This window comes from Streptomyces sp. NPDC002790 (assembly GCF_040295505.1).
In the GTDB taxonomy this organism is placed as follows: domain Bacteria; phylum Actinomycetota; class Actinomycetes; order Streptomycetales; family Streptomycetaceae; genus Streptomyces.
Genome location: NZ_JBEOVM010000020.1, coordinates 1 through 56,902 on the forward strand (window position 1 = coordinate 1; position 56,902 = coordinate 56,902).

51 protein-coding genes and 2 pseudogenes (1 of these 53 cut by a window edge) are annotated in these 56,902 nt (G+C 70.1%); 30 read left to right on the forward strand and 23 right to left on the reverse strand.

The annotated features are described in order from the left end of the window. Positions 1–143: 143 nt before the first annotated feature. Positions 144–1,454, reverse strand: a complete 1,311-nt coding sequence (locus ABT004_RS12625; RefSeq protein WP_351334884.1) for an extracellular solute-binding protein — start codon at positions 1,452–1,454, stop codon at positions 144–146. A 683-nt stretch (positions 1,455–2,137) separates the two neighbouring features. Here ABT004_RS12625 and ABT004_RS12630 point away from each other — a divergent pair. After that, positions 2,138–3,154, forward strand: a complete 1,017-nt coding sequence (locus tag ABT004_RS12630; RefSeq protein ID WP_351335079.1) for a LacI family DNA-binding transcriptional regulator — start codon at positions 2,138–2,140, stop codon at positions 3,152–3,154. Between the two features lie 68 nt (positions 3,155–3,222). Here the strand turns inward: ABT004_RS12630 and ABT004_RS12635 are convergent, their stop codons facing one another. Further along, the gene (locus tag ABT004_RS12635; protein ID WP_351334886.1) at positions 3,223–3,642 is read right to left on the reverse strand and encodes an arsenate reductase ArsC; all 420 of its coding nucleotides are present in this window, start codon (positions 3,640–3,642) and stop codon (positions 3,223–3,225) included. A 127-nt stretch (positions 3,643–3,769) separates the two neighbouring features. On the opposite strand from ABT004_RS12635, the gene ABT004_RS12640 reads away from it, so the two are divergent. Both ABT004_RS12640 and arsB read left to right on the forward strand, forming a co-directional pair. Further along, positions 3,770–4,081, forward strand: a complete 312-nt coding sequence (locus ABT004_RS12640) for an ArsR/SmtB family transcription factor (RefSeq protein WP_351334889.1) — start codon at positions 3,770–3,772, stop codon at positions 4,079–4,081. After that, a complete protein-coding gene (gene arsB, locus ABT004_RS12645) occupies positions 4,081–5,187 on the forward strand; it encodes an ACR3 family arsenite efflux transporter (RefSeq protein WP_351334890.1) in 1,107 nt (368 codons plus the stop codon). The genes ABT004_RS12640 and arsB overlap by 1 nt, the downstream gene beginning before the upstream one ends. A 24-nt stretch (positions 5,188–5,211) precedes the next feature. On the opposite strand, the gene ABT004_RS12650 is transcribed toward arsB, so the two are convergent. Continuing rightward, positions 5,212–5,583 (reverse strand): ArsR/SmtB family transcription factor, encoded by a 372-nt coding sequence (locus tag ABT004_RS12650; protein WP_351334891.1) that lies wholly within the window; start codon positions 5,581–5,583, stop codon positions 5,212–5,214. A 143-nt stretch (positions 5,584–5,726) separates the two neighbouring features. On the opposite strand from ABT004_RS12650, the gene ABT004_RS12655 reads away from it, so the two are divergent. Continuing rightward, positions 5,727–7,082, forward strand: a complete 1,356-nt coding sequence (locus ABT004_RS12655) for an NAD(P)-binding domain-containing protein (RefSeq protein ID WP_351334892.1) — start codon at positions 5,727–5,729, stop codon at positions 7,080–7,082. A 53-nt stretch (positions 7,083–7,135) separates the two neighbouring features. After that, positions 7,136–7,501, forward strand: a pseudogene (locus tag ABT004_RS12660) (ArsI/CadI family heavy metal resistance metalloenzyme); the annotation flags it as partial. Here the strand turns inward: ABT004_RS12660 and ABT004_RS12665 are convergent. Next, positions 7,488–8,423 (reverse strand): LysR family transcriptional regulator, encoded by a 936-nt coding sequence (locus ABT004_RS12665; RefSeq protein ID WP_351334894.1) that lies wholly within the window; start codon positions 8,421–8,423, stop codon positions 7,488–7,490. The pseudogene ABT004_RS12660 and the gene ABT004_RS12665 overlap by 14 nt on opposite strands. A gap of 140 nt (positions 8,424–8,563) precedes the next feature. On the opposite strand from ABT004_RS12665, the gene ABT004_RS12670 reads away from it, so the two are divergent. From ABT004_RS12670 to ABT004_RS12700, 7 genes are all read left to right on the forward strand, one after another. Then, positions 8,564–9,568 carry a fumarylacetoacetate hydrolase family protein gene (locus ABT004_RS12670; protein ID WP_351334897.1) on the forward strand — a complete coding sequence of 335 codons (1,005 nt, stop codon included), beginning with the start codon at positions 8,564–8,566 and terminating at the stop codon, positions 9,566–9,568. A gap of 17 nt (positions 9,569–9,585) precedes the next feature. After that, a complete protein-coding gene (locus ABT004_RS12675; RefSeq protein WP_351335082.1) occupies positions 9,586–10,548 on the forward strand; it encodes a cyclase family protein in 963 nt (320 codons plus the stop codon). A gap of 80 nt (positions 10,549–10,628) precedes the next feature. Next, positions 10,629–11,765, forward strand: coding sequence for an FAD-dependent oxidoreductase (locus ABT004_RS12680; protein WP_351334899.1), 1,137 nt, complete (start codon positions 10,629–10,631; stop codon positions 11,763–11,765). Further along, positions 11,762–12,763: an amidohydrolase family protein gene (locus ABT004_RS12685; protein WP_351334902.1), complete on the forward strand. Its 1,002-nt coding sequence runs from the start codon at positions 11,762–11,764 to the stop codon at positions 12,761–12,763. Before ABT004_RS12680 ends, ABT004_RS12685 begins: the two co-directional genes overlap by 4 nt. A gap of 6 nt (positions 12,764–12,769) precedes the next feature. Beyond that, complete coding sequence (locus ABT004_RS12690; protein WP_351334905.1) at positions 12,770–13,708, forward strand: VOC family protein; 939 nt, start codon at positions 12,770–12,772, stop codon at positions 13,706–13,708. Between the two features lie 43 nt (positions 13,709–13,751). Then, complete coding sequence (locus ABT004_RS12695; RefSeq protein WP_351334908.1) at positions 13,752–14,723, forward strand: fumarylacetoacetate hydrolase family protein; 972 nt, start codon at positions 13,752–13,754, stop codon at positions 14,721–14,723. Then, a complete protein-coding gene (locus ABT004_RS12700) occupies positions 14,720–15,526 on the forward strand; it encodes an SDR family NAD(P)-dependent oxidoreductase (RefSeq protein ID WP_351334911.1) in 807 nt (268 codons plus the stop codon). Before ABT004_RS12695 ends, ABT004_RS12700 begins: the two co-directional genes overlap by 4 nt. On the opposite strand, the gene ABT004_RS12705 is transcribed toward ABT004_RS12700, so the two are convergent. The 3 genes from ABT004_RS12705 to ABT004_RS12715 form a co-directional block, all read right to left on the reverse strand. Next, positions 15,470–17,116 (reverse strand): family 20 glycosylhydrolase, encoded by a 1,647-nt coding sequence (locus tag ABT004_RS12705; protein ID WP_351334914.1) that lies wholly within the window; start codon positions 17,114–17,116, stop codon positions 15,470–15,472. The genes ABT004_RS12700 and ABT004_RS12705 overlap by 57 nt on opposite strands. Positions 17,117–17,215: 99 nt before the next feature. Continuing rightward, positions 17,216–17,689, reverse strand: a complete 474-nt coding sequence (locus ABT004_RS12710) for a MarR family winged helix-turn-helix transcriptional regulator (protein WP_351334916.1) — start codon at positions 17,687–17,689, stop codon at positions 17,216–17,218. 57 nt (positions 17,690–17,746) lie between these two features. Beyond that, complete coding sequence (locus ABT004_RS12715; RefSeq protein WP_351334919.1) at positions 17,747–19,267, reverse strand: MFS transporter; 1,521 nt, start codon at positions 19,265–19,267, stop codon at positions 17,747–17,749. A gap of 63 nt (positions 19,268–19,330) precedes the next feature. On the opposite strand from ABT004_RS12715, the gene ABT004_RS12720 reads away from it, so the two are divergent. Further along, positions 19,331–20,836, forward strand: coding sequence for a LysR family transcriptional regulator (locus ABT004_RS12720; protein WP_451192065.1), 1,506 nt, complete (start codon positions 19,331–19,333; stop codon positions 20,834–20,836). Here ABT004_RS12720 and ABT004_RS12725 read toward each other — a convergent pair. Continuing rightward, positions 20,765–20,914 (reverse strand): annotated as a pseudogene (locus ABT004_RS12725) (TetR/AcrR family transcriptional regulator); the annotation flags it as partial. The gene ABT004_RS12720 and the pseudogene ABT004_RS12725 sit on opposite strands and share 72 nt — an antisense overlap. A 156-nt stretch (positions 20,915–21,070) precedes the next feature. Between ABT004_RS12725 and ABT004_RS12730 the strand changes: the two are divergent. Then, positions 21,071–21,925 (forward strand): NmrA family NAD(P)-binding protein, encoded by an 855-nt coding sequence (locus ABT004_RS12730; RefSeq protein WP_351334921.1) that lies wholly within the window; start codon positions 21,071–21,073, stop codon positions 21,923–21,925. Between the two features lie 612 nt (positions 21,926–22,537). Continuing rightward, positions 22,538–23,494 (forward strand): LysR substrate-binding domain-containing protein, encoded by a 957-nt coding sequence (locus ABT004_RS12735; protein ID WP_351334924.1) that lies wholly within the window; start codon positions 22,538–22,540, stop codon positions 23,492–23,494. A 57-nt stretch (positions 23,495–23,551) separates the two neighbouring features. On the opposite strand, the gene ABT004_RS12740 is transcribed toward ABT004_RS12735, so the two are convergent. The 5 genes from ABT004_RS12740 to ABT004_RS12760 form a co-directional block, all read right to left on the reverse strand. Next, positions 23,552–24,544: an amidohydrolase family protein gene (locus ABT004_RS12740; RefSeq protein ID WP_351334927.1), complete on the reverse strand. Its 993-nt coding sequence runs from the start codon at positions 24,542–24,544 to the stop codon at positions 23,552–23,554. Positions 24,545–24,548: 4 nt separating this feature from the next. Then, positions 24,549–25,070, reverse strand: coding sequence for a 3-hydroxyanthranilate 3,4-dioxygenase (locus tag ABT004_RS12745; RefSeq protein WP_351334929.1), 522 nt, complete (start codon positions 25,068–25,070; stop codon positions 24,549–24,551). Continuing rightward, positions 25,067–25,504, reverse strand: coding sequence for a RidA family protein (locus ABT004_RS12750; protein ID WP_351334932.1), 438 nt, complete (start codon positions 25,502–25,504; stop codon positions 25,067–25,069). Before ABT004_RS12750 ends, ABT004_RS12745 begins: the two co-directional genes overlap by 4 nt. Beyond that, positions 25,504–26,268, reverse strand: a complete 765-nt coding sequence (locus tag ABT004_RS12755; RefSeq protein ID WP_351334935.1) for a 2-keto-4-pentenoate hydratase — start codon at positions 26,266–26,268, stop codon at positions 25,504–25,506. The genes ABT004_RS12750 and ABT004_RS12755 overlap by 1 nt, the downstream gene beginning before the upstream one ends. 79 nt (positions 26,269–26,347) lie before the next feature. Then, positions 26,348–27,829 (reverse strand): 2-hydroxymuconic semialdehyde dehydrogenase, encoded by a 1,482-nt coding sequence (locus ABT004_RS12760; RefSeq protein WP_351334938.1) that lies wholly within the window; start codon positions 27,827–27,829, stop codon positions 26,348–26,350. 247 nt (positions 27,830–28,076) lie between these two features. Between ABT004_RS12760 and ABT004_RS12765 the strand changes: the two genes are divergently transcribed. Both ABT004_RS12765 and ABT004_RS12770 read left to right on the forward strand, forming a co-directional pair. Beyond that, positions 28,077–29,396, forward strand: a complete 1,320-nt coding sequence (locus ABT004_RS12765) for an MFS transporter (RefSeq protein ID WP_351334939.1) — start codon at positions 28,077–28,079, stop codon at positions 29,394–29,396. Beyond that, positions 29,393–30,604 carry a carboxylesterase family protein gene (locus tag ABT004_RS12770; protein ID WP_351334942.1) on the forward strand — a complete coding sequence of 404 codons (1,212 nt, stop codon included), beginning with the start codon at positions 29,393–29,395 and terminating at the stop codon, positions 30,602–30,604. The genes ABT004_RS12765 and ABT004_RS12770 overlap by 4 nt, the downstream gene beginning before the upstream one ends. A gap of 11 nt (positions 30,605–30,615) precedes the next feature. Here ABT004_RS12770 and ABT004_RS12775 read toward each other — a convergent pair whose 3' ends face one another. The 4 genes from ABT004_RS12775 to ABT004_RS12790 all read right to left on the reverse strand — a co-directional run bounded on the left by ABT004_RS12775 (position 30,616) and on the right by ABT004_RS12790 (position 35,675). Next, entirely contained in the window at positions 30,616–31,623 is a 1,008-nt protein-coding gene (locus tag ABT004_RS12775; protein WP_351334945.1) for an amidohydrolase family protein, read from the reverse strand. A 115-nt stretch (positions 31,624–31,738) separates the two neighbouring features. Further along, a complete protein-coding gene (locus tag ABT004_RS12780; RefSeq protein WP_351334948.1) occupies positions 31,739–33,733 on the reverse strand; it encodes a hypothetical protein in 1,995 nt (664 codons plus the stop codon). Positions 33,734–33,774: 41 nt separating this feature from the next. After that, on the reverse strand, positions 33,775–34,425 hold the full coding sequence (locus ABT004_RS12785) for a TetR/AcrR family transcriptional regulator (RefSeq protein WP_351334951.1): 651 nt from the start codon (positions 34,423–34,425) through the stop codon (positions 33,775–33,777). 32 nt (positions 34,426–34,457) lie between these two features. Beyond that, positions 34,458–35,675, reverse strand: coding sequence for an MFS transporter (locus ABT004_RS12790; RefSeq protein ID WP_351335087.1), 1,218 nt, complete (start codon positions 35,673–35,675; stop codon positions 34,458–34,460). A gap of 398 nt (positions 35,676–36,073) precedes the next feature. On the opposite strand from ABT004_RS12790, the gene ABT004_RS12795 reads away from it, so the two are divergent. The 7 genes from ABT004_RS12795 (at position 36,074) to ABT004_RS12825 (ending at position 43,400) form a co-directional block, all read left to right on the forward strand. Next, on the forward strand, positions 36,074–37,201 hold the full coding sequence (locus ABT004_RS12795; protein WP_351334953.1) for a zinc-binding dehydrogenase: 1,128 nt from the start codon (positions 36,074–36,076) through the stop codon (positions 37,199–37,201). A gap of 76 nt (positions 37,202–37,277) precedes the next feature. Then, a complete protein-coding gene (locus ABT004_RS12800; RefSeq protein ID WP_351334956.1) occupies positions 37,278–38,633 on the forward strand; it encodes an ABC transporter substrate-binding protein in 1,356 nt (451 codons plus the stop codon). Further along, the gene (locus tag ABT004_RS12805; RefSeq protein ID WP_351334959.1) at positions 38,630–39,556 is read left to right on the forward strand and encodes a carbohydrate ABC transporter permease; all 927 of its coding nucleotides are present in this window, start codon (positions 38,630–38,632) and stop codon (positions 39,554–39,556) included. The genes ABT004_RS12800 and ABT004_RS12805 overlap by 4 nt, the downstream gene beginning before the upstream one ends. Continuing rightward, the gene (locus ABT004_RS12810; protein WP_351334962.1) at positions 39,550–40,404 is read left to right on the forward strand and encodes a carbohydrate ABC transporter permease; all 855 of its coding nucleotides are present in this window, start codon (positions 39,550–39,552) and stop codon (positions 40,402–40,404) included. Before ABT004_RS12805 ends, ABT004_RS12810 begins: the two co-directional genes overlap by 7 nt. After that, on the forward strand, positions 40,401–41,567 hold the full coding sequence (locus ABT004_RS12815; RefSeq protein WP_351334964.1) for a mandelate racemase/muconate lactonizing enzyme family protein: 1,167 nt from the start codon (positions 40,401–40,403) through the stop codon (positions 41,565–41,567). The genes ABT004_RS12810 and ABT004_RS12815 overlap by 4 nt, the downstream gene beginning before the upstream one ends. Before the next feature lie 9 nt (positions 41,568–41,576). Next, positions 41,577–42,317 (forward strand): GntR family transcriptional regulator, encoded by a 741-nt coding sequence (locus ABT004_RS12820; protein ID WP_351334967.1) that lies wholly within the window; start codon positions 41,577–41,579, stop codon positions 42,315–42,317. A 75-nt stretch (positions 42,318–42,392) separates the two neighbouring features. Beyond that, on the forward strand, positions 42,393–43,400 hold the full coding sequence (locus tag ABT004_RS12825) for a DUF2804 domain-containing protein (RefSeq protein ID WP_351334969.1): 1,008 nt from the start codon (positions 42,393–42,395) through the stop codon (positions 43,398–43,400). 27 nt (positions 43,401–43,427) lie between these two features. On the opposite strand, the gene ABT004_RS12830 is transcribed toward ABT004_RS12825, so the two are convergent. Continuing rightward, on the reverse strand, positions 43,428–45,131 hold the full coding sequence (locus ABT004_RS12830; RefSeq protein WP_351334972.1) for an alpha/beta hydrolase: 1,704 nt from the start codon (positions 45,129–45,131) through the stop codon (positions 43,428–43,430). 198 nt (positions 45,132–45,329) lie between these two features. Between ABT004_RS12830 and ABT004_RS12835 the strand changes: the two genes are divergently transcribed. Then, the gene (locus ABT004_RS12835) at positions 45,330–46,049 is read left to right on the forward strand and encodes a CPBP family intramembrane glutamic endopeptidase (RefSeq protein ID WP_351334974.1); all 720 of its coding nucleotides are present in this window, start codon (positions 45,330–45,332) and stop codon (positions 46,047–46,049) included. 6 nt (positions 46,050–46,055) lie between these two features. On the opposite strand, the gene ABT004_RS12840 is transcribed toward ABT004_RS12835, so the two are convergent. After that, on the reverse strand, positions 46,056–46,526 hold the full coding sequence (locus ABT004_RS12840; protein WP_351334977.1) for a chemotaxis protein CheB: 471 nt from the start codon (positions 46,524–46,526) through the stop codon (positions 46,056–46,058). Between the two features lie 278 nt (positions 46,527–46,804). Here ABT004_RS12840 and ABT004_RS12845 point away from each other — a divergent pair, with 278 nt between their 5' ends. From ABT004_RS12845 to ABT004_RS12855, 3 genes are read left to right on the forward strand one after another with little or no spacing between them, the layout of a single operon-like run. Continuing rightward, a complete protein-coding gene (locus tag ABT004_RS12845; protein ID WP_351334980.1) occupies positions 46,805–48,322 on the forward strand; it encodes an FAD-dependent oxidoreductase in 1,518 nt (505 codons plus the stop codon). Between the two features lie 51 nt (positions 48,323–48,373). Further along, positions 48,374–49,528 carry a hypothetical protein gene (locus ABT004_RS12850; protein WP_351334983.1) on the forward strand — a complete coding sequence of 385 codons (1,155 nt, stop codon included), beginning with the start codon at positions 48,374–48,376 and terminating at the stop codon, positions 49,526–49,528. 4 nt (positions 49,529–49,532) lie between these two features. After that, entirely contained in the window at positions 49,533–50,144 is a 612-nt protein-coding gene (locus ABT004_RS12855; RefSeq protein WP_351334986.1) for a TetR/AcrR family transcriptional regulator, read from the forward strand. A 24-nt stretch (positions 50,145–50,168) separates the two neighbouring features. On the opposite strand, the gene ABT004_RS12860 is transcribed toward ABT004_RS12855, so the two are convergent. The 4 genes from ABT004_RS12860 to ABT004_RS12875 form a co-directional block, all read right to left on the reverse strand. Next, complete coding sequence (locus ABT004_RS12860; protein ID WP_351334989.1) at positions 50,169–51,128, reverse strand: dihydrodipicolinate synthase family protein; 960 nt, start codon at positions 51,126–51,128, stop codon at positions 50,169–50,171. 73 nt (positions 51,129–51,201) lie between these two features. Then, positions 51,202–52,662 (reverse strand): exo-alpha-sialidase, encoded by a 1,461-nt coding sequence (locus ABT004_RS12865; protein WP_351334991.1) that lies wholly within the window; start codon positions 52,660–52,662, stop codon positions 51,202–51,204. A 25-nt stretch (positions 52,663–52,687) separates the two neighbouring features. Further along, positions 52,688–53,695 (reverse strand): acetylxylan esterase, encoded by a 1,008-nt coding sequence (locus ABT004_RS12870; protein ID WP_351334994.1) that lies wholly within the window; start codon positions 53,693–53,695, stop codon positions 52,688–52,690. Positions 53,696–53,949: 254 nt separating this feature from the next. Beyond that, positions 53,950–54,702: a FadR/GntR family transcriptional regulator gene (locus ABT004_RS12875; protein WP_451192081.1), complete on the reverse strand. Its 753-nt coding sequence runs from the start codon at positions 54,700–54,702 to the stop codon at positions 53,950–53,952. 201 nt (positions 54,703–54,903) lie between these two features. Here ABT004_RS12875 and ABT004_RS12880 point away from each other — a divergent pair, with 201 nt between their 5' ends. After that, positions 54,904–56,460 carry an ABC transporter substrate-binding protein gene (locus tag ABT004_RS12880; protein ID WP_351334997.1) on the forward strand — a complete coding sequence of 519 codons (1,557 nt, stop codon included), beginning with the start codon at positions 54,904–54,906 and terminating at the stop codon, positions 56,458–56,460. A 39-nt stretch (positions 56,461–56,499) separates the two neighbouring features. After that, positions 56,500–56,902 carry the beginning of an ABC transporter permease gene (locus tag ABT004_RS12885; protein WP_351335000.1) on the forward strand. Its footprint extends 548 nt past the window's final position, so only the first 403 of its 951 coding nucleotides appear in the window; the start codon lies at positions 56,500–56,502; its stop codon lies off the right edge, out of view.

Here is a 56,902-nt window from a genome sequence, read left to right on the forward strand (position 1 = left end):
CATTCGAATTCGGGTCGGGTGACAACAACCCCGGCCCCGCTACAAGGAGTTAACAGTGGCACGCGTCAAGCGCGCGGTGAACGCGCACAAGATCTCCGGCCGCACCCGCCGTTCGGTGCCGTACGCGTCGGTGCGTGTCCGCGTCAGCCGACGGCCTTCTTGACGCGCTCGTCGGTGGTCTTCCATGCCTCGGCCGGCGACTTCCCGTTCTCGACCAGCTGGAGGCCCTGCGAGAAGGCGTCCTTGATGGTGCCGTCCTTACGGCCGAGGACCTGCTCGGCGGGCACCTCGTTGGCCGCCTCGCCGAAGATCCGGCCGGTCGGGGCGCCGGAGAAGTACTCCGACGTGGCGTCCTTCACCTTCGGGTCCTCGAGCGCGGTCTTGGAGGACGGGAAGTTGCCCAGCTTCTCGAAGAGGTAGGCCTGCTGCTCGGGGGCGGTCAGCCAGGCCACGAGCTTCTTGGCCTCGTCCTTCACCGGGCTCTTCTCGGTGACCCCGAGGAACGAGCCGCCCCAGTTGGCGCCCTTTGGGGCCTTGGCAACGTCCCACTTGCCCTTGTTGGCGTCGCCTGCCTTGTCGCTGATGTGCGCGAGCATCCAGGCCGGGCAGACGGTGGTGGCGAAGGTGCCGTTGGCGAGCCCAGGGTCCCAACCCGGCTGGAACTGCGGCAACTTGGCGGTCAGGTCCTTCTTGGCGGCCTCGGTCGACAGGTCCCAGGCCTCCTTGATGGCCGGGTTGGTCTTGTAGATCAACTTGCCGGACTTGTCGTAGTACTGCTCGGAGTTGCCGTAGACCATGGCGTTGAACAGGCCGGAGGCCGAGTCCAGGTAGGAGACTTTCTTGTTCTTGTTGCCCTTGGCGAACTTCTCGCCGGTCTCGACGTACTTGCCCCAGTCCCCCGCCCACAGCTTGCCGACCTTCTCGCGGTCGGTGGGCAGCCCGGCCTGCTCGAACAGGTCCTTGCGGTAACAGACGGCCATCGGCCCGGTATCGGTACCCAGCCCCAGAACCTTGCCGTCCTTGGTGGTGATCTGACCCTGCTTCCACGGCTGGAAGTGCTTGATGCCCTTGGTGCCCGCGAAGTCCGCGAACTTCCCGGCCTGCGTCTCGGTCATCTCCTTCGCCCGCGCCACCTCGATGCCCTGGACGTCCTTGAGTCCGGAGCCGCTGGCGAGGTGGGTCTGCAGGGCGGTGTAGTACGTCTGCTCGTCGCCGGCCGCCTCGACCTTGACGGTGACCTTCGGGTGCTCCTTCTCGTACTTCTCGATCAGGCCGGTCTCCTTGAAGCCCATCACTCCGTACAGGCCCATGGTGATGGTGACCTTGCCGTCCTCGACGCCGCCGCCGGTGGCGCTCGCGCCCCCTCCGCCACAGCCCGCGAGCAGAGCGCCCGCCGCCGTACAGGCCAGCACAGCTGTGACTTTTGTACGCAGTTTCCGCTCGACCTTGAGCATGAACGTCCTCCCTGAGACGGCGCCGACGCACCGGTGGTACGAGTCGACCCGTAGCGCGGCCGCTCGCCGCGGGCACCATCAAGTCCCCAGCTCAGAGCGGGTTTTCCGGAGGCCGGTGAACTGGGTTCGGAACCTCTGGAGAGCCTGCTGAAGAGTTGGTGGGAACGTGCCCACTGATTTTCAGGAAGACTGGCGTCCCGCAACTCCCGTGTCAAGAAGTCGAATCCAGCTCGTTTCCACCTCGTTATCGACGAACGCTTCCTGAACGCGACCGTCGGGCGGGCAGAATCGGGGTGGCAACTGACAGAATGCGCAGGCCGGGAGGGTGCCAAGGGGTGCCGGGGAGGGGCGGCCTCCCAACAGGTCAGCCCTGAAGGGGAATTGGAGGGTCCGGAACGATGAACGGCGACAGCGCACGAGATGTGACGGGGCGGGAGTGGGGGACGCGGGGCGATGGGTGGGGGTCGGCGAACGACGGACGGGAGTCGCGGGGCGGGGGGCGGGAGTCGGCGCACGACAGCCGAGAATTGAGGGGCGACGGCCGGGAGCCGCAGGACGGCGGACAGGAGCCGGCGCACGACAGCCCGGGGCCACGGAACGACGGGCCGGAGGCTCGGGGTGGCGGTCGTGAGCAGGGTGGGCGTGGGGAGCAAGGTGTGCGTCCGGAACGTGAACAGAGTCGGGTGTCCGGAGCCCGGCCGCCGACCATCAAGACCGTCGCGGCCCGGGCCGGTGTCGGGCGGACCACCGTCTCCCGTGTGGTGAACGGCTCGGAGCTGGTCAGCGATCAGGCGCGGGAGGCCGTGCTCAACGCCATCGCGGAACTGGGCTACGTTCCCAACTCGGTCGCCCGCGGCCTGGTCACCAGCCGCACCAACGCCGTCGCCCTGGTCATCCCCGAGTCCGAGAGCCGGCTCGGCTCGGAGCCCTACTTCTCGGCGGTGATCCGCGGGGTGAGCGCCGCGCTCGCCGACACCCGCACCCAGCTCCAGCTGACACTCGTCCGCGACCAGGCCGAGCGCGACCAGCTCACCCGGTCCGTCGCCGAACGCCGGGTCGACGGCGTGCTGTTGGTCTCCGTCCACGAACACGACGTCCTGCCGGGCCTGTTGGAGTCGGCCGGCCTGCCGACCGTCCTCGCGGGCCGCCGCCGCGAGGACGACCCGCTCAGTTACGTCTGCGCCGACAACCGGGGCGGCGCCGCCACCGCCGTACGGCACCTCCTGGCCCGCGGCCGGCACCGTATCGCCACCGTCGCGGGCCCCCAGGACATGGAGGTCGGCCGCAGTCGCCTGCTCGGCTACCGGGAGGCCCTCGTCCAGGCCGGCATCCCGGCGGAGGAGCGCCTGGTCGCGGTCGGCGACTTCACCGAGGAAGGCGCCCGCGCGGCGATGCGTTCGCTACTTGAACGCATCCCGGACCTGGACGCCGTGTTCGCCGCCTCCGACCTGATGGCCGCGGGCGTCCTCCTCGAACTGCGCGCCCAGGGACGCCGCGTACCGGAAGACGTCTCGGTGGTCGGATTCGAGGACTCCTACCTCGCCCGCCACACCAACCCACCACTCACGACGGTCCGCCAGCCCACCGAGGAGATCGGCGGCACGATCGCACGCACCCTCCTGAGCGAGATCGGGAACCCGGCCGCGCCTCGCACCCGGCTCGTGCTCGACACGGAGCTGGTGGTACGGGAATCGTCTTAACTCGGGCCTGCTGGTTGCACCCTGAGTACATCCTTGAGCACGCCGTGAGCGCACTTTGGGCGCAACGGCTACTTCGCGTCGATTTCGGCGATCAGCGCCTCGACGCGGGTCTTGATCTCGTCGCGGATGGGGCGGACGGCCTCGACACCCTTGCCCGCCGGGTCTTCGAGAGCCCAGTCGAGGTACTTCTTGCCGGGGAAGACCGGGCAGGCGTCGCCGCAGCCCATCGTGATGACGTAGTCGGACGCCTGGACCGCCTCCGTGGTCAGCACCTTCGGCTCGGCGGCGGAGATGTCGACGCCGACCTCACGCATGGCCTCGACGGCGGACGGGTTGACCTGGTCGCCGGGGATCGAACCGGCGGAACGGACCTCGACACGGCCCCCCGCCAGGTGGTCGAGGAACCCGGCGGCCATCTGCGAGCGGCCCGCGTTGTGCACGCAGACGAACAACACGGAGGCGAGCGGAGCGGACGGGGTGGCGGACATGGCTCTTCCTTCACGAGTGGCGAGTCGGGCCCTCTACGGGTGACGAGTCGGGCCGCTCGAGCAATCAGCCCAGGCTGACATCAGCCCAGACTGGCATCACCCTGGACTGATGTGAAACTATCAGCCCATGATGACGTCAGTCGACACTGACCTGATCCGAGTCCTCGCCGACCCGCTCAGGCTCAAAATCGTGACCCTGCTCGCCCACGAGACCCTGTGCACGACACACCTGGTCGAGGAGACGGGAGCCAGGCAGACCAACCTCTCCAACCACCTCAAGGTCCTGCGCGACGCGGGGATCGTGGACACGGAGCCCTGCGGCCGGTTCACCTACTACCGGCTCAGGCCGGACGTCATCACCGCCCTGGCCGGCCAGTTCACTGAGCTGGCCGAGACGGCCCGTACCACCATCGACACCGACCGTAAGCGAGCCTGCTGATGACGACGACCGACCCCGGCAGCAGAACTCCCGCACAGGCGGGGGCCGATGACGCCTCGATCGTCGCCAAGCTCTCCACGCTCGACCGGTTCCTCGCCGTGTGGATCCTGCTGGCCATGGCCGTCGGCCTGGGGCTCGGCCGCCTGATCCCCGGCATGAACGACGCGCTCGCCAAGGTCGAGATCGGCGGCATCTCGCTGCCCATCGCCATCGGCCTGCTCGTGATGATGTACCCGGTCCTCGCCAAGGTCCGCTACGACAGGCTGGACACGGTCACCGGCGACAAGAAGCTGATGGTGTCGTCGCTGGTCATCAACTGGATCGTCGGCCCGGCCGTGATGTTCGCCCTCGCGTGGATCTTCCTGCCGGACCTGCCCGAGTACCGCACCGGCCTCATCATCGTCGGGCTCGCCCGCTGCATCGCGATGGTCATCATCTGGAACGACCTGGCCTGCGGCGACCGCGAGGCGGCGGCCGTGCTGGTCGCCCTCAACTCCGTCTTCCAGGTCATCGCGTTCAGCCTCCTCGGCTGGTTCTACCTCGACCTGCTGCCGCAGTGGCTCGGCCTCGGCGACGGCCAGGGTCTTGATGTGTCCGTCTGGCACATCGCGCTGAACGTGATCGTGTTCCTGGGCGTCCCGCTGGTCGCCGGATTCCTGACCCGCCGTATCGGCGAGAAGAAGCTGGGCCGGGAGCGCTACGAGTCCAACTTCCTCCCGAAGATCGGGCCTTGGGCGCTGTACGGCCTGCTCTTCACGATCGTCATCCTCTTCGCACTGCAGGGCGACGCGATCACCTCGGAGCCGGTCGACGTCGTCCGGATCGCGCTGCCGCTCCTGGTCTACTTCGCAGTGATGTTCTTCGGGAGCTTCCTGCTCGGCAAGGCGCTCGGGATGGCCTACGACCGCACGGCGACACTCGCCTTCACGGCCGCGGGCAACAACTTCGAGCTGGCCATCGCGGTCGCCATCGCCACCTTCGGCGTCACCAGCGGCCAGGCCCTGGCCGGCGTCGCAGGCCCGCTGATCGAGGTCCCCGTCCTCATCGGGCTCGTCTACGTGGCCCTGGCCTGGCGCAAGAGGTTCACACCCACCGAGGTGGGTTAGGACCCTGGGCCCGATCTCAGCTGTTCATACGGCGGGGCGCAGCGTCAGCAGCTGCCCCATCGACGCCAGTACCGACGGATCGACCCGGTAGTACACCCACGTCCCCCGCCGCTCGGAAGCGAGCAGTCCGGCGTCCTTGAGCTTCTTCAGGTGATGGGAGACGGTCGGCTGGGAGACGCCGACGTCGGAGATGTCGCAGACGCAGGCCTCCCCGCCCTCGTGGGAGGCGACGAGCGAGAACAGGCGCAGGCGGACCGGGTCGCCGAGCGCCTTGAACATCCGGGCCGCGGTCTCCGCCTCGTCGGCAGTGAACGGCCGCTCCGTCAGCGGCGGGCAGCAGGGCGCCGGGTTCTGGCCTTCGGTCTCGATGAGCGGCAGCACCTTCGTGTTCGACATCCATCTATGTTGACACGCGTCGAAGCAGAGGGCGAGGGAACCCTTCCAGGATTCGACAACCGTCTATATTGACGTTCACCGAAACAGGTGCGACGCTGTCCGGACAGCCATCGACGAACGTCGAAACAAAAAGGGGAAGCGCCGTGACCGCCACCACCAACGCCAGCGCCACCGACCACCTGCCCGTCGCCGTGATCGGCGCGGGGCCCATCGGCCTGGCCGCCGCCGCCCACCTGCTGGAACACGGCATCGAGCCGCTGGTCCTGGAGTCCGGGCCGCGGGCGGGTGCGGCCGTGCGCGAGTGGTCGCACGTACGCCTCTTCTCCACCTGGGGCGAGGTCGTCGACCCGGCCGCCGAGAAGCTCCTCGCCCCCACCGGCTGGGTCCGCCCCGACCCGTCGACGTACCCCTCCGGCGGCGACTGGGCGGACCTGTACCTCCAGCCGCTGGCCGACGCGCTCGGCGATCACGTACGGACCGGGGCACGCGTCACCGGTGTCTCCCGCGCGGGACGCGACCGTATCGTCGACGCCGACCGCGACTCCCAGCCCTTCACCCTCCATGTCACCTACGCCGACGGCCGCGAGGAGCGCGTCCTCGCCCGCGCCGTGATCGACGCATCCGGCACCTGGTCGACCCCGGCCCCGGCGGGCTCCGACGGCCTCCCGGCGCTCGGCGAGAAGGCGGCCGTCGACCGGATCACGTACCAGGTCCCCGACCTCAACGACCCGTCGGTACACGCCCGTTACGCCGGTAGGCGCACCGCCGTGATCGGCTCCGGCGCCTCCGCGTTCACGGCGCTGGCCACGCTCGCCGACGTAGCAAGGGACACCCCGGGCACCCACGCCGTCTGGATCCTGCGGCGCGGCATCTCCGGCTCCACCTTCGGCGGCGGCGAGGCCGACGAGCTGCCCGCACGCGGCGCGCTGGGCCTGGCCGCGAAGGCCGCCGTGGACGAGGGCCACGCGGACGCGGTCACCGGCTTCCGCACCGAGGCGGTCGGACGCGACACCGACGGCCGCCTGATCCTCGCCGCCGAGGACGGCCGTCGCCTGGACCCGGTCGACGAGGCCATCGTCCTGACCGGCTTCCGCCCCGACCTGTCCTTTCTCTCCGAGGTCCGCCTGAACCTCGACGAACGCCTCGAGGCCCCGGTCGACCTCGCCCCGCTGATCGACCCCAACCAGCACTCCTGCGGCACCGTCTACCCGCACGGCCACCGCGAGCTCTCCCACCCCGAGCAGGGCATCTACCTGGTCGGCATGAAGTCCTACGGCCGCGCCCCCACCTTCCTCGCGATGACCGGCTACGAGCAGGTCCGCTCGGTCGTCGCCGCACTCGCCGGCGACACGGACGCGGCCGACCGCGTCGAACTCACCCTCCCCGAGACGGGTGTCTGCGGCGGCGCGGGCCTCTTCGACACCCCGGAACCCGCCGAGACGACAGGCGGCGGCTGCTGCGCCACCCCTGCCACCCCTGCCACCTCCGGCGGCTGCTGACATACGTCAGACATACGTCGGCCCCACCCCGCACACCCACCAGGAGGCACGCCATGTCCCGCGTCCAACTCGCGCTCCGCGTACCGGACCTGCAAGCGTCCATCGCCTTCTACAGCAAACTGTTCGCCACCGAAACCGCCAAACTCCGCGACGGCTACGCCAACTTCACCCTCACCGAGCCCCCGCTCAAACTCGTCCTGATAGAAGGCACCGCAGAGCAGACGAGCCGCCTGGACCACCTCGGCGTAGAAGTCGAATCGACCGAACAGGTCCACACGGCGACCGCCCGCCTGGCCGAGGCGGGTCTTGCCACCACCGAGCAGCACGACACCACCTGCTGCTACGCCGTGCAGGACAAGGTCTGGGTCCACGGCCCCGGCCAGGAACCCTGGGAGTTCTACGTGGTCAAGGCCGACGCCTGACCGGAGGGCCCGGCACCGCCGCCAGTCCCCCTCCGACCCGCGCCGCCGTCTCGCGCAGCCAGATGTGGGCGGCGTCGTGGGTGTGCACCGGGTGCCACCACATGGCTTCCTGGAGGGGGACGGCCTCGTACGGTGGGTCCACGACGCGGACGGCGGCGATCGGCGCCATCAGGCGGGCGAGGCGGGCCTGGACGAGGGCGATGCGACGGGTGCCGGCCACCAGCAGGGGCAGGAGTTGGAAGCTGTCGACGGAGACCTCCACCTGTGGTTCAATGCCGAGCATGCCGAGCTGGCGGACCGCCGGGGCGTCGTAGGTCCGCTGGTACGTGACCCAGGGCAGGGTCGCCAGGTCCCGCAGAGTCAGCCGGTCCTCGACGCTCGGGTGGTCCTCCGCGACGAGGAAGACCCAGCGGTCGTCGTACAGGTCGGTGGCGGGGAAGTCGCTGATGACACCGTGCGGCATCAGCAGCCCGTCGACCGCGCTGAGCAGCGTCGCCGTGTCGTCGACGACGCTGGGCGGGGTCTGCGTGAAGCGCAGCCGGATGCCGGGGGCCTCCTCGTGCACGACGCGGGCGAGTTCGGCGCCGAACACGGACACGGCGTAGTCGGACGCCACCAGCCGGAACTCGCGGGACTCCTCGGCCGGGTCGAAGTCGGCCTGGCTGGCGAAGAGTCGCTCCAGGACGTCATACGCGGTGGACGTGCGGTCGAGCAGCACCTGGCCGAGCGCCGTCAGCTCGTAGTGGCCGCCGACGCGGGCGAGCAGGTCGTCGTCGAAGTGGCGGCGCAGCCGGGACAGCGCCGCGCTCATCGCGGGCTGGCTCAGGCCGACGCGCTCCCCGGCCCGCGTGACGTTGCGCTCCTCCAGGAGGGCTCGCAGAGCGACCACGAGGTTGAGATCCAGGCGGGCCAGGTTCACGATTTCCTCTCCTTGCACGTCATCTCATTGCACCGTGCTGACCAGGTTATATCTGTCCAGCGGATGCTTTCCATCCACACAATCTATTTCCCTGATCGCGGGTGGCGGGTCCAGATTGGACCCACCGCAATCAGGAGGACATGTCCGTGAACCCCGCCCCCGCATCCCCGCTCTTCGCCGGCCCCTTCGCGCTCGCGACCCTCTCGGCTCCGGACGGACCGGCGTTTCCCGCACTCGTCACCGCCGACGCGTCCGTCGTGGATCTGCGCATCGCTTTCAGTGAGGGCCAGTTGACCGCCCGTCAGCTCCTGGAGGACTGGCCGACGGTCCTGCCGCGACTTCGAGCTCTGGCAGCAGACGACTCGGTGGAGCGCGGCCTGCTGGCCGACTTCCGTGTGCATGCTCCGGTCGAGCCGCGCCAGGTCCTCCAGTCCGGCGCCAACTACCGGCAGCACGTCATCGACCTCCACGTCGCCCACCGCGCCCCCGGCGACGAGCGCCCCGAGGAGGAGCGTCGCGCGGAGGCCGCCGAGATCATGGACCGCAGGGCGGCCGAGGACCTGCCGTACGTCTTCATCGGCCTGCCGAGCGCCATCACGGGCCCCTACGATGACGTCGTTCTGCCCGCGTGGGCCGAAAAGCCGGACTGGGAGCTGGAGTTGGCGGCCGTCATCGGCAGGCCCGCCCACCGGGTGTCGGTCGAGGAGGCGCTGGGGTACGTCGCCGGGTACACGATCGCCAACGACCTGACCGACCGGGCCACCGTCTTCCGCCGGGACATGCCGCAGATCGGCACGGACTGGCTGCGCAGCAAGAACGCTCCCGGGTTCACCCCGCTCGGCCCGTGGCTCGTGCCCGTCGAGTCGATCGCCGACACCGGCGATCTGCGGCTCTCACTCAAGCTAAACGGCGAGACGATGCAGGACGAGTCCACCAAGGACATGATCTTCAACGTGGCCCGGATGGTGTCCTACGCCTCCCAGAGCGCCCAACTCCTGCCCGGCGACCTCGTGTTGACCGGCTCCCCGGCCGGCAACGGCATGCACTGGGGGCGGCTGCTGCGCGACGGCGACGTGATGGACGGCTCCATCACCGGGCTCGGCGCCCAGCGCACCCGCTGCGTCGCCGAGGAGCTGGCGTCGTGACCCCGGGCAGGGACATCGTGGCTCCGGACAGGAACGATCCCGAGGGCGCGATCACCGGGGCCGCCACGTCGTACTCGAACTGGGGGCGTTGGGGAGATGACGACCGCCTCGGCACCCTGAACTATCTCGACGAGGCAAAGCGCCGCGAGGGCGCCGCCCTCGTCCGCCGGGGCGCCAGCTTCTCCCTCTCCCAGCGCTTCGACATGGACGGCCCGCAGAAGGGCTGGCGGCGCCGCACCAACCCCGTGCACACCATGCTCGACACCGGTGTCGACGCGGCCCTCGCCAACCAGGGCTTCCCGCACGGCATGGGCGGCGCCGACGACGTGATCGCCATGCCGCTGCAGTGCTCCACCCAGTGGGACGGCCTCGGCCACATCTTCGACCACGGCAAGGCGTGGAACGGCCGGCCGGCCGAGCAGGTCGTCACCTCCGACGGCGACCTGGTCACCGGCATCGAGCACATGGCACCGTACGTCGCCGGGCGCGGCGTCCTCCTCGACGTGGGCCAAGTCATCGGCGAGGACGGCGAGTTGCCGGACGCCTTCGCCATCACCGAGGATCATCTGAGCGCGACCGCCGACGCCCAAGGGGTGCGCGTCGGGCGCGGCGACATCGTCCTCGTACGCACCGGGCAGCTCGCGCGGGCTCGCCGGGACGGCTGGGGCGACTACGCGGGCGGCCCGGCCCCCGGCCTGTCGTTCACGTCGGCCGGGTGGCTGCACCGCACCGAGATCGCCGCGATCGCCACCGACACCTGGGGCTTCGAGGTCAGGCCCAACGAGTTCGAGCACGCCTTCCAGCCGCTGCACCAGGTCGCCATCCCCAACATCGGCCTGCTCATCGGCGAGATGTGGGACCTGGACGCGCTCGCCGTGGACTGCGCGTCCGACGGCGTGTACGAGTTCTGGCTCACGGCCGCTCCCCTGCCGATCACGGGCGCCGTCGGCTCCCCGGTCAACCCGGTCGCCGTCAAATAGCCCCGCGGACCGAGCCCTCCTTCAAGCACCTCGCCGCTTTCAACTTCCTTGAGAAACAACGGAGATCCGGAGATCCCTTCATGAGCTCACCCCGCACGGTTCTCGTCATCGGCGGCGGCGCGGCCGGCAACGCCGCCACGATCCTGCTGCGCCGCGCCGATGTCACGGTCGACCTGATCGAGGCGAAGGACGACTGGAACGCCACCGCCGGATCCGGCATCACCCTCCAGGGCAACGCGCTGCGCGTCCTGCGCGAACTCGGCGTGTGGGAGCAGGTGGAGCAGTCCGGGTACGGGTTCGGCGCGGTCGGCATCACCGCCCCCGACGGCACGGTCCTGCACGTCGCCGAGGACCTGCGCACGGGCGGCGACGACCTGCCGGCCACCGTCGGCATGCAGCGCCCGCACCTGCAACGTGTCCTGATCGACGCGGTCCGCGCGAGCGGCGCCACTGTCCGCCTGGGCGTGCGGGCCACGCACTTCGAGCAGTCCGCCGACACGGAAGGTGTCACGGTCCGCTTCACCGACGGCGGCGAGAGCCACTACGACCTGGTGATCGCCGCCGACGGCCTCGGCTCCACCACCCGCGTGGCCATCGGCATCCAGGACAAGCCGGAGCCGACCGGCATGGCGATCTGGCGCGTCGCCGCCCCCCGCCCGTCCGGTGTCACCCGCACCGACCTCGCGTACGGCGGCCCGGCCTACATCGCCGGTTACTGCCCCACCAGCGAATCGACCTTGTACGCGTACGTCGTCGAGGCCAACCGGGACCGGGCGACGATCCCGGTCGATTCCTACGCGGACGAGATGCGCCGCCTGGCTTCGACGTACGGCGGCCACTGGCCGGAGATCACGGCGAGCATCACCGACCCGGCGCAGGTCAACTACACGTGGTTCGACCGGATGTTGGTCGAGGGTGCGTGGCACCGCGGCCGCGTCGTCCTGGTAGGCGACGCCGCGCACTGCTGCCCGCCCACGCTTGCGCAGGGCGCGGCCCTCTCCCTCGAGGACGCGCTGGTGCTCACCGAGATGCTGACCACCACCGATGTCTGGGACGACGCGCTCTTCCAGGCCTACTACGAGCGCCGCATCGCGCGCGTACGTCCCGTCGTCGAGGCCTCCGTGCAGATCGGCCAGTGGCAGCTCGACGGTGTGCGCGACGCCGATGTCCCCGGCCTGATGGGCCGCACCATGACGATCCTGCGGGAGCTGCCGTGACCCACACACCACCCACCGTCGACGTGCACGCGCACGTCCTGTTGCCCGAGGTCGAGGCGCTGGTCGACGGTCTGCCGGGGCACGCGGAGGCGCGCGCCCTGGACGCCCGCCGCAACGGTCCGGCCGCGCTGAAGGTCAACGGCGGGATGATCGGCGAGCGCATCGAGCGCCTGACGGATGCGTCGGCGCGGCTCGCCGTGATGGACGCCCAGGGCGTGGACGTCCAACTGGTCAGCCCGTCCCCCTCGCACTACCACTACTGGGCGGACGAGGACACGGCCGAGAAGGTGTACCGGCTGGCCAACGAGGCGACCGCGGCGCACTGTTCGGCCGCCCCCGACCGGCTGCGCGGCCTCGGCCTCGTACCCCTCCAGCACCCCGAATACGCCGTGCGCGCACTCGACCACGCCCTGGACCAGGGGCTGTTGGGGGTCGAGATCTCCAGTCACGCACCGGCCCGCGAACTGTCCGACCCGACGTACGAGCCGCTGTGGGCCCGCGCCGCCGAGACGGGGGCGCTGGTGTTCCTGCACCCCTTCGGCTGCACGCTCGACGAGCGCCTCGACCAGTGGTACCTGTCCAACTCGGTGGGCCAGCCCACCGAGAACGCGGTCGCCCTCTCCCACCTGATCTTCTCCGGTGTCCTCGACCGGCACCCCGGACTGCGGATCATCGCGGCGCACGGCGGCGGCTACCTGCCTACCCACATCGGCCGCGCCGACCACGCGTGGCGAGCACGCCCGGACGCACAGGACTGCCGCAATGCGCCCAGCAGCTACCTCGGGCACCTCTACTTCGACTCGCTCGTCCACGACCCTTACGTACTAAGGGAGTTGGTGCGGACGGCGGGTCCGGACCGGGTGCTGCTCGGCTCCGACTTCCCCTTCGACATGGGCAGCGAGGACCCGCTCGGCGCCCTGCGCGCCGCGGACCTGCCCGCCGCCGACTTCGACGCCATCCGCGGCGGCAACGCATCCGCCCTCCTCCAAAAGGACTGATCCACCATGAACGGACGCCTGCTCACCCACCTGCGGCACGTCGACCTCGCCGTGCCCGACTACGACAAGCAGCTCGACTTCTACGCCGGAGTATGGGGCCTCACCAAGGTCTCCGAGGACTCCGGCATCTCCTTCCTCGCCGCCGAGGGCTCCCCGGAGCAGTACGTCGTCCGGCTCCGCAAGGCCGAGGAGAAGCGCCTCGACCTCGTCTCATACGGAGCGGCCTCGGCGGCCGATGTGGACACGCTCGCCGAGGAACTCCTCGCGGGTGGCGTCCAATTGGTCTCCCATCCGGGCAAGGTCGACACTCCCGGAGGCGGCTACGGCTTCCGCTTCTTCGACGTCGACGGCCGCACCATCGAGGTCTCCGCCGACGTGGAGGTCAGGCAGCACCGCAAGATCGAGGAGAAGGAGGCCATCCCGGTCAAGCTCTCCCACGTCGTCCTCAACTCCCCCGACCTGAACCGGACTCGGGAGTGGTACGAGCGCCACCTCGGCTTCGCCCTCTCCGACACCCTCTCGTCGCCGCACATGGGTGAGGTCATGCACTTCATGCGGATCTCCAACCAGCACCACTCGATGGCGATCGCGCAGGGCCCGCACACCGCTCTGCACCATGTCTCCTTCGAGATGCGCGGACTGGACGAGTACATGCGCGGCTCGGGCCGTGTCATGCGCGCCGGGTTCAAGAAGGTCTGGGGTCCGGGCCGGCACATGGCGGGCGACAACACGTTCACGTACTTCCTCGACCCGCACGGCAACACCGTCGAGTACACGACGGAGCTGGAGGAGCTCGACGAGGACACCTGGCACCCGCACGTCTACGACTTCTCGAAGCCCGAGGTCACCGACCAGTGGGGCACGGCGAACGCGATGAACGAGCTCATCGCCAAGGAGTCCTTCAACGACGTCGACCGCGGCGTGTTCGTCGCCCCGCCGGTCTGAGCCCGAGCCACCCCTCTCCGTCTCCCACCGGCAGGAGCCACCCATGCGTTTCGCCGCATACGAATATCAGCACCTCCGTCACGTGGCCGTCGTGGACGACGACGGCACCCTCTTCCCGTTGCCCGATGTCACCTCGCTCACCACCCTCCTCCGGGAGACCGAGGGCCTTGCGGGGCTGCTGGCCGTCGGTGCGGCGGCTCGCGTGCTGCCGCCCGGCCCGCATGTCTCCGAAGTGCGTCTGCTGCCGCCACTGGAACCAGCATCCGTACGGGACTTCGTGACCTTCGAGGAGCACGTCGAGGGCGTCCGCCGCTCCGTCGACGGCGTGGCAGGCGTTCCCGAGCAGTGGTACGCGGCGCCCACCTTCTACTTCACCAACCCGCACGCCGTCTTCGGCCCGCACGACGACATCCCCGCGCCGCCCGGATCGACGCTCCTGGATTACGAGCTGGAAGTCGCCGCCGTCATCGGCCGCGAGGGCCGTGACCTCACTCCCACCCAGGCCCGCGAGCACATCGTCGGCTACACCGTCTTCAACGACTGGTCCGCCCGCGACCTCCAGTCCGCCGAGATGAAGGTCGGCCTCGGCCCCTGCAAGGGCAAGGACACCGCCACCACCCTCGGCCCCCACCTGGTCACCGCCGACGAACTGGAGCCGTACCGCGACAGCGACGGCTTCCTGCGCCTGGCCCTGACGGCCGAGGTCAACGGCGAGGTCGTCGGCAAGGACCTGCTGTCCAACATGAGTTGGACCTTCGAGGAGATGGTGGCCTACGCCTCGCGCGGCACCCTGGTCGTCCCCGGCGACGTACTCGGCTCCGGCACCTGCGGCAACGGCGGCTGCCTCGCCGAACTGTGGGGCCTGCGCGGCGAGCAGGCCCCGCCGCCCCTCAGGCCCGGCGACACCGTGACCCTCACCGTCGAAGGCATCGGCAGTGTCTCCAACACGGTCGTCCCCGGCGCGGACCCGGTCCCGCTCCCGGCCGGCCGCCGCCGCACCCGGGAACGGCCGTGAACGGTCGCCTCGCGGGCCGCGTCGTCGTCATCACCGGCGCGGCCCGCGGCCAGGGCGCCGCCGAGGTGACGGCCCTGACACGTGAGGGCGCGACGGTCATCGCCACCGACGTCACCGGGGCCGACGGCATCCGCCCCCTCGACGTCACCGTCGATCACCAATGGGCCCAACTCGCCACCGAACTACGGGAGTCGTACGGTCAGGTGCACGGCCTCGTCAACAACGCGGGCATCACCTGGCGGGCCCGCCTCGGCGACGTACGCGCCGAGGACTTCGCCCGCGTCCACGCCGTCAACGTCACCGGCCCACTCCTCGGCATCCAGCACCTCGCTCCGCTGATGCCACCCGGCGCCTCCATCGTGAACGTGGGCTCGTCCGCCGCCCTCACCGCCCACTACCCGGTCGCGTACACGGCCAGCAAGTGGGCGCTGCGGGGCCTGTCGAAGACCGCCGCACTCGAACTCGGCCCGCGCCGCATCCGCGTCAACACGATCCATCCGGGCTTCATCGAGACCGAGATGACCGCGTCGGCCGCCCCCGCCTTCCGGGACAGCAACCTCCGCGAGACACCACTGGGCCGCACCGGAACGGTCGACGAGATCACCCCTCTCGTCGCGTTCCTCCTCTCCGACGACGCGTCCTTCATCACGGGCGCCGAGATCCCGGTCGACGGCGGCTACACGGCGCACGGCGGCGCCAAGTCCATCTCCGACGCGCTGCGACCGGGAGCCCCGGCCCCGTACCCGTCACGCGGACAGGGCTCGGGGCGCGGTTCCCACCCGGTCCAGGACCTTGACGCGTAGTTCCCGGAGGGTGGGAACCGGTTTCGGTGAGCCCCAGGTCTGTTGCGCGAACACCTGTAGCCACTCCTGCAACAGATGGGCGACCTCGTCCTGCTGCATCGACTCCGGTGAGTCGCACCATACGGAGAGGTGGGCGCCGAACACCGGCTTGGTCTCCGGTAGCAGGTAGTCGCCTGCGCTGCCCGCGGATCCCATGAACGTTCGTGGGGTCCAGCGCTCGTAGATGCCCTTCGGGTTCTTGTGGGGCCCCTCGCCCACACCGGTCGACGTGAGGATGAAGTAGAGGTAGTCGCCGTTGGCGTTGATGACCTGATGGCCGGCGTCGACGTACTCCCCAGCATGGGGTTTCTCCGTGTTCCAACGGATCCAGACGTCCGCCTGCGTCCCCGGATCCACCCGGTTCACACCCTCGCCGGGGTAGATGTCGTCGTTGAACATCCGGGGCACCTTGCCCTTGGCACGAACGATGTCCGCCAGCTCGTTCATGTAGTACTCGTAACCGTCGTGTGCGGTCGCGGTCTCCTTTCCGTTGACACCGCGGGCGTACCGCACCAGTTGCGGGGCAGTACGGTCCGAGATGACGTCCGGTCCCGTCCCCTGCCACGGGGCGGGGAAGAACTCGTCGCCGCCGAGGTGGAATACCGGCCCGTCGAACAGGTCGCACATTTCCGAGACGATCTCGTGGGCGAGCTGCCGGGCGCCCGGCATGCTGAAGTCCAGGAATCCGGGATGCCGTGTGCCGTCGGCGAGCACGAGTTGGAACTCGGGGTGGTGGGCCAGGATGTGTTCCATGTGGCCCGGCGTATCCACGTCGGCATTGATGTCCACGTGGTACCTCTTCGCGTACGCCAGGATCTCGCGCACTTCCGCCTTGGACAGGTGCTGCTGTGAGGTGATCTCGGGGTGGGTGTCGCTCTGCACGCCGAAGCCGAGCCCCTCGGACAGGTGGAGCTGGAGGGCGTTCATCTTCAGGAACGACATTTCCCGGATCAGCGTCTTGATCCAGTCCGGCGTGAAGTACTTGCGTCCGATGTCGAGCAGAAGTGAACGCTCGGTCAGCTCCGGCCAGTCGACGACCCTGCCGTGAGGGAGACCGTTGCGCAGCATTTGCACGAGCGTCCTGGTGCCCCAGAAGACACCGGTGTCGGTCGGGGAGGTGACGGTGACCGCTCTGTCGACGACGACCGAGTACGCCTCCGGGTGGGTGCCGGCCCCGTCCACCGGCGCCAGTTCGAGGACGATGTCGTGCGGCTTCGGGTGTCGCGACACCGCTGTCCGCGGGGTGCGGTCCACGTGCCCCTCGACCACGAGCTCCTCCGCCAGCACCTCGGCCACCGCCCGTAGCGCCCGCGCGGATTCGGGGTGCAGCACGATGCGTGTTGCCGGAGACAGCCGCTCGGCTGTCCGGCCCGTTTCGAACCTCTGCACCGCAGGCAGGACCGTGGGCGGGGCGACTTGAGCGCTGTCCGGTCGGGCGGCCCGTTCGGCAGCGGGCCGCGCGAAGGCTTCCGACCGACCGCCCGCGAGCAAGGGAATGGACAGTCCTGCGGCGGCCACGAATCGACGGCGGCTGACTCCCTGCGGCTCCATCTGAGCATGCTCCTCTCACCGACCCGCTCTTCACGGGCGTGGCGCGAGGCTAGCCCCAAGTGGTCTAAACCACTAGAGGGTTGATCAAGAAAGACACACCTACGCCTTGGTCGCCCGGTCGTAGGCGGCCACCGCCCGTTCGAGGAACGCCGCCACCGTGGCCTGTTCCTCGGCCGTCATGGTCTCCGTGATCGCACCGATGCCCACGATGAGCGGCTCGACGTGCTGGAACGCGGCCTCCTCCCAGTGCTCCGCAGGTGTCACCAGCACCTTCCGCCGGTCGCTGGGGTGCGGGCCGCGGGTCACGTGCCCGCCGTCCACCAGGCGGTCGATCACCAGCGTCATCGCCGCCGTCGACGCGCCGAGTTCGCGCGCCAGCTCGCTCGGCGTCGCCGGTCCGGCACTGACCAGATGGTCCATCACCCCGAGCCCGGCCGGGTCCACGTGCATCTGCCGGCCCAGGTACCGCTCGAACCGTTGCTGACGACGGGTCAGGGTGCGCAGCTGGTCGCGGATGGGGCCCTCCGCCGGGGCCGCGGGCCGGGGTTCGGTGGGCTGGTCGGCAGTCGTCATGGTGTGGAAGCTGCTTCCTGGATCGCTAAGGACGTTGGCAACCAATGATGCGCGACATCACGCGGTGGCGGCGTCCTGCTTCACACCGGAGCCGCCAGAACCACCGTCGGACACGTCGCCGACGCCGGCAGCGACGGTGACGGTGACACCGTGCTGCTCCTCATCGGGCCGCCCCTTCTTCGGCAGCAGGAAGGTGATCGCCAAGAACGCCACCAACAGACACGCCTGGACGATCAGCGCGTGGTGGAAACCGGTCGTGAAGTCGCCGGCCTTGGCCTGCGCGAAGAACACCGAGCCGAAGACCGCCACACCGATGGAGCCGCCGATGGCCTGCACCGCGGACAGAACCCCGGAGGCGGAGCCGATCTCGTCGTCGTCGACGGCGGCGAGGATGAAGCTGAACAGGGCGGCGATCACCATGCCCGCTCCGATACCGGCCACCACCACCCCCGGGGCGATCTCCCAGATCGAGAAGGAGTCGGCACTCAGCCCGCTCAACTCGAACCAGAGCAGCCCGGCACCGGCGAGCTGGATCAGCGGACCGATCTGGAGGACACTGCGGCCGATCTTGTCGGCGAGGAAGGCACCGCTGACCGCGCCACCGATCGCCGTGCCGACCGCGAGCGGCAGGTTACCCAGGCCCGCGTCGCCGGCGCTGAAGTGCCGGCCGATCTGCAGGAACAGCGTGAGGACGAGCTGCGTGCCGATCAGCCCGCCGAAGAACAGGGCGATGCCGCCGAGCCCGACGGTGTAGGCGGGCTTGCGCAGCAGGCCCGGCTTCACCAGGGGCTCACGACCCGCCGCACCGGCACGCCGCTGCTGCAACGCGAACAGACCGAACCCGATGACCGAGGCGGCCATGCACAGCCAGGTCCACAGCGGCCAGCCGTCCTCCTGCCCCTGGTTCAGGGGCAACACGAGCAACGCACAGGCCGCCACGACCAGGACCGCGCCCACCATGTCGACACGCACCGCGCGATCACCCTGCTTCTTCGGTACGAACTTCGCCGCGATGAGCAGGGCCGCGAGCCCGATGGGCAGGTTGACCAGGAACACCGAGCGCCAGCCGAGGCCGAAGAAGTCACCCTCGATGAGGAAGCCGCCCAGCACCGGGCCGATGATGCCTCCCAGGCCCAGCACCGGGCCGAAGACCGCGAAGACCTTGGTGAGTTCGGACCCGGAGAAGTTCTCACGCAGCAGACCGAGGCCCTGCGGCAGCAGCACCGCCCCCGCCGCGCCCTGGAGCAGCCGGAAGGCGATCAGCAACTCGATGTTCGGCGACAGCGCGCACAGCAGCGAACTCAGCGTGAAGCCCGCAAGCCCGATCAGGAACATCCGGCGCCGCCCGTAGCGGTCACCGAGCCGCCCACCCAGCACCAGGCCGGCCCCCAGCGTGAGGGCATATCCGCCGATCACCCACTGCAGACCGACGGAACCGGCCCCGAGGGACTCCTCCAGCGAGGGGCCCGCGACGTTGACGATCGACGCGTCGAGGAGATCCATGACCTCCGCGACGATCATCACGACCAGGATCAGCCATCGCCATCGGTACGGCTGCGCGGTCGGGTCGACACCCATCTTACCTCAGTTCATTGATTACCAATATTCTTAGCAATATTGAGAGTAGTCAACGCACTGTGGATGTCAATCGCCGCACAGCCCCGCCCCGCCGCGGGCCGTATCAGGCCAGTGACGAAGCGACGTTCAGGTCGGTGCCAACTCCGCTACTTCGTCGCGGTCGCCACGGAAATGAACTTCCGCCGCGCCGCCGAGCGGCTGCACATCGCCCAGCCCGCGCTCAGCCAGCAGATCAGCAAGTTCGAGAAGGACCTGCGCACACCGCTGTTCCGGCGCACCACCCGCCACGTTGAACTGACCGACGCGGGACACGTGCTGCTCCTCCAGGGGCGCCGGGTCCTGGCCGAGGCCGAACACCCGCTGTCCGCCGTGGGCCATGCCGCACACGGCGAGATCGGGCTGCTGCGCGTCGGATTCGTCAGCTCGGCGGCGCTCGGCATCGTGCCCCGCACCGTGCTGGCCCTCCAGCAGTCCTGGCCCGACCTGCACCTCGAACTCACCGAATCCACCACGGAGTCACAGCTGGAGTCGATCAGCGAGGGACGCCTCGACGTCGGGATCGTGCGCGAATTGGACCGGGCGGCCGGGCTCACCGTGCGCCCCCTGCTGCGGGAGCGGCTCGTCGTGGCCGTGCACGAATCCCACCGGCTCGCCGATCACCCTTGCGTAGCGCTGGCCGACCTCGCCGACGAGCGCTTCCTCACCTTCCCCCGGCACCAGGTGTCACGCCTCTACGACCACATCGCCGCGCTGTGCCACCGCGCCGGATTCCGCCTCGAGGCAGCCCAGGAAGGCGTCCAGTTCCCGACCCTGCTCGGTCTCGTGGCCGCCAACACGGGCGTCACGATCGTCCCCGACTGCCTGCGCGCACTGCGCCTGCCCGCCCTGCGCTACCGTCGAGTTGACCGACCCCGACGCCACCTCCACGCTCTCCGTCGTCTGTCGCCCGGACCGACAGGAGTCCCCTCCGGTACGCAACTTCCTCGCCACCGCGACCGGACCTGCCTCCTGAGACACCGCCCGGAAGCCCGCCCCCTGTCATCGTCCGCCGGAAGCGGATCGGCCGCGGACTCCGTCCAGGAGGTAAGTGGTGCGGCGGTCGTAATCGCCCCGGGGAGGCAGCTCGCCGTACTTGAGGGCCAGGGCGTTGTCGACGACGAGTGCGTGGAGGTCGCCCGCCGTGAACTCCGGCCGTACCGCACCGGTGGCCCGCGCCGCCGAGATGAGTTCGTCGTTGGCCTCGCTGCCAACCCGGCAGATCTCCATGAGCTGCCGCGAGTGCGGATACGTCTGCAACAGGACGTCATTGACGGCCGGTTGGCGGTACTGGAGGTCGCGGAGCGCAGTGAGGTAGTACGCGATCCGCTCGCGGATGTCGTCCATACCCCGGGTGCGGTCGATGACCGCGAACAGCTCCGTCGCGACGACTTCTTCAATGACGGCGTCGATGAGGCCGATCCGACCGCCGAACCGGTTGAAGATGGTGGCCTTGCTCACCCCCGCAGCCTTGGCGACCTCCTCCAGCGGCACCGTCAGACCCCGCCCCTGGAAGGCCCCGATCGCAGCTGAACGGATCTGCTCCGAATTGCGCCTGGCGTCGGCGCGCAGCCGGGGCTCCGATGGCACCGCACCGGTCAAGGTCCTCACCGTCTTCCACTGCCACTCATCACCGAAATTTGACTCGCCTGGTCAGCTTACCTACGGTTGCGGGCACGTACGAAGTTGACCCACACGGTCAACTTATGGCCTCGCCCATCACCGCGACGGTTCCGGTGCGGGCACACGGAAAGAAGGACCACGCACATGATCGTTGTCGCCGGCGCGACCGGGGCCCTGAACGGGGCCACCGTCGAGCACCTCCTCAAGCGTGTACCCGCCGACCGGATCGGCGTCAGCGTCCGCGACGCCGCCAAGGCGCAGCACTTCGCCGACCGCGGCATCCGTGTGCGGCAGGGCTCGTACGGAGATCCGGCCGCGCTGCGCCACTCCTTCGCCGACGCCGAGCAGGTGCTTCTGGTGTCCGGCAACGACCCGGCGGCCGACCTGGTCGGCCTGCACCGCACCGCCATCGAGGCCGCCGTCGAGGCCGGCGCCCAGCGGATCCTCTACACGAGCCAGCACGCCGCCGTCCCCGGCAACCCGTACCCGCCGTCGGAAATCCACATCGCCACCGAGGCGATCCTCGCCCGGTCAGGAGTCGCCTGGACCGCACTGCGCAATGGCGCCTACGGCACACTTGACCAGCTGCTCGGCCCGTGGCAGGAGACCGGAGAGATCGCCCGACCGGAAGACGGTCCCGTCCCGTACACCGACCGAGACGAGGTGGCCGAGGCCACCTCGGTCATTCTCGCCGGTGACCGCTCCTTCGACGGCCCGGTCACCCTCACCGCGCCGACCGCCGTCACCTTCGACGACTTCGCCAGGATCGCCTCGGAACTCACCGGTCACACCATCAAGCGCATCGTCCTGGACGACGAACAGTGGGTGGCCGACCAGATCGCGATCGGCGTCCCTGAACAGGCGGCCCGATTCATGCTCACCTGGTACCAGGCCGGCCGCGCCGGCCACTTCGCAGAAGCCGACCCGCTGCTGTCCGAGCTCCTCGGCCGCGAGGCGAGCAGTGCCACTGACCGGCTCGCGGCCCACATCGCGGCATGAAGCAGCGGCTGCTGCGGGCCGCGTTCACCGTCCGGTCGAGCACGGACGTGAACGACCGCCGCGTCACCGTCTACGAGCGGCGGACGGCCGCCACCGCGGCCGTCCGGTCCCAGTAGGTCGGACCCCGTTCGCCGTGCCGGATCCGCTGCCGCCGTAATGGCGCGGGCGCGGGATCAGGCGCAGGGCCGCCGCGAAGACGGCGAGCGCACCGAGGAGCAGGAGCGTCTCCTCGCGGTGGCTCACCTCGGCGACGTACACGGTGACGACGAACGGCGCGTCGGCGAGTGCGAATCGGCCGCGGAGCGGACCCCGGCGAATGCCCGACGGCGCACCGGGATCAGCGCGCCGGCCATCGGGACGCCGAAGCGCCAGGAGACATCCAGACCGATCCCGCCGGGGTCGGTCACGACGACGGCCGCCACCAGTAGCGGCGCCCAGAGCACCAGGGCCGTGAGCCCGGCCGCGCCGCGTACCCGGCGGGCCGGACGCAGATCGGGCGGGCAGCCGGCGGGACGGCGGCGACCAGAACCGGTGCGAGGACGATGGCCGCGAAGTGGAGCGGCTGGAATGCCCGCCCCGGCGCCAGAGCCCGCGTCGACTAATGTCCGTGGCGTGGATACCCCCCGCCTGTTCGACGGCAGACTCAAACTGCGGCACCTGCTGCTCGTGGACTCCCTGTCCCGACAAGGAACCGTGGTGGGGGCCGCCAACGAACTCCATGTGACGCAACCCGCCGCGACCCGGAGCCTGCACGAGGTGGAGGACATCCTCGGTGTCCCGCTGTTCGAGCGCGGGCCGCGCGGGGTCACCGCCACCGTGTTCGGTGAGGCCTTCACCCAGCACGCGCGCGCGGTGCTCGCCCAGCTCACCCGGGCAGGCCGGCACATGGTGGAGTTGGCGGAGGCGGAGCGGGGGACCGTGGTGGTCGGCATCCACCTGGCCGGTTCGAACACGCTGCTGCCGCGCGCGGTGGCGGCGCTGAAACATGCGCATCCGCTGCTGACCGTGATCGTACGGGAGGCCTCCCCCGAGGAGCTGCTGCTCGACCTGGAGGCCGGGCGCATCGACCTCATCGTCGGCCGGCTGACCGCGCCCTCCGGCGACGGCCTGATCCGGCACCCGCTGTACGACGAGTCAGTAGGCCTGGTCGTCCGTGCGGGCCACCCGCTGGCGGGACGGGAGGGGATCGACATCGCGGACACCCTCGACTTCCCCTGGATCCTGCCCGGTTCGCAGACCACCCTCCGCCGCGAGGTCGAGGACCTCTTCGCCCGCCGGGGGCTCACCCTGCCGCGGAACCGGGTAGAGGCCACCTCGTTCCTCACGGTGCGTCAACTCCTGCTGGAGACCGACGTGGTGGCGGTGCTGCCCGCACTGATCGTGCGCGACGACGGCCGGCTCGCGCCGCTGTCCGTACCGCTGGAGCCGGTGGGGCACCGGGTGGGTGTGACCCTGCCGGGCGGCCGCACCCTCAGCCCGTCCGGCGAGGCACTGCTGAAGGCCCTGGAGCAGACCGCGGCTCTCATGACCGAGGACTCCCCCGGCCTTCGGCAGGAGGAGTCCTCATAGTCCGCGTCGCCCTCGTCATAGCGGCGTCCCGGCGCCGACCACCACGCGGCGCGGCGGTCACGTCCCCAGAAAACGCTCCGCGTTGCCGCGGGTGATCTTGCGTCGCGCCTCCTCGGTGAGGAAGTCGCTCTTGCGGACCACCTCGCCCACCGGCCGCTCCCCCAGGGGGTACGGGTAGTCGCTGCCCACCATGACGTGGTCCTCGCCGACGGTGTCCACGAGGAGCCGCAGCGCGCGCTCGTCGAAGACGACCGAGTCCACGGAGAACCGGCCCAGGTAGTGCGAGGGCGGGTACTGCGAGGTGCCGACCACGTCGTTGCGGCCGTGCCAGGCGTTCTCCATGCGGCCCAGCCAGAAGGCGAACGAGCCGCCGCCGTGTGCGAAGCAGATCTTCAGCCGGTCGTCGATGCGGTCGAAGACACCACCGAGCACCATCGCCAGGATCGACAGGTGTGTCTCCGAGGGCATCGCCGTCAGCCACCGTGCCATCCACCGGTCGAGGCGGGGCGAGTTGTCCATGTCCCAGGGGTGCACGAACACCGGTACGTCCAGGGACGCGCAGTGCTGGAGGAAGGTCACCACCCCGGCACTGTCCAGGTCCTGGTCGCCGACGTGGTTGCCGATCTCCACGCCACGGTGACCGGCCGCCACCGCGCGTTCCACCTCGCGGCAGGCCGCGTCGGGGTCCTGGAGGGGGACCTGGCAGAACGGGATCAGGCGGTCCTGCGCGGGCGCGGTGATCTCCAGGGCCAGGTCGTTGAAGATCCGTGCGATCTTCGCGGCCTCGGCGCCGCTGCGACCGTAGTGGAAGAACGCCGGGGTCGGTGACACCACCTGGGTCCGTACGCCGTCCGCGTCCATGTCCCGCAGCCTGACCTCCGCGTCCCAGGCGTTCGCCTGGATGCGCCGGAACTCGGAGGACCCGGTCATGATGACGGCCTCGGCCTCGGACTCGATCCGCAGCCACGGTGCGTCGGGGCCACCGAGTTTCGACAGGTCGGGCCAGCCCTTCGGCACGTAGTGGGTGTGGACATCGATCACGTCTGACACCGGTTCAGCCCTTCCCGGGGTGCAGCGCGCCGCACGCGGAGCACACACGGGCCTTCTCGTCGCCGTAGAACTCCTCGAAGACCGGCGGGAGATCGGCCACGATGTCACGCACCTGCAGCTCCACCTCGTGCACGGTCGCCGAGCAGGAAGCGCAGAACCAGAGGAACTTCTCCAGCTTGCCCTCCTCGCGGACCCGCTCGATGACCAGGCCGATGGAGTCCGGGTCGGGGCGCTGCGGCGAGTGCGGCACGTTGCCGGGGAGCAGCCAGGCCTGGCCCTGCTTGATGTGTACCGTGTGCGGTCCTTCGTCGGTCATCAGGTTGACGTGCATGTCCCCCTTGACCTGGTAGAACCACTCCTCGTACGGGTCCAGGTGGAAGTCGGTGCGCTGGTTGGGGCCGCCGACGATCTGGACAATGAAGTCGTTGCCGAGTGACATGGTGCGGTTGTTCACCGGCGGCTTCAGCAGGTGTGCGTGGTCGTCGATCCAGCCCTGGAAGTCGATGACCTCGGGGATGTCGGTCACGGTGTCTCCTCGGTGGTTGCGGTCGCGGGCAGGTGTGCCACGGCCTGGATCTCAATGAGCAGGTGCGGGTGGGGCAGTTGGTGGACGGCGACGGTGGTCCGGGCCGGACCGTTCTCGTCGAAGTGCTGTCCGTAGACCTCGTTGTATCCGCCGAAATCGTTCATGTTGACCAGATAGGCGGTCACTTGGACGACGTCGGCGAGACTGCCACCGGCGTCGGCGAGGATGTCTCCGATGTTCTCCAGGACCGCGCGGGTCTGCGCCCGGATGTCGAGGTCCGTGGTGCCCATCTCGTCCGTGGACACACCCACGAAGGTGTTGTCCGGTCGCCGCGAACTGGTGCCGGAGACGAATACGAGGTCTCCTGCGCGCCGGAAGTGCGGGAAGCGGCCGCGGGGCGTCGCCTTGCCCGGAACGATACGTGCCTCGCCCATCAGACACCCCTCACACTGACGCGGCCGAGGCCGGAGACCTCACAGGTGGTGACCCCCGCGGTCAGCGGCATCGCCGCCGTGGCCGCGCCCGCGAGCACCACGTCCCCGGCGCGCAGCGGGACGGACCGGCGGCGCGCCATGTCGAGCAGCGCGCGCAGGGCGTTCAGCGGCCCGTCCAGGATGGCGACGGTCGAACCCGCCACCTCCTGCTCCTCGTTGCTCAACCGTACGGTCAGGTCGCCGACGTCCTGGAGCGGCGCCCAGGGGCCGATGGCGTAGCCGGCCGCGGAGGTGTTGTCCGCGACCACGTCCTCGTACGTGAACCGGAAGTCGCGGTAGCGGGAGTCGATGATCTCCAGCGCGGGTGCCACGGCGTCGACGCAGGTGGTGATGGAGGTGTCCGGGGCGGCCGGGTCCACGTCCCGGGCGAGCCGGAAGGCCACCTCGGGCTCGACCTTCGGGTGGATGAGGCGCGAGAGGTCGACATCGCCGCCGTCGGCCACACACATCGCGTCGGTCAGCCGGCCGACGATGATCTCCGAGACACCCATCTGTGCCATCTTGGCCTTGCTGGTGAAGCCGAGCTTGACGCCGGTCATCCGCTCACCGCGTGCGGTGCGCCGGCCGAGCAGCGCGGCCTGGATGACGTAGGCGTCGTCGATGGTCAGGGTGTGGGTGTCGGCGAGGCTGAGGGTGTCGGTGACGGCCGTCTGGGCTTCGTCGAGCCGCCCGGCCAATTCGTCGACGGTGTGCGCGTCGAGCATCAGGTGTGTCCTTCGGTTCGGGTGGTGGCGGCGTGCGCGGTCGTGCGCTGCGGACCGCCGGGATCATCGCCGGTCGGCGTCACAACTGCACGCATACGTTGGTGGGTTCGGTGTAGAAGTGCAGCGACGAGGCGCCGCCCTCGCGGCCGAGGCCGGACAGGCCGACGCCGCCGAAGGGCGAGCGCAGGTCGCGCAGGAACCAGGTGTTGACCCAGGCCATCCCCACGTTCATGGCCTGTGCCACGCGGTGGCCGCGCCGCAGGTCCTGCGTCCACACGGAGGCGGCGAGACCGTACTCGGTGTCGTTGGCCAGCGCGATCGCCTCTTCTTCCGTGTCGAAGGGGATCAGCGCGGCGACGGGGCCGAAGATCTCCTCGCGGACCGGCCGGTCGGCGTTGGTCAGGCCGGTCCAGAGCGTCGGCTCGATCCACGAGCCACCGTCGAGGTCTCCGCCGAGACTCGGGACGTTACCGCCGGTGAGGACCTTGGCGCCGCACTCCTCCGCCAGGTCGAAGTAGCCACGCACCTTGTCACGGTGGGCCTGAGAGATGAGGGGCCCGGTGGTCGTCCCCTCGGCGAGCGGGCTGCCCAGACGCAGGGCCTCGGCCCGCGCCACGAGCCCGTCGGCGATCTTGTCGAAGACCGGCCGCTGCACGTAGACCCGCTCGGTGCACAGACACACCTGGCCCGTGTTGGCGAAGACGGACCGCTCGAGACCGTCGAGGGTCTCCTCGATGTCGGCGTCCTCGAAGACGAGCGCGGCGTTCTTCCCGCCGAGCTCGAAGGAGACGGGTCGTACGCGCGGCGCGACCGTCTTCATCACGTGTGCGCCGGTCGCCGACGAACCCGTGAAGGTGACACCGTCGATCCCGGGGTGGGTGGTGAGGTGCTCCCCCGCCGAGCCGCCGCCGAAGCCGTGCACGACGTTGTACGCGCCCGCCGGGAGCCCGGCCTCCGCGAGTACCTCGGCGAGCAGCGTCGCCGTGCCGGGGGTCTCCTCGCTCGGCTTGACGACCACGGTGTTCCCGCAGGCCAGCGCCGGGGCCACCTTCCAGGTGAGCAGCAGCAGCGGCAGGTTCCACGGGACGATGACCGCGACCACGCCGAGCGGCTTGCGCACCGCGTAGTTGAGGGCCTGGCGCCCGCCGGCCAGGTCGGTCATGAAGGATTCCTGGCCCGCGGCGGCGACCACGTCGGCGAAGGTGCGGAAGTTGGCGACGGCGCGGGGCACGTCCAGCTCCCGGGACAGCGTCAGGGGCTTGCCGGTGTCGGCCGTCTCGGCGGCCACGAACTCCTCGAACCGTGCCTCGATGAGGTCCGCGGCCCGCCGGAGCACGGCGGTGCGTTCCCTGACCGGGGTCGACGACCAGGGGCCGAGGGCCGTGCGGGCCGCCGTCACCGCCCGGTCCACCAGGGGTGCGTCGGCCTCGTGCACCTGGGCGTGCGCGCGGCCGGTGGCCGGGTCGATCGCGTCGAAGGAGCGGTGGTCGGTGCCGGCTTCGGGATCGACGTAACGCCCGTCGACGAAGTTGCGGATCCACCGTGTCGTGTCTGCCGTCATGGTCACAGCCTGGAACTCCGGGCCCATGCCTGACAAATGAACTTTTCGCTCGTTGCCATGCCTGTTTCGGTATGTCGGGCCGAGCGGCCGCCAGAACGCGTCGGGGCGTGTCGGGACGCGTCCGGTATACCCAGACGGCTATGGCGGCGAGGGAAACCGGCATTTGTCGGCCGGTCCGCGGGGGCCCAGGATCCACCGAAAGCGCGGAACCCACCCCGCCGAACCCAGCAAGCGAGGTACCTACGCCATGAGTGACCCCGAGCGTTCGCAAGGTGCGAGCAGAACCGCGCTCGCCACCCTCCTCGGCACCACCTTGGAGTGGTACGACTTTTTCCTCTACGGCACGGCCGCCGCCCTCATCTTCGACAAGCAGTTCTTCCCGGGCCTGAGTCCGGCGGCGGGCACGCTCGCCGCCTTCAGCACCCTCGCCGTGGGCTTCGTGGCCCGTCCCCTGGGCGGTCTGGTCTTCGGCCACTTCGGGGACCGTCTCGGCCGCCGCTCCACGCTGGTGGCCTCGCTGCTGCTGATGGGTCTCGGCTCCACCCTCATCGGGCTCGTGCCGGGCTACGACACCATCGGCCTGTGGGCCCCGGTCCTCCTGGTGGTGCTCCGCATCGTCCAGGGCATCGGCCTCGGCGGTGAGGGTGCGGGCGCCACGTTGATGTCCATGGAGCACGCCCCCGAGGGGCGGCGGAACCTGTACGCGGGCTTCCCGCAGATGGGCACACCGGCCGGTCTCGTGCTCGCCAATCTCGTCTTCCTGGCCACCAACTCCCTTGCCGGGCATGTGGCGTTCACCGGGTGGGCCTGGCGCATCCCGTTCCTGCTGAGCTTCGTCCTGGTCGGCGTCGGGCTGGTCGTCCGGCTGCGGGTCACCGAGTCGCCGTCCTTCGACAAGGCGCGGGAGGAGCAGGAGGTGGCCCGCTTCCCGCTGGCCGACGCGATGAAGGTCGGCCTCCCGCGCCTCGGCCTGACCCTGCTGGCCGTGCTGGCGAACTCCACGGTCGCGTACGTCTTCATGGTCTTCACGCTGTCGTACGGCACTCAACACCTGGGCTACGACCAGCAGTTCCTCATTCTCGGGGTGAGTGGGGCGGCGGTGCTGTGGTTCGCCTCCATCCCGGTGTGGACGCGCTTCGCCGACCGGCACGGCAGACGGGGCATGTTCATCGCCGGCTCCGTGGCCGTGCTCGTCTGGTGTGCGGTCTTCTTTCCGCTGCTCGACACCGGCAGCCGTGCGACCGCGCTGGTCGCGCTCGCCGGGATGGGTCTGATCATCCCCGTGACGCACTGTGTGCAGGGCGCGATCATCGCCGACACCTTCCCGGTGCGGGTGCGGTACTCCGGTACCTCGCTGATCCTCCAGGCCGGCGCGGTGCTCGGTGGCGGCCTCGCGCCCATGATCTCCAGCGCCCTGCTCGGCGGCGGCGACTCCTCCATGGGTGTGACCTGGTACCTCGTGGTGGTGTGCGCGCTCAGTCTCGTCGGCGCGGTGGCCCTGTTCCGTGCGGTCCCCGAGACTCCTCAGCAGAAGGTGACCACTCCCGAGTTCGCAGGTGAGGCATGAACGACGACTCCTTGGCCCGCAGCGGCCCTCTCCGGTTCGCCACCGCGGAGCGGTTCTCCCCGCCCGTACCCGTACGAGGAGTGGAACCCGCCAACGGCGCGGGCGGCATCTGCCCCCAACCGCCGTCCCGGCTCGACAAGGTGATGGGCCCGCCCCACGACCGCAGGCCCCAGAGCGAGGACTGCCTCCACCTGTCGGTCACCTCCCCGACCGCCCCCGGGGCCGGTCGCCCCGTTCTCCTGTGGTTCCACGGAGGCGGCTTCAGCAGCGGTGCCGGTGTCCTCGACTGGTACGACGGCAGCGCACTCGCCGCCGAGCAGGACGTGGTCGTCGTCAGCGCCGGATACCGCCTCGGCGCGCTCGGCTATCTCGTGCTCGACGGGGTCAGCGAGGGGAACCTCGGCCTCCTCGACCAGTTGGAGGCGCTGCGCTGGGTACGCGACAACATCCACCTGTACGGGGGTGATCCCGGCCGGATCACGCTCGTCGGCCAGTCCGCCGGCGCCCTGTCCATCCTTCAGCTGCTCCGCTTGCCCGAGGCCCGGGGACTGTTCCGCCGCGCGGTGCTGCAGAGCGCGCCCGTATCCATCGCCACCAGGCCGCTCGCCGAGGCCCGCGAAACGGGCCACCTCTTCGCGACACACCTCGACGCCGACCCGCGCACGGCCCCGCACGAGGCACTGCTCACGGCGCAGGCCCTCACGGCGGCCGACCTCCAACAGCGGGTCGGCAACACCCTGGTCCCCCCGTTCGGCCCGGTCTCCGGCACCCGCCCTCTCCCGGCCGGACGCGCGGACTTCGCCTTCGACCCCACCGCCATGGACGTCCTCTACGGCTGGAACGCCGACGACATGTCCGCCTTCGCCGAAGGCGCCAACGACCACGGCAGCGTGGCCGAACGCACCCACCGCGTCTACGAGGCACCGCTCACCGCCCTGCACGGGGAACTGGAGGCCGCGGGCGCCCGCGTGCACGGCTACCGGCTGGACTGGCGCCCCCGCGGCTCCGCCTACGCTGCCACCCACTGCCTGGAGATCCCACTCGTCCTCGGCTCGGCGACCGCCTGGCACGGCGCACCGATGCTCGGCGACCTCACCTGGCCGGAGGTGGACCGCTTCGGACGCGAGGTCCGCGGGGCGTGGGCCGCTTTCGCCCGCACCGGGGATCCGGGGGCGCTGCCTGCTCCGATGACCGGGCTGGACGGCTGAGCGCCGGCGGGTCACACCTGTGGCAGCGCCAACCGCTCCCCGTACAGGGCCCGCGCGTTCCCGGTGAGGACGGCGCGGGTGGCGGTGTCGGTCAGTCGGGAGGTGCGGATGTAGTCGAAGGCCCGCCGGTACTTCTCGCCCTGGAAGTACGGGTGGTCCGAGCCCGCCAGGAGCCGGTCGGTTCCAAAGGTTTCGGCTGCCAGGACCAGCGACGGTTCGTGGAAGTTGGCCGCGTCGAACCACATGCGCGGCAAGGTCTCCATGGGCGGTTCGGGAAACGCGTGCCAGTCCTCGTAGTTGTCCTGGAGGCGCTGGGCCAGGAAGGGCAGGTCGCCGCCCAAGTGGGCCACGTGCAGCCGGACTTGAGGGAAGCGTCGCGGGATGTCCGCCTTCAGGAGTTGGAGCACGGCGATGGCGTCCTCGACAGGTGCCCCGTTGACCCACTCGAGACGGTGGTCGTTGATGAGGTCCGAGCGGGCGCCCGAACCCGTGGCGTGCACATTGACGATGGCCGACCGCTCGTCGAGGGCAGCCCACACGGGGGCGAACCGGGCGTCCGCGGGGCTGAGCCCGCCGGGCAGCACGGCCGGAAGGGAGACGCCGGCGAACCCCAACTGGTCGAACAGTCGCGGGAGTTCGGTCAGTGCGGCGTCGACATGCGGCAGCGGCAGCGCGCCGTAGGCGAGGAACCGGGTCGGGTGGGCCTCGACGAGGCGTGCGTACTCGTCGTTGATCCACCTTGCCGCGTCGAGTGACGGCTGCGCTTCAGGTCCGCCCGGGCTCTGCGGTGTCACGGCGAGTACCTGGACGGCGACGCCCGCGGCGTCCATGCCCCGCAGGCGTTCGGCGATGTCCGCGTCGGTCGAGTCGGCGGCGAGGTTCCGCGCGATCCTGGTGGTCGCAGGGTCGACCCCGATACCCTCCAGCCGGTCCAGATACGCCGCCGGGTAGACGTGCGCGTGGGTATCCACGGCGAAGGCGTCCACCGCGTGGGTGTCCACCGCGTCGGCGTCTGTCATCGGGCGACCTCCACTCTGGTGTGCCGGGGGCTGACCAGCGACGAAAACACCAGCGTAGGCAGGCTCGGTCCACACCGCAGGCGGAGACGGCCATGACGCCATCGGCAGGCGACCGTCAGGAGACGACGACCCTTACCCGGGCGAGGGTGTCGAGGCGCGCGAACGGGGTGGCCGGGTCCGCGTCCCGGTGGGCGGAGGCGCGGACGGTGACGAAGTGTGTGCCCCGCTGCGCGAAGGTGTGCCGTCGCTCGATCACCACGCGCGGGGCCGGGACGATCTCCTCGTGCGTCGCGAAGGCCGCGGTTCCGTCCAGGTCCCAGGCCGCGGCGACGATACTGCCGCCGTCGGGAGGGCAGGTGAACTCGGCGCGTAGCACGACCTCTTGACCAGGCGTCACCTCGGCGCGTTCGCCGCCGTTCGCGGTGAGCCGGGCCACGGGCTGTACTCCGCGTCGGTCGTGGGCGGCGGCGGGAACGTGCACCTGGCCGTCGGTGACGTTGTAGGCGGTGGTGGCGGGCGGTTCGACGCCCCGCTCGGCCCAGGCGGCCACGTCCCGCAGTGCCTGGTGGAGGGCGCCGAGATAGGAGACCGTGTGCGTGGGGTCCTCCTGGGCCTCGCTGTCGCCGTGCAGGGCGTGGTCGACGTACCAGAGGCGGAAGTTGGCCTGCTCGCCCTCCTCGCCGAGGTGCTCGCGGATCCGGCTTCGGTACCAGTCGCCCTGCCAGGGGAAGGCCTCGCGGTCGAGCAGACTGCACACGGCGACCATCTTGCCGTGCGGCCGGCCCTCGGGCAGCGATCCTGAGGCGGCGCCGGTGAACAACGGGCCGGCGAGGAGCTCGCGCTGCGGGTGGCGAGGGGTGCCGTCCGGGTTGCGGAACTGGTCCCAGACCGCGTACTCGGGGCCGGGCACCTGATGCCGGTGGTAGGTCTGGGCGGCGAGGAAGCCGCTGTTGTCGATCTCGATCTCGTCGCCCGGACGCAGCCCGTCCGGGCTCGCGCCACGGAATTGTTCGTCGAGGACGGCCAGGTCGCCGTGCACCTCGCTCAGTACGAACGAGCCGCCTGCCGCGGCTCCGGTGATGACGCGCAGGTCGGCTCCCTGGGCGGCGACACGGACGGGCACGCTCAGCCGGATCCCGGTCAACGGCTTGTCGGCGGAGGCGGAGGCGAAGGAGGTGTCGACGCCGCCCCGGACGGTGCCGTGCGGCGGCATGTCGTCGGACGCGGTGACCAGTTCGGCCACGGTGCAGCGGTGCCGCAGCCGGTCGCGGTGGAGGGAGCTGTCGGGTGCGGAGTCGGCGCCGAGGTGTCCGGGCCGCGTCCAGAAGTCCTCGAAGTAGCCGGCGTCCAGGGCCTCGACGCCGGGCTTCAGGACGCTGAAGGCGTGGTTGCCCATGGTGCGATGGCCGAACCAGGAGCGCGGCGGGAAGCCCATGCGGGTGGCCTCCTCCAGGGCGGCCCGCTGCTCGGCGTCCAGACCGGCGTACATGTCGCCGCCGCCCGGCTCGGTCGCGTCCACGATCGCCTCCAGCCTGCCCCGCAGCACCCGTTGGGCGTGCATGCGGACGCTGAAGACATTGGGGATCGCCATCGGGCTGCCGATGACGTAGGGGACGAATCCGTCCCACACACCCTCGGTGTTCTCGGCGGCGCCGATGGTGCGGTAGGCACCGCCGCTGCCGCCGTAGAGGTAGCCGTAGGGGCGGTGGTCGAAGCCGTAGACACGCACGGCGAGTTCGCGGGAGTAGCGGGCGCAGGCGGCGTTGGCGCGGTAGGCGCCGATGGTGGGATCGGCGCCCGAGGTGGGGTCGGCGTAGTCCGGACCGCCGCCGTTGGTCTCCAGGAAGTAGCCGCCGCTGTCGGCCGCGAAGCCGATGCGGTCCTCCTGCCCGCGGGCGGTCTGCGCCAGGTGCTCGCTCTGCGGAACCGGGGTCACATGCTGGAAGAAGCGGCCCGCGTACTGCTCGCGGGGCGGGAAGTACGCGGAGAAGCGGGTGTCGGTGCCGTGGAAGCCGCCGTGCAGGTAGCGGTGCGGGACCGGTTCCTGCCGCCACTCGTCCACGTCCGTGTAGGGCTTGCCGAAAAGCTCGTCGGCCTGATGTTCCATCATGTTCCTTTCCTACGAGGCTCGTTGTAGGCCCTGATGCGGCGTCAGAGGCCGACCTCGGGTCCGTCGAGCAGGGCGCGGGCCCGCATCCAGTTCTCCCCCGTCAGGCGGCGCACGCCGTCGGCGAGCAGGTCGTCCACCGGGACGTCGGCGTTGGTGATGCGCATCATGGTCAGGCCGTCGAAGAGGGCAGAGATCTGACGGGCGGTCTGTTCCGGGTCGAGGCCCGGGTGGGCGAGGCCGTCGCGCTGCCGGCGCTCGACCAGCCGGGCGAAGATGCGCACGCTGTGCTCCGTCCGGTCGTGGAAGTAGGCCGCCGCGGGGCTGCCCGGCGTGGCGGAGAGCCCCTTGAGCGTCAGATACAGGCGCAGCCGCCGCTCTTCGACGGGGCCCGGAGCCACGGCGCGCCGCAGCTCGTCGAGGTCGAGGCGTACGTCCTCTTCCTCGACACCGGCCTCCCGCACCGCCAGTTCGTCGGCCCGCACCATGCCGGCGACGAGCAGGTGCTCCTTGCCGGCGAAGTGGTAGAGCACGGTGGCCTCGGGGACCCCGGACTCGCGGGCGACCAGCGCGGTGGTCACCCGGTCGTGCCCGTGCTCGTCGACGAGACGCAGCACGGCGTCGGCGATGTCCGCGCGGCGCTTGCGGGAACGGGCGTACGGGCCGCGCTTGGCGGAGGGGGTGGTGTCGGTCATGTGGGCACGGTATGCGCTGCCCTGGGGCGGGTTCATCGCACGCCCCGCAGCCGAGCGGTGGTGAAGACACTGGCGACGGCACAGACCGCGCCGAGCAGCAGAAGGAGGGTGTAGGAGCCGCCGGTGACGGTCAGTACCGCCGAACCGAGGGCGGGGGCGAGGGTCTGCGGCACCGTCTGGGCGAGATTGATCAGCCCCAGGTCCTTGCCGACGCCCTCCGCGTCCGGCAGCACATCCGCCGTCAACGCGGCGTCGACGCCCATGAAGGCACCGAAGGCGAGCGACACCAGCCCCCAGGCGAGCAGGAATTGCGTCTCGGAGGTGATCCGGGTGACCAGCAGCATGCCGAGCCCCACCACCGAGCCCCCGAAGTAGACGAAGGGCCGCCGGCCGAACCGGTCCGACAACGGCGCGGCGGTCACCAGGCCGATCACGGTGAGCAGCCCGGCGACCGCGTTGACCGTGGCGACGCTCGCGGTGGCCGCGTGCAGGTCCAGGTCGAAGCGGGACTGGACGAAGTAGAGCAGACGTGTCTGAAGAACCGCGTAGGCCATGACGACGAGCACGCGGCCCGCGCACGCCCAGCGGAAGTTGTGGTCGCGGAAGGCGACGAACATCGTGCGCCACATCGGCGCTGGTGTGCCCCGGGGCGCCTGGGCGCGATCGTCGTCACGGCTGGATCGTTCGGGAGCCACCAGGACGAACACCACGGTCCCGACCAGCACCACCGCACCGAGGAACGTCGTGCCCACGGCAGGGGTGTCGACGAAGGCGGCGCCGAGCCAGCCCGCGCACGCGGCGGCCAGCGTGGTGGCGAGCGCGGGCAGCGCCCCGACGGTGCCGCGGCGGCTGCGTGGCACGCGTTCCGCCATCACCGTGCTGAGCGGTGTCGTCACGAGGACGACGGTGATCTGCGCGAGGGCGAAGGCCAGCAGGAGCGAGGTCGGTCCGGGGGCGAAGCCCACGGCGGCGAACGCGACCACCGCGCCCGCGCCGCCGGCCAGCAGCCAGGGCGCGCGCCGGCCCAGGCGGTGGCGCGTGCGGTCGGAGAGCATGCCGATCACGGGGCTGGCCAGCATCGAGACGGCCGCCCCCACCGAGGAGACGATGCCCAGCCAGGACTCCTTGTGCGCCTCGCCGACGAGTCGGGCGATCTGCACGGGCAACAGGACCGTGGCCACGGCGTTGACGGTGAGATAGACGGCCGTCTGAGCAGCCGTCAGAGCCGCCCCGACCCGGACAAGACCCACCCGCGGGAGGCCCGCTTCCGGAGCGTCTTCCGGTGCGCCTTCCGGCTCGTCTCCCCGGTTTCCCGGGACAGGTACGGAACGCGCGGACGGATCCGTGGCGTCCAAGACGGCCTCCTGGCGGGAGCGGCGCAGTGGATGGAGGGGGTGGAGCGTAGGAGCGAACCCTGAGCGTAGTCACAATTTCAGTCGAGACAAGACCTGCGAACGAACCCGTTGAACGAGTGAACTTCACGGCTCACTCCATTTTCACGCCCGCCCACCCATCTGGGACGGCTCGCGCTCCCCTCGACCAACCGGACTTCTTTCCTCCCACCCCCTGGACGCGCCGACGATCTTCCGCCTAATGTCTGCCGCATTCCATATTCCATAGAATCCAGAATCCAGGGAGCGAGCAGTCGATGAAGTCACGTGCGGCGGTCGTCACCGGGGTCGGAGAGCCCGTCGAGATCCGTGAGTTCGACGTGCCCGAGCCGGGGCCCGGCCAGTTCGTACTGAAGGTCGAGCTCACCGGGATGTGCGGCACGGACGCACACATCCGTCGCGGGCGGCTCGCCAGTGTCACCTTCCCCGCCCTCCTGGGTCACGAGATCGTCGGCACACTCAGCGCACTCGGCCCCGGCGTGCACACCGACCACGCGGGTCGGCCGGTGTCCCTGGGCGACCGTGTGGGCGTCCTCCCAGCACTGAGCTGTGGCACCTGCTTCGACTGCCAGGTCCGGCACCGGCCCGACGCCTGCCAGGACCGCCGCCCCTCCTACGGCTTCGCCTCGCCCATCGGCCAAGTCCCGGACCTGAGCGGTGGGTTCAGCGAGTACCTGTTCGCCTCCAACGTCGGCACCGTCTTCCACCGCACCGAACTCCCGCCCGGCATCGCCGTTCTGCAAGAACCCCTGTCGGTGGCGCTGCACGGCATCGACAGGGGCCGGATCGGGGTCGGCAGCTCCGTCGTCGTCCAAGGGGTCGGCGCGATCGGGCTGATGGCGGTTGCCGCGGCCCGTGCGGCGGGCGCAGGCCGGATCGTCGCGCTCGGCGACCCGGGCACACGTCTGGAACTCGCCCTGGAACTGGGCGCGGACGACGTCGTCGACATCGGCGAGCACACCGGGACCGAGGCTCGCCGACGTGCGGTCCTGTCCGCGCTGGGCCGCCCGGCGGGCGCGGACTGCGTGATCGGCACGGCCGGCTCACCCCAGGCGTTCACCGAGGCCATCGGTTACCTCGCGAGCGGCGGAGTCCTCGCCGAACTCGGCAACTTCACCGACAGGGGCACCATCCCCTTCAACCCGTTCAGCGACCTGCTGCAACGCGACCTGACGCTCACCGGTGTCTACGGCGCGGGCCCCGACATGCAGCGCCGCTACCACCAGGCGCTGACTCTCCTTGAGCGGGAGGACCGGCCGTACGAGCGCGTGGTCAGCCATCGCGTGCCCCTGGACCGTGTCGGCGAGGCGCTCTCCGCGCTGGAGGGCAGCTACTCCCTCGACGGCCGGGATGTCGTCAAGGTCGCTTTCAGCCCCGTGAGTTGACGACTTACCCCCGCCATTTTCGTCCCACCCCTCCCCCCTTCTTCCTGCCCCGACGGTGACGAGGAGACCGCGTCCCATGCGAAGAATCCCCCTGCCGGTCGCGGCCGCGACAGCCGCGGCCGCCCTGGTACTTGCCGGCTGCTCCACTCCCCCGCAGAAGGGCGGCGCCGGCACTCTCGGCACGGCCCAAAAGCCCGTGGAAATACGGGTGTTGGCCAATGACGCCTTCGCCAAGCAGTGGCAGGACAAGCTCGTGCCACAGTTCCGCAAGGAGTACCCGAACATCAAGGTCAGGGTCGACGGGCTGCCCTATGCGGACCAGTTGCCGAAGACCATGCTCGATCTGACCGGCGTGTCACCCACGTACGACATCGTGCTCGCCGACGATCCCTGGATCCCCCGGCTCGCGGAGACCGGCGCGCTGCTCGACCTGCGCAAGGGGGATGCCCGCAAGACCACCGGCAAGGACTACGACTGGGCCGACTTCACCCCCTCTGACCTGGCGGCAGGCCAGGCCGATGGACACCAGTACGCCGTCCCCGTACGCACCAACCTGATGCTGATGTTCTACAACCGGGCCCTCTACAAGAAGGCCGGGGTCGCCGAGCCCGACGAGCACACGACCTGGAAGCAGTACCTCAAGGACGCCTCCAAGCTCGACCAGGACACCGACGGGGACGGCAAGAAGGACTCCTGGGCGGTCGGGACCTACTTCACCAAGGACCCACTGACACCCACCATCTGGCAGACGATGCTCAACGCCGACGGCGGACAACTGATGGACGACAAGCATCACGTCACGTTCAACAACGCCAAGGGTGTCAAGGCCTTGCAGACCCATATCGACCTGCTCAAGCACGCTCCGCCCGGTGCGAGTACGTATCAGTTCAACGAGCCGCTGGAGGCGTTCCGGCAGGGCAGGACAGCCACCATGTTCATGTGGGGCAGTGTCTACAAGGGCACGGCCATGGACAGCGCGTCCACGAAGCTCGGCTCCGGGGACGTCGGCATCACCACGATGCCCGCCGGCTCAGCGGGACCCAGCACACACCGTGGTGTGTGGTCGGCGGCGGTCACCAAGAAGTCGCCCCACCAGGCCGCCGCGTGGACGTTCCTGCAGTGGGTGACCTCGAAGAAGGGCGAGCAGTGGGTCGGCGCCCATCTGGGGTCGTTCCCCGCCCGCCGTTCCACCCTGGCCGATCCTCCGGCCGAGTGGCTGCGCCCCGTGTACAGCGCCATCGAGAAGGGCGACAAGGCGGTCAAGGCCGGGAAGATGTACCGTCCCCGGCTCCCCGAGTCCGACGCCGTACAGCAGATCCTCGCCCTGGAGACCAGCCGGGCCATGTCGGGCGAGACGACCGCGAAGGAGGCCCTGGACCGGGCGGAGAAGGACATCTCCACGCTCCTCGCGGCGAAGGGGTACGACCAGTGAGCGCCCCGACGACGACACCCCGCGGGCTGCTGCCCTTCCGCCGTGGCGCGCGGCTCGGTGAACAGGGCACCGCGTGGCTGTTCCTCACCCCCGCTCTCGTGCTGCTCGGCGGCATGCTGCTCTACCCCATCGCGTACACGGTCTGGGTCAGCTTCTCCTCCTTCGACCTCGCGAAGTTCGAGCCCTCCGGCTGGGTGGGGTGGAGCAACTACCGGCTGGTGCTGCAGGATCCGGGCTTCGCCCAGTCCCTCAAAGTGACCGGCATCTACCTGATCCTCGCCCTGCCACTCCAGATGGTGCTCGGGTTCGCGATCGCGTTTCTGCTGAACGTGGAGTGGAAGGGCCGCGGCGTGCTGCGGGCGCTCTTCCTGATCCCGATGGTGGTGGCTCCCGTCGTCGCCGGCGGGATGTGGCGGATGCTGCTCGACCCCATGTGGGGCGTGGTCAACTACGTACTCGGGCTTGTCGGCATCGGGCCCGTCGAGTGGCTCGGCGACCCGACACTCGCCATGATCAGCCTCGTGGTGATCGACACCTGGCGCTGGACCCCCTTCGTGGTGCTGATCGCCTCGGCCGGGATCATGGCACTGCCCACCGAGGTGTACGAGGCGGCCCGTGTGGACGGCGCCTCCGCGCTGCGCACACTGTGGCGGATCACGCTGCCGCTGCTCGTGCCGGTGATGTCCGCCGCGTTCATCGTGCGATGGCTGGGTGCGGTCAAGATGTTCGACATCGCGCTCGCGGCCACCAAGGGCGGCCCGGGACAGGCCACCGATGTGGTCAACCTCTACATCTACGACAAGGGTTTCCGCAGCCTGGAGTTCGGCAGCGCCTCCTCCATGGCGACGCTGGTGCTGCTGCTCACGCTGGTGGTCACCTACGTGCTCTTCCGGATTACCCGGCGGTTGGAGAACCGATGGTGAGCGAGACGGTACAGACGGCGCCGGGACCGAAGTGGGGCCGAGTCTTCGCGATCGGCGGGGCCATCCTGGTGACACTCGTCTTCCTGTTCCCGGTGCTGTGGATGGTGAGCATCTCCTTCAAGCTGCCGCGTGACATCTTCTCCGTCCCGCCCCGCCTCTTCAGCGAGCTGACATCGGCGAACTACACGAGCTACTTCCAGCAGGCCCGCATCCTGCCCCGCATGGTCAACACGGTGATCGTGGCGGGTGGTTCGGCCGTCATCTCGATGGTCGTCGGCTCGATGGCCGGCTACGCGCTGTCGCGGCTGCGCATGCGCGGCGCGGGCGTCGTCGCGGGACTGATCCTCGCCTCGCGTGCGGTGCCGCCGATCGCCCTGGTCGTCCCGATGTTCCTCGTCGCACGCAAGCTCCAGCTGACCGACCAGTACATCACCGTGATCCTCGCCTACATGACGTTCCTGATCCCGTACGTGGTGTGGCTGATGCAGGCCTTCTTCCGCGGTCTGCCGCGGGAGTTGGAGGAGTCGGCGATGGTCGACGGGTGCACACGGTTCGGCGCCTTCTTCCGCATCATCGTGCCGTGCAGCCTCAGCGGCCTCGTCTCGACGCTGATCTACTGCGTCATCCTCGCCTGGGAGGAGCTGCTGTTCGCCCTGGTGCTCACCAACGACCACGCGGTCACCATCCCGGTCGCCATCGCGGGCATGGCCGCGGACACGGAACGGGGCGGCCTGTGGGGCCCGTTGGCGGCCGTCGGGGTGCTGACGGTACTGCCCGTCGTCATCTTCGCGCTCGCCGTGCAGAAGTACCTCGTCAAGGGCCTCGCCGACGGAGCGACCAAGGGATGACCACACGCATACGGGACGTCCGCGCCCGCCTCGTCGAACTGCCCTACCCGCGCCCCTTCCACCCCTCCTGGGCACCTGAGGGCGGCCACCGCGCCATGTCGGCCGTCATCGTGGAGGTGGAGACGGAGGACGGCATCGTCGGGGTGTCCGGCGGCGACATGGGACACGGCACCGGGCCGATGCTCCTGGAGACCATCCGTACGTGGCTCAGGCCCGCGCTCGTCGGCCTCGACGTCCTCGCGACCACGGGCATCGCCAACCGACTGCGGTACGTCGCCGAATACGTCTTCCCCCGGCCCTGGGTCGTGGGCGTCGCCGTCTGGGACGCGGTGGGCAAGGCCTGCGGCCGGCCGCTGCACCAGTTGTGGGGCGGTGAGCGCACCGCCATTCGCGCGTACGCGAGCTTCGGCGAAGTGCGCGACCGGCATCAGCGGGCCGACGATGCCCTCCAAGTGGTGGCGGAGGGATTCACCGGCATCAAACTGCGGGTGCACGCGGACACGATCGCCGAGGACGTGGCCCAAGTGGCCGCCGTACGCGAGGCGGTGGGGCCCGACGTCACGCTGATGGTGGACGCCAACCAGGCGGCCGCGTCCTGGCGCTACCGTCCCGACGGCAGCCGCATGATCTGGGACTTCGAGCGGGCGCTCACCACCGCGCGGGAGTTCGCCGACCTCGGCGTGGCCTGGCTGGAGGAACCGCTGGGGCGTCACGACTACCGCTCCCAGCGGGAGTTGACGGCCGCCTCCCCCATTCCCATCGCGGGCGGGGAGCACAACCGCGGCCTGGGTCAGCTCGTCCGTCTGCTGGAGGACGACTGCTTCAGCATCTACCAGCCCGACGCCAATGAGAGCGAGGAGATCGGCGCGCTGCGGATGTTCGGGATGATGGCCGCGGCGCGGCAGCGGAAGGTGATCCCGCACGCCTGGGCGACCGGCCTCGGCGTGGCGGGGAACCTGCAGCTGTGCGCTTCGCTGCCGAACTGCGACTGGCTGGAGTATCCGTACGACCCCCCGGTGATCGTGCCGGAGGTCTTCCACGTGATGCTCACCCGGCCGCTGCTGCCCGACGCCTCCGGGAACGTACCGCTTCCCGAGGGCCCGGGGATCGGCGTCGAACTTGACCATGCGGCGATCGAGCCGCTGACCGTACAGCAGGTGTGAGAGGCGCACATGACCCGACGACCTTCCTCCGCGGACCCGGCCCTGTCCGGTGGGCCGGCCCCGCGACCGCCCGAGCCCTTCCGTACCAAGGCCGACCTGGCCGCGGAGCACATCAAGCAAGAGATCATGTCGGGGCGGGCGGCACCCGGCACGAAGCTCGTGGCGCGCACGGTCGCGGAGGCGGTCGGCATCAGCGAGACCCCCGTCAGGGAGGCCGTCAAGCAGCTGGTGTCGGAGGGCTGGCTCGTCGAACGGCCGCACGTGGGCGCGGTGGTGGCGCAGGTGACCGTCGACAACGCGCGTGAGCTGTACGGGGTCAGGGCGGCGCTGTCGGCGCTGGCCCTGGAGCTCGGCGGGCCGCTGACGGGAACCAGGCTCGACCAGGTCGACGAGGTGCTGGCCGAGTCCGTCGAGGCGGTCGGCGAAGGGGACGTGGCCCGCTTCGCCGCCCTCAACCGGCGGTTCCACTCGCTGCTCTGTGACACCGGGCAGACGCAGATGATCCACCGGATGCTGACCGGGATCTGGTCCAAGACCGAAACCGCCCAGCGCGGGTTCCGTCTGGTGCCCTGGCGGCTTCCGGAGTCCCACGCCGAGCACGTGGCCATCAGGGACGCGCTCGCGGGCGGGTCGTTCCAGGAGGCGGCGGAGCTGGTGCGCGCCCACGAACTGGCGGCGATGGACGCGCTGATCCAGGCACTGGAGGAACAGTCCGCGGCCGACGGCGCCGGGCCCCGCGGGGCCAACTGAAGCGCGGCGCGCCCTGTTCCCCTTCACCAATGGTCCGGCCTCATTCACAGGGGCCCAGAGTTCAAGGAGAACTTCATGCACACCGGGCACCGCGTAGCGGAGCGCGAGATCACCGAGCGGACCAATCTGTGCCGTCCCGACGGGCGGCTCAACCCGGACGCGGTCGGCTGGAGCAGGACGCCCCTGCACCACACCAACCTCAAGGGCTGGGGCCGCACGATGCGCTGGGAGTACTGGTGTGTCGTCACGCCGAACCATGTGTTCGCCGTCACCGCCTCCAGCCTCGACTACCTGTCCAGCAAGGGCGCCTGGTGCCTGGACCGGCGCACGAACACCCCCCTTCATTCGGTGGAGGTGACCAAGCCGGCCCGTGGCGTGCAGTTCCCCGACCGCTGCGGGGAGGGCAGCGTGTGGCTGGGGCCCGGCCAGAACTCCGTCTCCATCGAGGAGGTCCCCGGGCACACCCGGCTGCGGGTGAAGGCCGGTGAGTTGCGGGCCGACCTTCGGGTGGAGCGCGTTCCGGGGCGGGACAGCCTGGCGGTGGTGGTGCCGTGGTCGGATCGGCGCTTCCAGTACACGGTCAAGGACGTGGGCCGCCCCGTGGAGGGCACCATCACCGTGCGGGGCGAGGAGTTCCCGGTGTCCGCCGAGGAATCCGTCGCCACCCTGGACCACGGCCGGGGCCGCTGGCCCAGCAGCACGCTGTGGAACTGGGGCGCCGCGCACGGCCACGTCGACGGCCGCGAGGTCGGCCTGCAGATCGGCGGCAAGTGGACCGACGGCACCGGCAGTGTGGAGAACGGCCTCTTCCTCGACGGCCGGTTGCACAAGATCAGCGAAGAGCTGGTGTGGCGTTACGACAGCCAGGACTGGTACGCGCCGTGGCACATCACCGGTGAGCGTGTCGACCTTGAGTTCCAGCCCGAGTACGTGCGTTCCTCCGACGCCACTCGGCTGTGGATGCGCAGCCGCGAGGACCAGGCATTCGGCCGCTACCGGGGCCGGGTCGTCGACGACGCGGGCGAGACCGTGGAGGTGCGGGACCTCTACGGCTGGGCCGAGGAGGTCCACCGGCGCTGGTGAGCGGCACGGAGGTGCGGTCGCGGCTGGTCAGGACGTCAGTCGGCGGGCGAGACGTTCGGAGTCCGCCTCGGTCCAGCCGGGCGGCCGGGTGATCTCCGCCCATGCGCTGGTCGGCATCGCGCCGTACCGGTGCCCGTAGCCGTCGGGGACGTCCGCCGCGCCGGCCATGTCGCAGGCCACCTGCCAGAACGTGAGCAGCGGGTACCAGCGCATGGCCGGTGACACGTCCCCGGCCCGCGGTGTCAGCATCCAGTCCGGTTTGTTGACGGCGAGCCCCGGCGACCACCACACCACCGGGTCCGACCCGTTCTGCAGGTAGACCGACCGCGGCTGTCGCCAGGGCGCGTCCGGGATCGTGTAGTCACGGGGTACCTGGGCGAACCGCACGTTCGCCCCGTTGTCGTAGACCGGCCGCCACTGCGGGCTGCCGGTCCGGCGGCCGTCGGTGACCCGGTTCCACAGCGGGTTGCTGTACGTGGGGCCGACGAACAGCGCCCCGTCGACCTTCGAGGTGAGCGCGTCCGGGGATCCGCCGAGCGCGTGCTCCATCGCGTACGATCCCAAACTCTCGCCGTACACGAGGAGTTGAGGCCGGTCGCCCTTGGGCAGCGTGAGCCACTTGCGGCGCACCGCGTCGAACAGGGCGGAACCGGCGTCCGCGGCCTCGTCCTCCGTCAGCACCGACACACCACTGGGCAAGTACGAGTACTGCATGGCCACCAGGGCGCTGTCGCCGCCCCACATGTACTCCAACGGCTTGCTGCCCTGCTCGTTGATCCAGCCGGTGCCGGTGGTGCCCATCACGGCCAGCACCTTGCGGGAGAAGCCGCCGGTGCGTTCCAGCTCGCGTACGGCGAGGTCGGCCCGCTTCTGGAGGGTGTCGGCCGAGCGGAGACCGACGTACACCCGCACCGGATCCTTGGCCGGTGCATGGGTGAACGACGCGATGTCCTCACGGCGGGTGGCCTCGCCGACGAAGTCCCGGCCCTTGGCGCCCAGGCTGTCCCACGGCGCCTGCGACGGCGGACTGCCCGAGAGCGTGGCCAGCTCGGGCCGCACGATGCCCTCCGTGGTCCCCTGGTCGGTCAGCGACGCGGCGCTCTCGATCACGCGCAGGGCCCGGCCGACCAGAACCCCTTGAGCGAAACCGATGGCGATGAGGGCGACCAGGACGACACCGACGGCGTACGCCACAGGGCGCGGCACATGACCCCCTGCGAGGTTCGTCACGACACGTGTCGCAAGGCGCAGCACGCGGGCCACGCCCAGCACGAGCAGCGCCAGCACGGCGGAGACCAGCGGCACCAACGCCCATTGCCACCACACCACCTGAGGTGGCATCGACACGGCCCGGCGCACATCACCCTGCCAGCGCACGCTCCGCGCCGTCAGCACCACGACGGCCGCGACCGCGACGGCGGCCACCGCCCACTTCACCCACCCGTGACGCGTACGTGGTGGATACAGCCCGGCGCGGCCGGCGATCCGGCGCGTCACCGCGTCGAGAATCGCACCGACGGCGTACCCGACCACCGCCGTGACGCCCGCCGCGAGCCCTTGCAGCCACCAGGCGCGCGGCAGGAGCGAAGGCGTCAGTGACAGGCAGTAGAAGACCGCGGCCAGCACGCACCCGCCCCAGGAGAACCCTCTGAACACGACCCGCTCAGACCCCGCGTGCCGACGGAACCAGGACCGCGGCCTGCCGTACACCTGATACGAACTGTGCTCCACCGCAGGCACTCCTCAGGCCGCGCTCGACACCTCCGGAGAGGGGACCGCGGCAACGGCAACCGGTTCCGACAACTTGCCAGTAATGTCGCATCAATCCAGGCTTGGCACTACTTGTGCGCACCTACTTGTACACATCTACTGACGCACACCTACTCACGCCCATCTATACGGACCGTCGGCGGACGAGGTGACCCATCCATGCAGGCACCCTTCACCGGGCGCATCTCCCACGCCTCGGCCCTCGCCTGCGCCGTCGGCGTGCTGGTACTGACCAACCTCGCCAACAACCGCTGGATCCCTTCCTGGATCCTGCTCACCGCGGTGGTCAGCACCTGCGTGCTCGTGCTGCTCCTGCTCCGGGCCGGCGGCGAGTGGGCCGATCTCGGTCTGGCCCGGGACTCGCTGGGCACCGGCGTGCGCTGGGCCCTCGCCCTCATCGGCATCGTCGCCGCCGTCTACGTGTGCGCCGCCGCTCTCCCGGCCACCCGCCACCTGTTCGAGGACAACCGCAACGACGGCCTCGGCCTGCCCGAGGTGCTGCTCAAGTCACTGATGATGGTTCCCCTGGGAACCGTCCTTCTGGAGGAGACGGCGTTCCGCGGTGTCCTGTACGGCCTGATCCAGCGCATGCGCGGCCCCACGGCGGCCATGCTGGGCTCGTCGCTGCTCTTCGGCCTCTGGCACATCCTGCCGTCGCTCAACCTCGCCAACGACAAGCCCGCACTCACGTCCACCTTCGGGAACTCCGTACTGGGCACCGTCCTGGTCGAACTGGGCACGGTCCTCTTCACCGCGGCGGCGGGATGCGTCCTCTGCCTGCTCCGGAACCGCAGCGGCAGCCTGCTGGCCCCGATGGGCCTCCACTGGGCGACCAACGCCCTTGGGTACGTGTTCGGGTATCTGTGGAGTCGGGCATGAGGGCCCTCAACAACGCCCCACCAGACGGGCGATGGCCGGTGCGATGTCCTCCAGGGGCAGGACGAGGTCGACCAGTCCGGTGTTGATCGCCGAGCGGGGCATGCCGCGGAACTCGGCTGTGGCCGGGTTCTGCACGATGACGGTGCCGCCGTGCTTCTTCACCGCGGTGATGCCTCGTGAGCCGTCGCCGTCGGCGCCGGTGAGTACGCAGGCAATGGTCCTGGAACCGTAGGCCTTCGCGGCGGACTCGAACATCGGGTCGGCGGCCGGGCGGGCGTGGTTCACCGGCTCCTCCTCCGTCAACGCCAGCGTCCTGGACGTCCCCACGCACAGGTGCCGGTCCGGCGGAGCGATGTACACGGTGCCCAGATCGGGGTCCTCCCCGTCCTCGGCCAGCTTGATCCTGAGGTCGGTCCGGGGGGGGGACAGCACGGAGACGATCCGCGTCTCGCGGGAGCGCCGAAGGTGCTGCACCACCAGAACGCCGACAACTCCCCGCTCAGGCCGCCCAACAGCGTCCCCAGGCCCTGAATCCCACCCGCGGACGCGGCCACCAGAACAATCACCAGAAGTGGAAGAAGCACCGGTACTCACCTTTGGAGAGTAACCCCCGGCGCGGCCCAGCAGGCGGAAGCCCCTGTGCCTGCGCCCTGCCGGAAGGCTGACGGTCAAAGCCTGGTGACTTCGGGGCGTAGCTGTTAACTTCCCCCTCCACGATCATACATTCAGTCATTACGTGTATGAATGGAGCGACTATGCGGGGAACGACGGCCGTGGTGCTGGGCGGCAGCGTGGCGGGGCTGTGTGCGGCGGGGGTGCTCGCGCGGCACTTCGACGAGGTGGTCGTGCTGGAGCGGGACCAGCTCCCGCCGGACGCTCAGCATCGGCGGGGCGTGCCGCAGAGCAAGCATCCGCACTTCCTTCTCAACTCCGGGCGCCGCGCGATCAGTGAGATCTTCCCCGGGTTCGAGGAGGATCTGATCGCGGCGGGCGGGATGCTCCTGATGCCGTCGCTGGACGCGGCGTACTGCGAGAACGACGGCTGGGGGCCGCGCCAGGCCGGCTCGATGACGATGGTGTACAGCTCCCGCGTGCTCATCGAGCGGGTCCTGCGCGACAAGGTCCGTGAGCTCCCGGCCATCGAAATCCGCGAGGGTGTGAGTGTCACCGGGCTGCGGACCAGCGGGGGCGGGACCGCCGCCGGGCGGGTCGAGGGGGTCGACTTCCGTACGGACGACGGCGGTTCGGGGCAGCTCTCCGCCGACCTGGTCGTCGACGCGCTGGGGCGCGGCTCGTCCGTCGCCGACTGGCTGGCCGGGGCCGGGTGGCCGGCGGCGGCGGAGAAGACCCTCGACGCCAAGGTCACGTACACCTCGCGGTGGTACGACCTGCCACCCGCCGACCGGCGTCCCGAGTCCTGGTGGTGGAAGCACCTGGTCGTCACCCCGACCCAGGACACCGGCGACCACCCCGAGGAGCACGAGTTCCTCAGCAACTTCTTCCCGATCGAGGGTGATCGGGCGATCGTGTGCATGGGCGCGTGGGGTCTGCGGATGCCCCGCGAGGTCGGCACCTTCGAGGCCGCGGCGGACCGCGTACGGGCGACGGCCTTCGGGCAGGCGATGCACACCTGCACACCGACCTCCGAGGTGCACCTCACCCGCTCGACCGGCAACAAGTGGCGCCGCTTCGACCTGCTCGAACGGCCGCCGCTCGGCCTGGTGAGCGTTGGTGACTCGATCTGCGCGTTCAACCCGTTCTACGCCCAGGGGATGAGTTCGGCGGCCCGCTCCGCGCTCATCCTCGCCGAGCTGCTGCGCGGCCGCGAGGCCCTCGACGCCGCCTTCTTCCGCGAGTTCCTCGGCCGGCAGAAGAAGTCGCTCGACGTGCCGTGGATGCTCGCGATGGCCCGTGACCAGGCCTACGACTTCGCGACCGGGAGCGAGGTCGTCGCCGCCTGGCGCCGCAACCTGTCGGCGCGCCTCAGCTGGCCGGTCTTCAACGCCATCACCGCGACGAGCCGTGAAGACGCCTACGTGGAGCGGACGTTCGCCGAGGTCTTCAACCTCGACAAGTCGCTGCGCGAGATGGCCACCGACCCGCGGTTCTGGTTCCGTATCGCGCGCTACAAGGTGCGTCGACTGCTCGGCCGCACGGTCGTACCCGGTGGGTTCGACGAGCAACAGGACCCGCCCGCGACCGACTTCACGGATGCCACCACCAACGGCGCCGACCGCACGCCCGCCGCGGACCCCGCTCTCGTCAAGGACTGAGACACACCACGCTGAGACATCCACCGGCACGACCGATCCGAGGAGCGACGGATGGGCTACACATGCGACTCAGCGGCCGAGCGCATCTCGGAAGGGCTCGGATTCTCGTGCCATGACGCCGCCCCCGTCGTGGACCTCCGCAACCCGTTCGACCTCGAGAGCGGCACGATGCCGTTCCTCGAACTGCTCGTCATCGGCGGCGCGGTGTTCGCCCTCGTCCACGCGTGGCGGCGGTGGCGGCGCGACGGCGACCCGGTCAACATCTCGCTGTGGTTCGGCTCGGTCGTCTACCTGGCGGTAATCGAACCGCCGCTCTACTTCCCGAGCTGGTTCGGGCTGCAGGAGCACGTGGGGCTCATCTTCTCCCACAACGTGTTCACCGTGCAGTTCATGTACGACCGGCTGCCGCTCTACATCGTCGCCTTCTATCCGGCGCTGTCGCAGCTCGCCTACGAACTGGTCCGCGTCCTCGGCGTCTTCGCGCGGCGGGGACCGCTGGCCGGTTCGCTGGCCGTCGCGTTCGTCTGCCAGGTGTTCTACGAGATATTCGATCAGCTCGGGCCCCAACTGAAGTGGTGGGCCTGGAACCCCGACAACACGTTGATCAACGAGCCGGCGCTCGCCTCGGTCCCGATGAACAGCATGTTCCTGTTCGCCTCGGTGTCCTTCGGCGCGATGACCTACCTCGTCGTACGGCTGGTCGGCGCAAAGGACGCCGGGGAGGGCGGAGAGGCAGGCAGGGGTGCGCTTTCCGGCCGTCGGATCGCCCTGCGCACCCTGGCCGCCGGTGTGCTGACACCACTCGCGATGGGTGTCGCCGGGATACCCAGCAACCTGTTCAGCGGCGGGGACCAGCTCGGGATCCAACGGGCCGTCCTCGGGGTCGAGTTGGCCCTGGTCTGGCTCGTCGGCCTCTACCTGCTCGCGGACTCCTGGCGCGCGCGGCGGGCCGACCCGACACCGGCCCCGGCGGCGTCACCGTGGTTCGCCCGGGTCTACCCGGCGGTGTACCTCGTCGCCCATGTCCTCCTCTGGCTGGTCGCGTTGCCGGCGTACTTCGCGGCGTCCGACGGCGTCACCGAGCAGGGCACGCCGGTCGGAAGCCTCTGGTACACCGGCCTGTGCGCCGTCGCCGCCGCCGGTCTCGTGGTGGCCGCACTGCGCGCGACCATGCCCCAACGGGCCGAGGAGCTTGTGCGATCCTGAGGGCATGGGTCATCACGGCTGGGGAGGCCGCCCTCCCGCATCGGACGCGGAGGCGCGGCAGCGGATCATCGACGCGACCGCCCGCTGCGTCGACCGGCACGGCGCGGCGAAGACGACCCTGTCCGACGTCGCGGGCGAACTCGGTGTCACCCGGCAGACCGTGTACCGCCACTTCGGCGGCATCGGTGACATCATCGGCGAGGTGGCGGCCCAGGGCGCCGAGTCGTTCGTCGACTCGATGATCGCGCACCTGCAAGGCGTCACCGACCCGGCGGATGCCGTGGTCGAGGGCATGATCTTCTGCGTGCGGACCATCCCCACCGAGCCACGCCTGAGCCTGCTGCTGCAGCGTGGCGACACCACCGCCTTCGGGCGCGGCGCCACCACCGGTGACACCATCACCTACGGCGCCAAGATGTTGCAGCGGTTCCCCGTCGACTGGGCCGCAGCGGGCATCGGCGAGGCCGATCTCGACGGCCTCGCCGAGATCATCATGCGGCTCCTGACCTCGCTGCTCCAGCACCCCGGCGAGCCCCCGCAGGACGAAGCCCGGCTCCGCGCCCTCCTCAACCGCTGGCTGGCCCCGGCCCTGTCCGGCACGCCGCGGCCCGGGTAGGCGGCCTGCCCCAACGGCGGACCGTCACCGTGCTGGAAGCAGCCCGGCGCTCCGCAGGTGTCGCTCGACGGATGCGACGGAGGTGTCGGCGAGCGGGATCTGCGGCGCGGCCGTGACACCGTGTGTGAACACACCGAGCAGGCGCAGGGCGTGCTTGAAGCCGCCGAGGGCGGAGGAGTTGCGGCCCATGTCGGTCTCCGGGCCCGTGTCGACGAGGCCGAACAGTTCGACGAGGCGCTCCTGCTCCTTGACCGCGGTGTCCAGGTCGCCGCCGCGTACGGCGTCGTAGAGGCGGACGTATCCGGCCGGGTCGACGTTGCCGAGTCCGGGTACGACACCGTCGGCGCCCGCCAACAGGGCGGCGTCCACGGTCAGTTCGGATCCCGTGAGGATGCTGAAGGAGGGCGCGGGGCCGTCGGCGCGGCCGCGGCGTCCGCCGAGTTCGACGAGGAGTCGCCGCAAGGACCCCTCGTCGCCGCTGCTGTCCTTGAGTCCGGCGAGTGTGCCGTCCTCGGCGAGTTCGCGTACCAGCGCGGCGGAGAGCTTGGTGTGTACGCAGACGGGCAGATCGTAGGCGAACAGGGGAAGGTCGACCCGCTCGCGCAGCAGGCGGAAGTGGCGGGCGATCTCGACCGGGTGTGTACGGGTGTAGAAGGGCGCGGTGGCCACCAGCGCGTCGGCGCCGGCCGCGAGGGCGGCGCGGCCGTGTTCCGCGACGCGGGGTGTGGTCATGTCGATGACACCGGCGAGCACCGGGACCCGTCCGCGGGCGGCCTCGATGACGGTCTCCAGGGCGACGGCCCGCTGCCGGTCGGTGAGGAAGGCGACCTCGCTGCTGGAGCCCAGGGCGAACAGTCCGTGCACTCCCCCGTCCACCAGGTGGTCGACGAGCCGGGCGAGGGAGGCCGTGTCGACGTCACCGTGCGCGTCCAGCGGGGTGCAGACGGGCGGGACGACGCCGCGGAGGGGCTGGGGCCAGGACATGGGGTCTCCAGAAATGTACGTGGGTGGTTCGGAGGGAAACAGGGCCGCCCGGCACCCGGGCGGCCCTGCAGTACTACGGCGTGGTGACGTTCAACGACGTTTCCCCGTAGGCGTGTTGACGGCCGCGGACCTGGTAGTCCGCTGTCGCCTTGACGGTCCCGGCGGTGGCGTCCGCGGGAACCGTGACAGGGACCTTCACGGTGGCGCCCTGGCCGGGGTTGAGCGCGGGCACGGTGACGGCCGGTGCGCTGTAGCCCTTCGGCAGCGTCAGCGAGACCGAACCGGCGGGCAGGGCCGCGTCGTTCTGGCTGACGACGCGGACGGCGACCTCGGTGGTGGCTCCGGCCTTCAGGCTCGCGGGCGGTGTGACGGTGACGGGCGCGCAGACACCGCTCAGCCACTGGAGGTCGAAGGACGAGTAGGTGATGTGCCGGTAGTCGTCGCGCTCCCAGAGCAGGCCCGTGCGCGGGTTGGCCGCGGTGCCGTCGCCGAGCTGGGTGAGGGTGGAGTACGCGGCGGAGCCGGCCTCGACGGTCCTGCGGATCGGCCAGTTCTGCCCGTTGTCGCAGGACAGGCGGACGGTGAGGTTGCTGCGGCCGCTGGTGGTCGCGGTGTTGCTGAACATCAGCCAGTTCGCGCGGGGGTGCGAGGCGTCGACCCCGGGCGCGTAGCGGGAGATGGAGCCGTTGTTGGCAGGGTCCGGCAGCTCGGTGTCCTGCTTGAAGGGTGTGTAGGTGACACCGCCGTCGCTCGAGTACGCCACCGTCCGGTACGGGGCGGAGCGGTTGTTGAGCATGACGCGGCCGTCGGACAGCTCCACGGTCTTGTTCTCGTCGCCGCCGGGGCCGACGGGGGTGCCCATCTTCCAGGTGGCGCCGTGGTCGTCGCTGTAGGCACTGACCGCGTAGTTGGCGCCGTTGTTCCGGATCGCGTACTGCTGGATCAGGCGGCCCTTGTACGTGCCGTGCCGCAGCTGGATGCCCTCTCCGGAGGCCGCGAACATGCCGGCCCACGCGGGGTTCTTGATGTCGGCGGTGATGCGCTCGTGCTTCCAGGTCAGGCCGTCGTCGTCGGAGTAGCTGTAGTCGGCCTGCAGGACGTCCGGGTCGCTCTCGTCGTTGCCGGTGGCCGAGCCGAAGAAGCCCTGGTTCACCGAGGCCGCGTAGAAGAGGAAGATGCGGCCGCTCTCACGGTCCACGAGGAGGCTCGGGTCGCCGTACCCCTTCGGGGCGGCGTCCTTGCGCACCACCTGCTGGGCCTGCCAGGTGGCGCCGCCGTCGGTGCTGCGGCGCACCATCACACCGATGTTGCTGGGCAGGTCGGAGAGGGTGGGGCGGGCGTCGTAGGCGGCCAGCAGCGTGCCCTTGGCGGTCGAGGTGAGCGCGGGGATGCGGTAGTAGGGCGAACCGGTGCCTGCGGTCGCCAGGTCCTGCGAGGTGAGGATGCCGGCGGTGGCTCCGTGGGCGACGGTCGTGGTGGCGGCCACGACGGCGAACGCCGCGGCGAGGGTGGCCAGGGTGACTCTTCGCTGCATGAACGGACCTCTTCTCGGTTGGGGATCAGACGAGTTGGGGGTCGTACGGGGGCCGGGCGCCGGTCTCCGCGGCAAGGAGTGCGCGCACCCAGCTGAGCTGTTCACGCCGGTGGTGGCCTCCGCCGCCTTCATGGCCGTTGAACTCGTAGACGCGGACGTCCTTCGGACCGGCGTATCGGTGATAGGCGGCGAAACAGGTGGAGGGCGGGCAGATGTCGTCCATCATCGCGATGGAGAACAGGGCGGGCGCGGTGGCGCGCGAGGCCAACAGTGCGGCGTCGACGTACGAGAGCGTGGTGAACACGGTGTCGGTGCGGTCGCGGTGCAGCCGCAGGTACTCGGCGATCTCGGTGTAGGGGCTGGTGGCGGAGATCCGTGCGGCGCGGCGGATGTCGCACAGGAACGGGACGTCCGGCAGCACTCCGGCGAGACCGGGTACGAGCGCGGCCACCGCGAGGGCGATGCCGCCTCCCTGGCTGATGCCGGTCACCACGATCCGGCCCGGGTCGACGGCCGGGTGGGCGCGGACGGCGTCGACGCAGCGTACGGCGTCGGTGATCACCCGCCGGTAGTAGTGGCTGTGCGGGCGTTCGATGCCTCGGGTCAGGAATCCGGGGACCGTACCGACGAGGGTGGCCGTGTCGGGTGTGTCGCCTCCGGCGGTCGACCAGCCCTGGCCCCTCGTGTCCATGATGAAGTGCGCGTATCCGGCGTTCGACCACAGCAGTTGCTCGTGCGCGAGTCCGCGTCCGCGCCCGTATCCGAGGAACTCGACGACGCAGCCGAGCGGTTCGCTCGTCCCTGCGGGCAGGTGCAGCCAGCCGCGTACCGGCTCGCCGTCGAAGCCCGGCACGGTGACGTCGTACGTCGTCACCTGGGTCAGGCCGGTGTCGACCGGTGCGAAGTGCGGCGGGGCGCCGAGGGCGCGCGCCTGGTCGAGCGTCTCGGACCAGAACCGGTCGAGGTCCGCGGGCTCGTCGAGGTCGGGCAGCAGTGCCAGGCACTCGGCGAGGGTGAGGTCCGTCAGTGGCATGAAGGGGCCCGGTGGGTGAGGGCGTGCGCACGGCGCGACGCGGGGGTACGGGCTGCGGAGGGCAACCGGCACGAGGGACAGAAGACGTCTGATGTCTGCTGTCCTGGACCTTAGGGATCTCCGAGAAACGCGTCAAGTGCCCACGCGGATGGAACAGTTGATGCCGGCCCCCGCCGGATCACGGCATGGATCACGGCATGCAAAAGCGGCGCAGCCCCCGTGTCGAGGGTCTGCGCCGTTGGTCAAAGGCCAGGTCAGCGGCGGGCGCGTGCCTCCGCGATGCGGCGGCGCACCGGCGCGTAGTGCTCGCTCAGCGCGGCCGCGAACTCGGCGGCGTCGCGGGTGCGCACGGCGTCCACGATGCGGTCGTGGTTGGCGATGGTGGCCGCCTCGTGCTCGTGCGTGAACACGTCGAGGTGCGGCGCGACGACGACGTACACGTCCCAGAACGCCGCGGACAGCTGCCCCATGAGGTCATTGCCGAGCGGCGCGACGAGCAGCGTGTGGAAGGCCCGGTCGGCGTCGACGAACCCGTGCCCGTCCCCCGCGCCGGCCCCGCGCATCGTGTCGACAAGCCCCTGGAGGTAGTCGACCTGATCGCCCGTCAGCGTGGTGACGATCCGCTCGGCCATGCCCCGCTCGAAGAGCTCGCGCACCTCGATCAGGTCCGACATCACCTGGAAGTCGTCGTCGGGGCTGAGCAGTCCGCGGAACGTGAGGCTCTCGACGAGGGCGGACAGGCTCAGCCTGCCCACATAGGTGCCGTGCCCGTGCCGCACCTCGACGATGTCGAGCGCGGTGAGGATCCTGATGGCCTCGCGCACGCTGGAGCGGCTTGCCCCCAGGGCCTCGCACAGCTTGGGCTCGGTCGGCAGCGGGTCACCGGGGCGGAGCTTGTTGCGCAGAATGTACGCCTTGATGCCGTCGACGACCTCCTGCCTCAACGGCTGTCGGACCGGCTTGAGTTCGGGCGTGACCACCCGCGCCGCACCCTGTTCCACCGCCACCTCTTGACCCCTTTCGGTTCACCGGGCTACGTTCCCACACTATCAAGGCATCAGACATCAGACGTCTGATGCATTTCGATGAGGCGCCGACCATTCACGCCGCCGCCGCTTGCTCCCACTTCTCGTTTCCCGCTTCTCGTTTCCCGCCTGGAGGACTCCTTGCCCTCGCGCAGCGCAGTCGGCGTCAACCGCCGCACCTTCATGAGATACACGAGCGCCATCGGCGTGACGACCGCGATCACCACGGGCCTGACGGCCTGCGGCGGCCCCGCCTCCAGTGGCAACGGCGCGAAGACGTCCGGCGGCACCGGCTCCGGCACGATCGAAGCCGGCCTGTCCTACCCGCTGTCCACGGGTTTCGACCCCATGATCACGTCCGGCGCCACGCCGTACGCCGCGAACATGCACATCTTCGAGGGCCTCGTCGATCTGAACCCGGCCACGCTCGTCGCCCGGCCCGCGCTGGCCACCCACATGCCGAAGAAGATCAATGCGACGACGTACCGTGCGACTCTCCGCAAGGGCGCGACCTTCCACGACGGCTCCGCCGTGACCGCCGACGACGTGGTCTTCAGCTTCGAGCGGGTCCTCGACCCGAAGAACGCTTCGCTGATGGCCCAGTTCGTCCCGTTCATCGACAAGGTCGACGCCGTCGACGAAGGCACGGTCGAGTTCAAGCTGAAGTACCCCTTCGCGCTCTTCCCCTCCCGGATCTCCGTGGTGCGGATCGTGCCGAAGAAGATCGCGGGCGCCGACGCCAAGGCCTTCGACGCCAAGCCGGTCGGCTCCGGCCCCTACCGCTTCGTGTCCGCGGTCCGCGAGGACAAGATCGTGATGGAGAAGTACGCCAAGTACAACGGCCCGCACCCGGCCAAGGCCCAGAAGATGACATGGCACCTCATCTCCGATCCCTCCGCCCGGGTGAGCGCCCTGCAGTCCGGCCGCGTGCAGGCCATCGAGGACGTGCCCTACATCGACATCAAGGGCTTCACCGGCAAGAACGAAGTCGAGTCGGTGCAGTCCTTCGGCCTGCTGTTCCTGATGTTCAACTGCGCCGACAAGCGGTTCGCGGACAAGCGGGTCCGCCAGGCGCTGCACTACGCGCTGGACACCGAGAAGCTCATCAGGACGGCGCTGCTCGGCAAGGCGGCGCCGGCCACCGGGTACGTGCCCGCGACCCACCCGGACTACCACAAGGCCGCCACCGTCTACGGCCACGACGTCGCCAAGGCCAAGAAGCTCCTCGCCGAAGCCGGGGCCACGAAGCTGTCCTTCACCCTGCTGCTCACCGACACCGGCTGGGTCAAGGACATCGCCCCGCTGATCAAGGAGAGCTGGGCGGCGGCCGGCGTCGACGTCACGCTCGACATCGCCCAGTCCCCCGCCCAGTACGCCAAGGTCGACAAGGGCGACTTCGACGCGCTGGCCGCGCCGGGCGACCCGTCGGTCTTCGGGAACGACGCCGACCTGCTGCTGCGCTGGTTCTACTACGGCTTCTGGCCCGAGAAGCGCTACGGGTGGACCGGTTCGGCCGCGTACAAGAAGACAAAGTCGCTGCTCGACCAGGCCGCGAGCAGCGCCGACGAGAGCAGGCGCAAGGAGCTGTGGGGCCAGGTCACCGATCTGGTCGCCGAGGAGGCCGCCCTCTATCCGGTGCTGCACCGCAAGCTGCCCACCGCCTGGACCTCCGACGCGCTCACCGGGTTCAAGCCGCTGCCCACCACCGGCCTCTCCTTCGTCGACGTCGGCCGCGCCTGACGCCGGGCGGCCCGGCCACCAACCTCTAGGAAAATCAAGATGGTTGCATTCCTCCGGCTCGCGTTGCGCCGCGTCGCGATGATGCCGGTGATGATTCTCGGCATCGCGCTGCTGGTCTTCGTGGTCCTGCAGTTCTCGCCCGCGGACCCCGCGTACAACGCGCTCGGTGACAGCGCGAGCCCCGAGGCGCGTGCCGCGTTCGCCGAGGCCCAGGGCCTCAACGACCCTTTGCCGGTGCGGTACTTCAGCTTCCTGGGCCAGTTGGTGCAGGGTGACCTCGGTGTCACCGTGCCGCCCAGCCAGCCCGTGGTCGACCGGATCGCCACCGCGTTCCCGCTCACCCTCCAGCTCACGCTGCTCGGTCTCGCGCTGGCCATCGTGCTCGCGCTGGTCGTCGGTGTCACCAGCGCCATGTGCCGCGACCGCTGGCCCGACCAGGTCT

Bases quoted from the DNA above. Each gene is read 5' to 3' on its own strand.
- ABT004_RS12795 (WP_351334953.1), top strand. From the start codon at position 36,074: ATGAAGTCACGTGCGGCGGTCGTCACCGGGGTCGGAGAGCCCGTCGAG.
- ABT004_RS12835 (WP_351334974.1), top strand. From the start codon at position 45,330: ATGCAGGCACCCTTCACCGGGCGCATCTCCCACGCCTCGGCCCTCGCC.
- ABT004_RS12780 (WP_351334948.1), bottom strand. From the start codon at position 33,733: ATGATGGAACATCAGGCCGACGAGCTTTTCGGCAAGCCCTACACGGAC.
- ABT004_RS12810 (WP_351334962.1), top strand. From the start codon at position 39,550: ATGGTGAGCGAGACGGTACAGACGGCGCCGGGACCGAAGTGGGGCCGA.
- ABT004_RS12690 (WP_351334905.1), top strand. From the start codon at position 12,770: ATGAACGGACGCCTGCTCACCCACCTGCGGCACGTCGACCTCGCCGTG.
- arsB (WP_351334890.1), top strand. From the start codon at position 4,081: ATGACGACGACCGACCCCGGCAGCAGAACTCCCGCACAGGCGGGGGCC.
- ABT004_RS12705 (WP_351334914.1), bottom strand. From the start codon at position 17,116: ATGGAGCCGCAGGGAGTCAGCCGCCGTCGATTCGTGGCCGCCGCAGGA.
- ABT004_RS12800 (WP_351334956.1), top strand. From the start codon at position 37,278: ATGCGAAGAATCCCCCTGCCGGTCGCGGCCGCGACAGCCGCGGCCGCC.
- ABT004_RS12750 (WP_351334932.1), bottom strand. From the start codon at position 25,504: ATGGGCGAGGCACGTATCGTTCCGGGCAAGGCGACGCCCCGCGGCCGC.
- ABT004_RS12760 (WP_351334938.1), bottom strand. From the start codon at position 27,829: ATGACGGCAGACACGACACGGTGGATCCGCAACTTCGTCGACGGGCGT.
- ABT004_RS12880 (WP_351334997.1), top strand. From the start codon at position 54,904: ATGAGATACACGAGCGCCATCGGCGTGACGACCGCGATCACCACGGGC.
- ABT004_RS12755 (WP_351334935.1), bottom strand. From the start codon at position 26,268: ATGCTCGACGCGCACACCGTCGACGAATTGGCCGGGCGGCTCGACGAA.
- ABT004_RS12825 (WP_351334969.1), top strand. From the start codon at position 42,393: ATGCACACCGGGCACCGCGTAGCGGAGCGCGAGATCACCGAGCGGACC.
- ABT004_RS12850 (WP_351334983.1), top strand. From the start codon at position 48,374: ATGGGCTACACATGCGACTCAGCGGCCGAGCGCATCTCGGAAGGGCTC.
- ABT004_RS12710 (WP_351334916.1), bottom strand. From the start codon at position 17,689: ATGACGACTGCCGACCAGCCCACCGAACCCCGGCCCGCGGCCCCGGCG.
- ABT004_RS12635 (WP_351334886.1), bottom strand. From the start codon at position 3,642: ATGTCCGCCACCCCGTCCGCTCCGCTCGCCTCCGTGTTGTTCGTCTGC.
- ABT004_RS12625 (WP_351334884.1), bottom strand. From the start codon at position 1,454: ATGCTCAAGGTCGAGCGGAAACTGCGTACAAAAGTCACAGCTGTGCTG.
- ABT004_RS12855 (WP_351334986.1), top strand. From the start codon at position 49,533: ATGGGTCATCACGGCTGGGGAGGCCGCCCTCCCGCATCGGACGCGGAG.
- ABT004_RS12765 (WP_351334939.1), top strand. From the start codon at position 28,077: ATGAGTGACCCCGAGCGTTCGCAAGGTGCGAGCAGAACCGCGCTCGCC.
- ABT004_RS12870 (WP_351334994.1), bottom strand. From the start codon at position 53,695: ATGCCACTGACGGACCTCACCCTCGCCGAGTGCCTGGCACTGCTGCCC.
- ABT004_RS12680 (WP_351334899.1), top strand. From the start codon at position 10,629: ATGAGCTCACCCCGCACGGTTCTCGTCATCGGCGGCGGCGCGGCCGGC.
- ABT004_RS12670 (WP_351334897.1), top strand. From the start codon at position 8,564: ATGTCCGTGAACCCCGCCCCCGCATCCCCGCTCTTCGCCGGCCCCTTC.
- ABT004_RS12845 (WP_351334980.1), top strand. From the start codon at position 46,805: ATGCGGGGAACGACGGCCGTGGTGCTGGGCGGCAGCGTGGCGGGGCTG.
- ABT004_RS12860 (WP_351334989.1), bottom strand. From the start codon at position 51,128: ATGTCCTGGCCCCAGCCCCTCCGCGGCGTCGTCCCGCCCGTCTGCACC.
- ABT004_RS12650 (WP_351334891.1), bottom strand. From the start codon at position 5,583: ATGTCGAACACGAAGGTGCTGCCGCTCATCGAGACCGAAGGCCAGAAC.
- ABT004_RS12775 (WP_351334945.1), bottom strand. From the start codon at position 31,623: ATGACAGACGCCGACGCGGTGGACACCCACGCGGTGGACGCCTTCGCC.
- ABT004_RS12820 (WP_351334967.1), top strand. From the start codon at position 41,577: ATGACCCGACGACCTTCCTCCGCGGACCCGGCCCTGTCCGGTGGGCCG.
- ABT004_RS12865 (WP_351334991.1), bottom strand. From the start codon at position 52,662: ATGCAGCGAAGAGTCACCCTGGCCACCCTCGCCGCGGCGTTCGCCGTC.
- ABT004_RS12640 (WP_351334889.1), top strand. From the start codon at position 3,770: ATGATGACGTCAGTCGACACTGACCTGATCCGAGTCCTCGCCGACCCG.
- ABT004_RS12815 (WP_351334964.1), top strand. From the start codon at position 40,401: ATGACCACACGCATACGGGACGTCCGCGCCCGCCTCGTCGAACTGCCC.
- ABT004_RS12730 (WP_351334921.1), top strand. From the start codon at position 21,071: ATGATCGTTGTCGCCGGCGCGACCGGGGCCCTGAACGGGGCCACCGTC.
- ABT004_RS12695 (WP_351334908.1), top strand. From the start codon at position 13,752: ATGCGTTTCGCCGCATACGAATATCAGCACCTCCGTCACGTGGCCGTC.
- ABT004_RS12785 (WP_351334951.1), bottom strand. From the start codon at position 34,425: ATGACCGACACCACCCCCTCCGCCAAGCGCGGCCCGTACGCCCGTTCC.
- ABT004_RS12720 (WP_451192065.1), top strand. From the start codon at position 19,331: ATGTCAATCGCCGCACAGCCCCGCCCCGCCGCGGGCCGTATCAGGCCA.
- ABT004_RS12715 (WP_351334919.1), bottom strand. From the start codon at position 19,267: ATGGGTGTCGACCCGACCGCGCAGCCGTACCGATGGCGATGGCTGATC.
- ABT004_RS12770 (WP_351334942.1), top strand. From the start codon at position 29,393: ATGAACGACGACTCCTTGGCCCGCAGCGGCCCTCTCCGGTTCGCCACC.